At 68.1% G+C, this 40,412-nt stretch carries 36 protein-coding genes (1 of these 36 cut by a window edge); 16 read left to right on the top strand and 20 right to left on the bottom strand.

The window, feature by feature from the left end; genetic code table 11:
* Positions 1-74 precede the first annotated feature (74 nt).
* Positions 75-2,528 (bottom strand): MMPL family transporter, encoded by a 2,454-nt coding sequence (locus ACJH7A_RS05850; RefSeq protein ID WP_406801559.1) that lies wholly within the window; start codon positions 2,526-2,528, stop codon positions 75-77.
* Between the two features lie 114 nt (positions 2,529-2,642).
* Between ACJH7A_RS05850 and ACJH7A_RS05845 the strand changes: the two genes are divergently transcribed.
* Positions 2,643-3,203 (top strand): TetR/AcrR family transcriptional regulator, encoded by a 561-nt coding sequence (locus tag ACJH7A_RS05845; RefSeq protein WP_212807118.1) that lies wholly within the window; start codon positions 2,643-2,645, stop codon positions 3,201-3,203.
* Here ACJH7A_RS05845 and ACJH7A_RS05840 read toward each other — a convergent pair.
* From ACJH7A_RS05840 to ACJH7A_RS05820, 5 genes are read right to left on the bottom strand one after another with little or no spacing between them, the layout of a single operon-like run.
* A complete protein-coding gene (locus tag ACJH7A_RS05840; protein WP_406801558.1) occupies positions 3,200-4,189 on the bottom strand; it encodes an alpha/beta hydrolase in 990 nt (329 codons plus the stop codon). The two genes, ACJH7A_RS05845 and ACJH7A_RS05840, sit on opposite strands and share 4 nt — an antisense overlap.
* On the bottom strand, positions 4,186-4,971 hold the full coding sequence (locus ACJH7A_RS05835) for an exodeoxyribonuclease III (RefSeq protein WP_406801557.1): 786 nt from the start codon (positions 4,969-4,971) through the stop codon (positions 4,186-4,188). The genes ACJH7A_RS05840 and ACJH7A_RS05835 overlap by 4 nt, the downstream gene beginning before the upstream one ends.
* 10 nt (positions 4,972-4,981) lie before the next feature.
* On the bottom strand, positions 4,982-8,323 hold the full coding sequence (locus ACJH7A_RS05830; RefSeq protein WP_406801556.1) for an ATP-binding protein: 3,342 nt from the start codon (positions 8,321-8,323) through the stop codon (positions 4,982-4,984).
* Positions 8,316-8,981, bottom strand: coding sequence for a DUF4194 domain-containing protein (locus tag ACJH7A_RS05825; protein WP_061001375.1), 666 nt, complete (start codon positions 8,979-8,981; stop codon positions 8,316-8,318). The genes ACJH7A_RS05830 and ACJH7A_RS05825 overlap by 8 nt, the downstream gene beginning before the upstream one ends.
* Positions 8,974-10,446 carry a DUF3375 domain-containing protein gene (locus ACJH7A_RS05820; protein ID WP_406801555.1) on the bottom strand — a complete coding sequence of 491 codons (1,473 nt, stop codon included), beginning with the start codon at positions 10,444-10,446 and terminating at the stop codon, positions 8,974-8,976. The genes ACJH7A_RS05825 and ACJH7A_RS05820 overlap by 8 nt, the downstream gene beginning before the upstream one ends.
* Before the next feature lie 630 nt (positions 10,447-11,076).
* On the opposite strand from ACJH7A_RS05820, the gene gjpA (ACJH7A_RS05815) reads away from it, so the two are divergent.
* A complete protein-coding gene (gene gjpA, locus ACJH7A_RS05815; protein ID WP_406801554.1) occupies positions 11,077-12,612 on the top strand; it encodes an outer membrane porin GjpA in 1,536 nt (511 codons plus the stop codon).
* 96 nt (positions 12,613-12,708) lie between these two features.
* Positions 12,709-14,298 carry an outer membrane porin GjpA gene (gjpA, locus tag ACJH7A_RS05810; protein WP_406801553.1) on the top strand — a complete coding sequence of 530 codons (1,590 nt, stop codon included), beginning with the start codon at positions 12,709-12,711 and terminating at the stop codon, positions 14,296-14,298.
* A gap of 69 nt (positions 14,299-14,367) precedes the next feature.
* Here gjpA (ACJH7A_RS05810) and ACJH7A_RS05805 read toward each other — a convergent pair whose 3' ends face one another.
* Together ACJH7A_RS05805 and ACJH7A_RS05800 are read right to left on the bottom strand one after the other, a co-directional pair.
* Entirely contained in the window at positions 14,368-15,237 is an 870-nt protein-coding gene (locus ACJH7A_RS05805; protein ID WP_406801552.1) for a GNAT family N-acetyltransferase, read from the bottom strand.
* Entirely contained in the window at positions 15,237-15,830 is a 594-nt protein-coding gene (locus ACJH7A_RS05800) for a peptide deformylase (RefSeq protein ID WP_064860082.1), read from the bottom strand. Before ACJH7A_RS05800 ends, ACJH7A_RS05805 begins: the two co-directional genes overlap by 1 nt.
* Positions 15,831-15,991: 161 nt before the next feature.
* Here ACJH7A_RS05800 and ACJH7A_RS05795 point away from each other — a divergent pair, with 161 nt between their 5' ends.
* From ACJH7A_RS05795 to ACJH7A_RS05765, 7 genes are all read left to right on the top strand, one after another.
* Positions 15,992-16,300 (top strand): DUF3263 domain-containing protein, encoded by a 309-nt coding sequence (locus ACJH7A_RS05795; RefSeq protein ID WP_029105136.1) that lies wholly within the window; start codon positions 15,992-15,994, stop codon positions 16,298-16,300.
* A gap of 41 nt (positions 16,301-16,341) precedes the next feature.
* Entirely contained in the window at positions 16,342-16,809 is a 468-nt protein-coding gene (locus tag ACJH7A_RS05790) for a LytR C-terminal domain-containing protein (RefSeq protein WP_064860083.1), read from the top strand.
* A gap of 10 nt (positions 16,810-16,819) precedes the next feature.
* On the top strand, positions 16,820-17,539 hold the full coding sequence (sodC, locus tag ACJH7A_RS05785; RefSeq protein WP_406801551.1) for a superoxide dismutase[Cu-Zn]: 720 nt from the start codon (positions 16,820-16,822) through the stop codon (positions 17,537-17,539).
* Complete coding sequence (locus tag ACJH7A_RS05780; protein WP_406801566.1) at positions 17,520-18,668, top strand: glutamate--cysteine ligase; 1,149 nt, start codon at positions 17,520-17,522, stop codon at positions 18,666-18,668. The genes sodC and ACJH7A_RS05780 overlap by 20 nt, the downstream gene beginning before the upstream one ends.
* Positions 18,669-18,670: 2 nt before the next feature.
* Positions 18,671-19,306 (top strand): LON peptidase substrate-binding domain-containing protein, encoded by a 636-nt coding sequence (locus ACJH7A_RS05775; protein WP_406801550.1) that lies wholly within the window; start codon positions 18,671-18,673, stop codon positions 19,304-19,306.
* Between the two features lie 81 nt (positions 19,307-19,387).
* Positions 19,388-20,716, top strand: a complete 1,329-nt coding sequence (locus ACJH7A_RS05770) for a proline-rich domain-containing protein (protein ID WP_318986650.1) — start codon at positions 19,388-19,390, stop codon at positions 20,714-20,716.
* 250 nt (positions 20,717-20,966) lie between these two features.
* Entirely contained in the window at positions 20,967-22,493 is a 1,527-nt protein-coding gene (locus ACJH7A_RS05765; RefSeq protein ID WP_406801549.1) for a PQQ-binding-like beta-propeller repeat protein, read from the top strand.
* Positions 22,494-22,498: 5 nt separating this feature from the next.
* On the opposite strand, the gene ACJH7A_RS05760 is transcribed toward ACJH7A_RS05765, so the two are convergent.
* Genes ACJH7A_RS05760 through ACJH7A_RS05730 form a run of 7 tightly spaced genes read right to left on the bottom strand, consistent with a single transcriptional unit; the run spans position 22,499 to position 29,433 of the window.
* Positions 22,499-23,410, bottom strand: coding sequence for a class I SAM-dependent methyltransferase (locus tag ACJH7A_RS05760; protein ID WP_406801548.1), 912 nt, complete (start codon positions 23,408-23,410; stop codon positions 22,499-22,501).
* Positions 23,397-23,732 (bottom strand): monovalent cation/H(+) antiporter subunit G, encoded by a 336-nt coding sequence (gene mnhG, locus ACJH7A_RS05755; RefSeq protein ID WP_318986647.1) that lies wholly within the window; start codon positions 23,730-23,732, stop codon positions 23,397-23,399. Before mnhG ends, ACJH7A_RS05760 begins: the two co-directional genes overlap by 14 nt.
* Positions 23,729-24,016 carry a monovalent cation/H+ antiporter complex subunit F gene (locus tag ACJH7A_RS05750; RefSeq protein ID WP_318986646.1) on the bottom strand — a complete coding sequence of 96 codons (288 nt, stop codon included), beginning with the start codon at positions 24,014-24,016 and terminating at the stop codon, positions 23,729-23,731. The genes mnhG and ACJH7A_RS05750 overlap by 4 nt, the downstream gene beginning before the upstream one ends.
* Positions 24,013-24,543, bottom strand: coding sequence for a Na+/H+ antiporter subunit E (locus ACJH7A_RS05745; RefSeq protein WP_406801547.1), 531 nt, complete (start codon positions 24,541-24,543; stop codon positions 24,013-24,015). The genes ACJH7A_RS05750 and ACJH7A_RS05745 overlap by 4 nt, the downstream gene beginning before the upstream one ends.
* Complete coding sequence (locus tag ACJH7A_RS05740) at positions 24,540-26,132, bottom strand: Na+/H+ antiporter subunit D (protein WP_073694741.1); 1,593 nt, start codon at positions 26,130-26,132, stop codon at positions 24,540-24,542. The genes ACJH7A_RS05745 and ACJH7A_RS05740 overlap by 4 nt, the downstream gene beginning before the upstream one ends.
* Positions 26,129-26,602: a Na(+)/H(+) antiporter subunit C gene (locus ACJH7A_RS05735; protein ID WP_073694740.1), complete on the bottom strand. Its 474-nt coding sequence runs from the start codon at positions 26,600-26,602 to the stop codon at positions 26,129-26,131. The genes ACJH7A_RS05740 and ACJH7A_RS05735 overlap by 4 nt, the downstream gene beginning before the upstream one ends.
* On the bottom strand, positions 26,599-29,433 hold the full coding sequence (locus ACJH7A_RS05730; RefSeq protein WP_406801546.1) for a Na+/H+ antiporter subunit A: 2,835 nt from the start codon (positions 29,431-29,433) through the stop codon (positions 26,599-26,601). The genes ACJH7A_RS05735 and ACJH7A_RS05730 overlap by 4 nt, the downstream gene beginning before the upstream one ends.
* 160 nt (positions 29,434-29,593) lie before the next feature.
* On the opposite strand from ACJH7A_RS05730, the gene ACJH7A_RS05725 reads away from it, so the two are divergent.
* Both ACJH7A_RS05725 and ACJH7A_RS05720 read left to right on the top strand, forming a co-directional pair.
* The gene (locus ACJH7A_RS05725) at positions 29,594-30,607 is read left to right on the top strand and encodes a VWA domain-containing protein (protein WP_406774290.1); all 1,014 of its coding nucleotides are present in this window, start codon (positions 29,594-29,596) and stop codon (positions 30,605-30,607) included.
* Positions 30,608-30,622: 15 nt separating this feature from the next.
* A complete protein-coding gene (locus ACJH7A_RS05720) occupies positions 30,623-31,072 on the top strand; it encodes an SRPBCC family protein (RefSeq protein WP_406774291.1) in 450 nt (149 codons plus the stop codon).
* On the opposite strand, the gene ACJH7A_RS05715 is transcribed toward ACJH7A_RS05720, so the two are convergent.
* Positions 31,073-31,699 carry an LGFP repeat-containing protein gene (locus ACJH7A_RS05715; protein ID WP_406774292.1) on the bottom strand — a complete coding sequence of 209 codons (627 nt, stop codon included), beginning with the start codon at positions 31,697-31,699 and terminating at the stop codon, positions 31,073-31,075.
* A gap of 347 nt (positions 31,700-32,046) precedes the next feature.
* Here ACJH7A_RS05715 and ACJH7A_RS05710 point away from each other — a divergent pair, with 347 nt between their 5' ends.
* From ACJH7A_RS05710 to ACJH7A_RS05700, 3 genes are read left to right on the top strand one after another with little or no spacing between them, the layout of a single operon-like run.
* Entirely contained in the window at positions 32,047-32,331 is a 285-nt protein-coding gene (locus ACJH7A_RS05710; protein ID WP_167526427.1) for a hypothetical protein, read from the top strand.
* Positions 32,332-32,391: 60 nt separating this feature from the next.
* Complete coding sequence (locus ACJH7A_RS05705; protein ID WP_406801545.1) at positions 32,392-33,945, top strand: peptidase S53; 1,554 nt, start codon at positions 32,392-32,394, stop codon at positions 33,943-33,945.
* A complete protein-coding gene (locus ACJH7A_RS05700) occupies positions 33,942-35,459 on the top strand; it encodes a zinc ribbon domain-containing protein (protein ID WP_318986638.1) in 1,518 nt (505 codons plus the stop codon). Before ACJH7A_RS05705 ends, ACJH7A_RS05700 begins: the two co-directional genes overlap by 4 nt.
* Here ACJH7A_RS05700 and ACJH7A_RS05695 read toward each other — a convergent pair.
* The gene (locus ACJH7A_RS05695) at positions 35,422-36,048 is read right to left on the bottom strand and encodes a hypothetical protein (RefSeq protein WP_406801544.1); all 627 of its coding nucleotides are present in this window, start codon (positions 36,046-36,048) and stop codon (positions 35,422-35,424) included. The genes ACJH7A_RS05700 and ACJH7A_RS05695 overlap by 38 nt on opposite strands.
* Before the next feature lie 97 nt (positions 36,049-36,145).
* On the opposite strand from ACJH7A_RS05695, the gene ACJH7A_RS05690 reads away from it, so the two are divergent.
* Complete coding sequence (locus ACJH7A_RS05690; protein WP_406801543.1) at positions 36,146-36,724, top strand: TetR/AcrR family transcriptional regulator; 579 nt, start codon at positions 36,146-36,148, stop codon at positions 36,722-36,724.
* On the opposite strand, the gene ACJH7A_RS05685 is transcribed toward ACJH7A_RS05690, so the two are convergent.
* The 3 genes in view from ACJH7A_RS05685 to ACJH7A_RS05675 are tightly spaced (each overlapping or abutting the next) and all read right to left on the bottom strand, a layout consistent with a single transcriptional unit that may run on beyond the window.
* The gene (locus tag ACJH7A_RS05685; RefSeq protein WP_406801542.1) at positions 36,721-38,931 is read right to left on the bottom strand and encodes an AAA family ATPase; all 2,211 of its coding nucleotides are present in this window, start codon (positions 38,929-38,931) and stop codon (positions 36,721-36,723) included. The two genes, ACJH7A_RS05690 and ACJH7A_RS05685, sit on opposite strands and share 4 nt — an antisense overlap.
* Entirely contained in the window at positions 38,928-39,818 is an 891-nt protein-coding gene (pssA, locus tag ACJH7A_RS05680; RefSeq protein WP_318986634.1) for a CDP-diacylglycerol--serine O-phosphatidyltransferase, read from the bottom strand. The genes ACJH7A_RS05685 and pssA overlap by 4 nt, the downstream gene beginning before the upstream one ends.
* Positions 39,815-40,412, bottom strand: the 3' portion of a protein-coding gene (locus tag ACJH7A_RS05675; protein ID WP_318986633.1) for a phosphatidylserine decarboxylase. The gene runs 134 nt beyond the window's last position; the window shows 598 of its 732 coding nt (coding positions 135-732); its start codon lies off the right edge, out of view; the stop codon is at positions 39,815-39,817. The genes pssA and ACJH7A_RS05675 overlap by 4 nt, the downstream gene beginning before the upstream one ends.

Genomic DNA, 40,412 nt, shown 5'->3' with positions numbered 1-40,412 from the left:
GCCCCCACCACCCTAGAACCCGCCTAAGGACTTGCCACAAGAACCCGTCTGAGAACTTGACTCCGATTAGGAACTCATCCAGACGCGGCCTCGGTCGCCGCCGGCGCCAGTGCGCGGGAGGCGTCGAGGGCCTGGGCGCTGTACGGGTTGATCTTCCAGATGACGAGCATCCGCGCGGTCTTGCCGTCGGGGGAGAACAGCAGGTCCTGTGCGGCCCGGAAGGCCGGATCGGAAAAACCTTGCGGCGGAAGGTAGAAGCCGGAGGCTGGGCCGTCACCGGTGTGGGTGCTCAATGTCGTCAGGTAGTCCGTCGCCTGGCCGAGCCCGTCGGTGAGCCGGCCGGACATGGTGACCACCTGGTCGACGCCGCCCTTGACCTGATCGAGCCCGACGGCCAGCCGGGTCATCCCGGCGCTGAGCTGGTCCGCGCCTCGCACGAGTTCGGTCAGCTGGGTGCGTGCCTGCGCCGGCGAGCCGCCGGGCAGGTTCGACACCATCTTCTGCAAGGTGGCCAACGCTTTTCGGATGGCCGGCTCGGCGGCCCGCACCTTCTCGACGGTCACTTGCGGGACGGCAGAGAGCCGCTGGGCCTGCAGCAGCGCGCGGCTGACCGCGCCGTTGGAGATGGCGTCGAGGTCGGCGATGTCCGCGCGGGCCCGGCTGCACACGGGGTTCATCAGGCAGTCGGGGCCGGGTTGCGGATCCAGCGCGGAGCCGAGCGCCGAACTCACCAGCCGGCCGGCATCGGCGACCTGCGCGTTGCCGTCGATGGCCTGCAATGCCGCGTCGAGCAAGCCGGTGGAGGAACTGAGATCGGCCAACGCCGAACGGACGTCCACCGTGCCGTCGGTGAGCGTGGACAGCCCGGCGCCGGCGGCCTGGTACCCGTCGAGTACCTGATGGGCCAGCCCGGTCACCTGCCTGATACCGGAAACCAATTGGGGAATCTGGGTCACCGCGGAGGCAGCGCCGTCGCGCAGCTGGGCCGCACCGGAGTCCAGCCGGTGAATGTCGGGAACCGCCTTGTTGACCTGGTTCTTGGCATCGCCGAGCCGGTCGGCCACGATCCCGGCCTGGTAGCCGATGGTGGTCTGCGGCAACTGCTTTCCGGCCGGCCGCGTCATGGAGCGGACATAGGCGATCTCGGGCATCCCGGCGAGGCGGCCCGCGACACGGTCGAGCGCGGCCAGATCGTCGGTGTTCCGCATGTCATGGTCGGCCGAGACGATCAGGTATTCCGGCGCCGCCTCGTTGACGCCCCAGTGGGCGTAGGTCTTTTCGTAGCCGAGGGAGCTCTCGGTGTCGTCGAGCTGCATGGCGTTCTCGTCGAAGTTCACCCGGAACGTGGTCAGAACCATTGCGGCGCTGAGCAACAGCACCAGCGAAGCGGCCACCAGCACGCCCGACCGGCGGATCATGGTGGATCCGATGCGGCGCCACCGGCGGTCGTTGAGGGGGCGCGGTTCGGCCAGTCCGCGCTTGCCGAGGAGCGACAGCAGGGCGTAGGGCAGGGACATCGAGACGGCCAGTCCGACGACGATCGCGATGGCGATCGGTGGGCCGGTGGCCTTGAACATGCCGAGTTCGGTGAATCCCATGGCTGTGGCGGCCGCCGCGATGGTCAGCATCGAGGCGATCAGGATGCCCGAAACCCGCTGTCCGGCTTGCGCTATCGCGTCGATGACGGGCACCTGGCTACGCCGGGCTTCGTGATAGCCGGCCAGGATGAAGATCGCGTAGTCGGTGGCGGCGCCGAGCAGCATCGCGGTCATCAGCGAGATGGTGAAGTTCGAAACGGTAAGTACCCCAGCCATACCCAGCAGGGACACGATCGGGCGGGCCACGCCGAGTGCGATGCCGATGGTCAGCAACGGCACCATGGCAGTGGCCAGCGACCGATAGACCATCAGCAGCACCAAGGTGATCAGCAGGACAGACACCGCGGTGATGATCAGCAGCGAAAAGTCCATGGCGCTGAAAAGATCGGCCAATGTTGGTGACGGCCCGGTGAGGTAAACCCCGACTCCGGGCGGTGTGGGCAGGGCGTGCAGCTGGTCGCGGATCGCGATGGTGTTCTTGTGCGCCTTGGTGGACCCGACGTCGCCGGTGCCGGCCAGGACGAGGTTGATCGCCTTGTGGTCGGGGCTCAGCGCGATGTCGCGCAGTTGCGGATTGTCGTAGGTGTCGAGCACGTAGGCGACGTTGGTGGTGTCGCGCTGCAAGGTGGCGACGATGTCGCGGTAGAGGGCTTCGTCGGCCGCATTGATGCCCTTCTCGTCGACCAGCACGACGCTGCCGACGGCCGAGGACCGCGGGACACCGAAGGCGTCCGACATCTCGCGCAGCGTCTGCGCGGCCTTGATGTTCGCCGGCATGAACGGCGCGGAATGCTCGGAGACGGTCTGCTCGAGCTGGGGGATGGCGACGTTGAGGATTCCGGCGAGCGCTACCCAGAAGCCGATGACGAGCCATGCCCATTTGGCACAGAAACGGCTGGTGGCGGCGAAAAACCTGCTGTTGTGTCCCACCCGGATCCCCTCCGATTCGAGACCAGAACTACACCGTTCGGTCTACTATTGGAGGCAGACGGTAGTAGACCGACTGGTGTACAAAAAATGCTGAAAGACAGGGAGTTACGTCACATGAGTGCCCGCGATCGGCTCGTCGTCACAGCCATCGATCTGATTCGGCGCCAAGGCGTCGCGGCGACGGGGCTCAGCCAGTTACTCGAACGCAGTGGTGCCGCGCGCCGTTCGCTCTACCTGAATTTCCCGGGCGGCAAGGCGGAACTCGTCGCCGATGCGACCGTGACGGCCGGCAACACGCTGGCCGACGGCATCGACCGACTGATCGGAGAACGAGGGCCGGTAGGGGCGGTCCGGGCGTTCATCGAGATGTGGATTGCGAACCTGGCCGGCGGCGACTTCGAAGTGGGCTGCCCGATCGTCGCTGCTGCACTCGGCCGCAGCGAGGCGCCGGCGGCCGCCGACGCCGCCGGTGAGGTCTTCCTGGACTGGGAGCGTCGAATTGCCGCCGGGCTCGAAACCGCGGGGTTGTCAGCCGATGACGCCGCTCGCCAGGCGACGCTGACGGTCGCCGCGGTGGAGGGCGCCATCGTCATGGCGCAGGCGACCAAGTCGGACGTGCCGCTACGCCGTGTGGAGGCGGCGCTTGTCGAGTCGGTGGAGCAGTACCTGAATTAGGCGGACTTTGCCGGGGCTGTGCCGGACAGGCAGTCGGCGATGAAACTGGCCATGCGAGCGTAGGCCCGGCGGCTCTCCGGCAGCCCGGGGAATATGGCCGGGAACGCGTGGACCTGACTGGGCCACGCCGCGACATCGCACTTGCGCCCGGCCTCGTGCAGTTTGTCCTGCATCCGCTCGGCGTCGCACAGCAGTGACTCCGTCTCGGAGGCGACGATCAGCGACGGCGGCATCGAATCCATCGGACCGGAAACCGGCTCCAATTCGTCGAGATTGCCGGCGGGACAGATGCGTTCGGTGATGACCGGGAAGCCGGCGGCGATCCCGAAGACGTCCGTCGCCGCGGTCGCATGCGCGGTGCGTGCGGCGTTGTCCAATTCCAGCAGCGGCGAGATACCGACCACGCCCGCCGGTGCCGGGAGCCCGTGCTTCGGGGCCTGTTGCGCGGTGGCGAACGCCAGGAATCCACCGGCCGAGTCGCCGGCGAGGATGACCTTGGCCGGGTCGACGCCCTGGCTCAGCAAGTGACGGTAAGCGCCCAGGCAGTCCTGGATGGTCGTCGCCAGGTCGACCTCGGGGTACTGCCGATACTCGATGTGTACCAACGGCAATCGCGTGACGCGCGAGAGCGCGGCGACGGCGCGCAGGTGGGTGTTCAGATCACCGAGGACGAACCCGCCGCCGTGGAAGTACAGGATGACGCCGTCGGTGATGGGCGCGTCGAGGTCGGACGGCGACACCCATTCGACGGGCAGGCCGTTCCAGTTTTCGGCGACCAGACGGAAGCCGCGCGGTGGCCGACGACGCTGCAGGCTGGCCAGCTTGTTGACGTTGCGTCCCACGCGCACGATCCGCTGTGTCGTCGCCTCGTACTCCGCGGTGGTCAGCGCGCGAATCAGGATGCGGGCCAACAGCAATGACGCGAAGAAGTGAATGATGCGGGCGCGCAGGCTGGCCGGCTCGGCGGCGTGAATGACCGCGCTCACTGTGCCAACTGCACCAGCACCGGCGCGTGGTCGCTGGGCTGCTTGCCTTTTCGTTCCTCGCGGACGATCTCGCCGTGGGTGACGCGGGCCGCGAACTCCGGTGAGCCCAGCACGAAGTCGATGCGCATGCCCTGCTTCTTGGGGAACCGCAGCTGCGTGTAGTCCCAGTAGGTGTAGACGCCGGGCCCCGGGGTGAAGGGGCGGACCACGTCCGCAAAGCCGGCGTCGTTGATGGCGCGGAACGCCGCACGTTCCGGCTCGGAGACGTGCGTCGAGTTGGCGAACACCGCCATGTCCCAGACGTCTTCGTCGGTCGGTGCGATGTTCCAGTCACCCATGAGGGCCAGCGGCAGCGACGGATCGTCGGCCAGCCAGCCGGCCGCGGTATCACGCAGGGCGGCAAGCCATTTGAGCTTGTACGGCAGGTGCGGGTCTTCCAATGTCCGGCCGTTGGGCACGTACAGACTCCACAGCCGGACCCCGCCGCAGGTGGCGCCGATGGCGCGGGCCTCATCGGCGTCCTGCCACTGCGGCTGGCCCGCGAAACCGATCTGCACGTCATCGAGTCCGACGCGGGACGCGATCGCCACGCCGTTCCACTGGCTGTGCCCGACGTGCGCCACCTCGTAACCGAGCGCCGCGAACGGCATGGTCGGAAACTGCTCGTCCTTGCACTTGGTCTCCTGCATGGCGAGCACGTCGACGTCGGCGCGGGACAGCCAGTCGGTGACCCGGTCGACCCGGGTGCGGATGGAGTTGACGTTCCAGGTGGCGATACGCATGACGCTCCGATCAGACAGGCTCGGGGACTTTCAGTTCCCGACGTAGGGCAGTGAAATCGGTGATGGTCTTGGTCGCGACATTGGCAACCGGCCGGGCATTGCGGCCCGTGGCCTCGGACTTGGACACCATCACCACGCCGTCGATGTACGGCTGAATGGTGGTGGCGTTCTGCACCGTCGCGACGATCACCAGCTGGAAACCGAACTTGCGGAACGCCTGCAGCGCCTGCGACGCGAACTGTGGGTCGGACTTGGAGAACGCCTCGTCCAGCATCAGCTGCGCGAAAACCGGCTTGTTGTCGCCGCTTTCCGGGTTGGCCAGGTTGAAGCTCAGCGCCCCGGCCAAGCAGAAGGCCATCAGCTTCTCCTGCTCGCCACCGGAGTTGTCGCCGGCGTTGCTGTGCGTGCGGATCAGTTCATCGCTCGCCACGTCCCACTCGGCGCAGTCGAACGTGAACCGGTTGCGCACATCGAGCGCATCGCGGGTCCAGGCGCGGTCCTCGGGATTGTTGCCGGCCAACCGGTTTCGCAACCGCAGGATGTCGGCGTACTGCTCGAGGATCGCCTTCTTGTCGCCCAGCCCCACCTCGGCGATGCGCCGGGAGATGGCCTTGACGATGTCGGTCAGTTCGGAGACGGCGACCATGCTGCGCGGGTTGGCGCGCAGCGTCAGGCGGGTGCCGCGGTTGAATTCCACTGCACCCAAACCGGTGTTGACGCGGTCGATCTGCTCGCTGATACGCCGCGTCTCCTGCTCGGCGACGCGGTGCAGGGTGAGGATCGCGTCGGGCGCCTGCTCGGTGATCAGCCGCATCATGCGGTCATAGGCGTCGGGCAACTCGCGCTCGTCGATGTGACGGCAGACCGCCACGTAGTCGTAGATGCGCTCATCGAAGTCGTCCGAGTCGTTCGGAATCGCATCCGGGAACGACGCGTCGAACGTCGCGACGATGCGGGAAAGCTCCTCGTAGGAGCGCCGCCGGCTCTCGGTGAGCTGGTCGCGTTCGCGGCGGATGGCGGCGAACAGCGCCTCGCGGTGCGGCTCGGGGTTGAGCAGTTCCAGCGGCACCGGCACTTCAGCTGCGTAGCGGCGCAACAGATCTGTGGCCTGCTCCGACACCGCAGCGGGGGAGAGCCGGTCCTGCAGGTCCATCAGCTTGGTCCGGCGGGCGTCGAGATCGTCGCGCCGGGTCTGGATGGCGCCGCGCCGGGTCATCAGGGTCTGGATGTCGACCCAGCACTCCTCGGCGCGGGCCGACAGCGCCTCGATGTCGGGGTGGTCGGCCAGCAGCAGCTCGTACTGCTCGCGGAGCCGGTCGGCGTGGCCCTCGGCGGTGTCGGTGTCGATCTGGCTCCACTGTGGGAACTGTTCGTAGACGGCCTTGCACGCCGCTGCGCGGTCGCGCCAGCGCTGCCGTTGTGCGGCAATCTCATCCGCGGCCCGCCGGGCGGTGTTGAACGCTTCCTCGGCTTCGGTGAGCTCGGCGTGCAGCGCTTCCAGCTTGGCGCCGATGTCGCCCTGGTAGATGTACTCGGACGGCTTGATCGGGCGGCGGTCGTCCTTGATGGCCAGCCGGTCGGAGTCCTTGTAGAGGCCCGTGTCGGTGACGGCGCGGCGGAACCGCACGAACACGTCGGGGGTGTCGACACAGATGTGGTCACCGGCCGCGGCGATCACATCGGCGGCCTCGGCGGCACACGGATGCTTCGGCTTGACCAGGAAAAGCTTGCCCGCCAACGTGTTCGGCTCGGCCTCGCGTCCCGAGGCGCCGGCCCGAACGTGGTGCAGCGCCAGCCGTCCGCGCATGTTGGTCTCGTTGACGAACCGAAGCACCTTGGCATAGTGCTGATCGGGCACCAGCAACCGCAGGCCGACCCCGCGCAGCACCTTCTCGACCGCGAGCCGCCAGCGGGAGTGCTCGGGCTGCAAATCGAAAAGTTCGGCGACATAAGGCAGTTCGGCAGGGTCGATGCCGACGCCCGCGCAGATGTGGTCGCGCATCGTCACGGCGGACTCGGGCAGCGCCGAACCCACGTGCTCGACACGCTTGAGTTCCTTGGCCGCGTTGTCGCGCAGGATCCGCGCCGACTTCTGTGCGTACTCCGCGTCGGTGGACGCATCGCGCCCCCACTCGAGCTTGCCCAGCATCTCGGTGGCCTGCCGGGTGAGCTCCTCGCGCAGGTTCCAGAATTCGTCGGCCGTATCGGGCACTTCGACGCCGAGGGCCGCGACCATCTCCTCGTAAGCCGCGCGCCGCCGGGCCACGTCGTCGGCCTGCGCTTCGGCCGCATTGACCTGGGCCTGCAGCGGGCCGACATTCGCCGACGCGCCATTGATCTGGGCGTTGAGCGAATCACCCTCGGCCTTGGCCAGATTCAGCTGCCGCGTCAGGTCGGCGTTCTCGTTCTCAAGCTGATCGATGGTCGCGTCGAGCGTCTCGATCTCGGCGGGGCAGTGTCGCAGCCGCACATGATCGGTGTAGGCCCGCACCATCGGCAGGTCGACCAGATCGATGATTCCGAGGTCGGTCGACTCGGAGGCATAGCGGACCTGAATGGCCTCGATGTCGCCGAGGATCTTGCGCTTGCGCTGAGCCACCGCGAGTAGTTCCCGGGCCTCGACGAGCGGGTCGATCTGCTTGAGCGCCTCGGGCAGCCGGGCCAGACTGTCGGGCTCATCCAGCATGAACTCCCGGACGAACTGCTCAAGCCCACCAACGCTTTTCAGGGACTTGGCCTTGCCGAGCAGCTGTTGTGCGGCGTCCGAGGCACGGATGCCGATCGAGGCGTACAGCTGCGCCAGGTACTGCGACTCGACCTTCGTGGTGAACCGCCAGCCGTCGCCCTTGAAAACGCCGGCGTCGAACCGGCCCGCGGCCCACCGGTTGCAGACGTCCTCGATGTCCAGGTCGCCGTCGCCGATGACGAACCGGCTCGACGAATCCGAACGCGATTCTCCGGTCAGCCATTTGAGTACCAGGCCGGTGATGGTGCGGCCGGTGTTGCTGGTGTAGGTCACCGCGACCGCGGACCAGGTGGTGCCTTCACCGCGCAGGTACATCACCTGGCTGGTGCCGGCTTCGCTGCGCTGGCCCCAGGCGCCGCGGACATACTTGTCGACGGTGCGGCGGCCTGCGCTCGAGCCGGCCGCCGTGTTGTCGCCCGACGCGTTGAAGTTGCGCCGGTTGAACGGTAAGAAGCCCAGTGAAATCGCGTCCAGCAGTGACGATTTACCGCTGCCGGAGCCGCCCGCGACCAGTGAGCCGCCGGCGCTGAACGGAATGCTGTGATAACCGTCGAACACGCCCCAGTTGATGATCTGGAGCCGGGACAGGTGGAACTGCTCAGACATCGGCTTCAGTACCTCCGCCGGTGAGTTGTTCGAACTGCTGCTGCAGCTCGGTGATCACCGAGGCCGTCATCACAGCCGTGATGACGGGGCTCACGGTGTAGCTGTCCTCGTCATCACGGCTACGGCGCAGGATGTCGAGTCCGGTGAGGCGGGCGATGGCCGCGTCGATCCGGGCGGTGAACGTGACTGCGTCACGGTCGGTTTCGTTCAGCACGCCGCTGAACATGCCATGCATCTCGTCACGGGTGATGAGGAAGCTCTGGTCGCCGCCGGCGCGCATGAGCTGCGCCAGATGCAGCGCCAGAATCGAGTCGTAGGTGCCCAGGGGCTCGCGGCGCAACAGCTTGATGCCCTTGGCCGACTCGTAACGGGCCTGCTCGATGAACGCGATGTCGACGCCTTCGGAGATGCGCAACTGCAGGTCGAGTTCGGACAACCGCACCGACAATTCGTTGCGGTACTCCAGGATCCAGCTGTAGATGTCGCGGTCGGACTCGCTGCTGATGTAGCGGCGGGTCAGCAGGTGCTGCAGTGCCCAGCACGCCCGGTCCGGCATGGCGCTGACGTCGCCGTCGAAGCGTGGACGACGCTGCTGCACCGCGCGACTGGTGCTGTCGACCTCGGGCAGCGAGGCGAAATCGATGGGTGAGTCAGTCATGAAGGGCTCCCGCCACGGCAACAGGCTCGGTGAACATCAGATAGGGCACCTCGATCTCGCGGTCGCGGCCGTCGAGCGACCGGAAGCGCACCGACATGGTGTCGTCGCTCGGGCCGCCCTGCCCGCCAGGTTGTTTGAGGGCCCAGGACCACAACACGATGACGTGGCCCAGGTACGCCGAATCGAGCAAGGAGACGGCCTCGGCGAGTGACACCGGCCGTCGCGCGACGGCGGCGTTGAGCATCTCGGACATCGCGGGTGCGTCGACCTGCGTGGTCAGCGCCGCGAAGGTGGACAGGTCGACGTCGCCCTGCGCAGCTTCGGCAGGCTTGGGTGCCGACAGGTCGCCGATCTTGAAACTCAGCGCACCGATCGAGCTGATCGCGTGCCGGGCCAACGGGACCTCGATGTCCAGCCGGGAGTCGGTGAGGGACGACTTCAGCAGCGTCCGGGCGGCGCCGATGGCCTCGTTGAGCTGACGGGCCACACCACGGCTGGACTCCATGGTGCCGAACGCGGTGAACCGTTTGACCCGCTGCGCGCAGCGCTGCTGGATGCGTTCGACCTCGTCGATCTGGTGGCCGATCAACTCGAAGAACCCGGCCATCACCTTGCGCAGCGCCGGATCCAGCTCAGGGAGCGCCGACGCCACGGTGGCGATGTCGGTCTCGAATTCGGCGCGCTGGTCGGGGTCGTTGATCATCCGCAGGAACGCCCGATGCGAATCGCGGCCCGCCGAATCCCATGCGGCCTGGTAGTCGGCGTACATCTGGCGCTGCCGGTCGCGGTACTCGATATTGGTGTCGATCGGATCGTCCAGCGCCTGCGTGGCCTGCTCGATCATGGTGCCGTAGAGGCCGATGTCGGTGATCAGCCGTTCCATCTGCAGCGCGATGGCGCGGGCTTCGTCGTACATGTCGGTGACGTCGGGCTCGGGGCGCAGGCCGGCCTCCAGCTCGTCGAGCTCGCGGTGCAGCGCGGCGATCTCGGCTTCGATGCCGGCCCGGATGCGGTCGGGGTCATTGCCGGCGCGGGTGGCGATCTGGCGCATGCGGGACGCGATACCGGCAATCGAGCCGCCGGTGGCGATGCTGTCGCCGCGGCGCATGCCGCGCACGAAGTCGAGGGCACGACGGGCGTCTTGCGTCAGATAACAGACGTTGCGTTCCGCGCCCGTGCGCGTCTCGGTCACCCGGTGCACCCAGCCCTGGCTGGCCCACGACTTGATCAGGGCCAGGCCGGACTGTCCGAGCTGGTCGTCGGTCTCGCCGAGCGTCGCCAGGTCGCGTTCCAGCCGGACCACAAGATCCGTCTCGGCGATCATGCCGTCACTGAGGTGCCGCTCCATCAACGTGGCGTAGACGCCGAGATTGTTGGTGGCCAGCAGCCGGACCGCGCGCGAGCCCTGAACGTCACGGTTGAGTTCGAGCAACTCGGCGGCCGACAGCGCCGCATTCTCTTGCACCCGCGACCCCTTCCAATGCCGATCCAAGATACTTGGCGAAGTGTCGGCCGGCATCGGCGGTCGTGCCCCGCAGCACTCTCGAGGCCGGTTGCCGGCATTGCCCGGGACGACCGGTCCCATATGTTGTCTCACCATGTGGACACCAACTCGGATCGTGGCCGGCTGCTGTAGGGGCGGCCGCAGCAATCGCGTTGGCGCGCTGCGGTGGCTCGCGCCCGATTTGCCCCGGAGCGGAACGACGGCGTCCCCGTCGAGTTCACCGGACCAACTTCCCCGATGTGAGATGGCGGTCACGATCGTGATGCGATGTGGTCTCGGTCACGACGCAAAAATCACGCCTGAGCATGACTAATCGGAATATATCTGGCTGGTCTGCCTGGCGGTCCGGGGTGGCGCAGGCGGCTCGTCCGGCGGTGTAAATGGGTTTGCCGACTGGCCATTTGCCCGGAAGGTTAGCGGGGCTATGAACGGCGCTTTACCGGCTAATACGCAGACCAGCTTGGTGTGGCCTGTGAGCCCCGTGGCGTCGCTATCGATTCGTTACGACTTCGTCAAAAACTCTGGATTAACTCGGTTACTCGTCGGTAAATTACCCGCCAGTAAGCAAGCCGACCCCCGAGGAGTCACTTCATGAATGTTGCGGTTCGTCGCCATACCAAGGCGGGTATCTGCGCAGCGACCACGGCGGCCATCGTGGCCGGCCCGCTGTTGCCGTCGGTGCCCGCCGCCGCGCATCTCCCTGCGCTACCGTCGGTCAGCACTGCCGCGGTGCAGCTGACCGCGGCGTACAACCCGCTGCAGCCGTGGCTCGACGCGTTCAACACCGCATCGGCCAACGCGGGGCGCATCGGCGAGGCCTTCTCCGAAGCGCCGGCCGTGTTGTTGCAGCAGTTCCTGGCGAACCAGATCAGCCATGTCGGGGCCATCCTGCAGAATCCCGGCAACATCGGCGCGGTGATCCAGGACGTCGGACAGAACGTGAAGTCGGCGATCACCGCAGCCACGCTGCTGGGGACCAAGCCAGAGGACTGGACCATCGCCGGCTCGAACGACGTGTGGCACGGCCTGGTCGCGCAGATGCTCCCCAACATGCTCCCGACGGCGGGCAACCCGCAGGCATCCGCGATCGTCACGCAGGTGGTCAACGTGCTGGCATCACCGCTCAGCGGCGTGCTGATGGGTTTGGTGGGTCCCGGCATCAGCCCCGTCGTGGCGCTCGTCAACAGCATCACCAAGATCGCGACCTCGCTCGCCGCGGGTGACGCGATGACCGCAGCCCAAGCCGCCATCAACATCCCCGCGGCCATGGTGAACGGCTTCCTCAACGGAGCCAACCTGAACCTGGATGTGCTGGCGCCGCTGATCACCAAGACCATGCCGGCCGGCAACGAGCTGCAGAAGCTCAACATCCAGTTCGGTGGCCTGTTCACCGCCGGCGTGACGGGCATGGACATGACCGGCATCGGTGGCTCGATCCTGAACTCCCTGGGTCTGACGGCCGAAACGGTGCTCGCTCCGGGATTCCCGCTGGAAATCACCGGCCAGGGCATCGGGCCGATCGGCGCGCTCGTCAACCTCAGCCACCTGCTGGCCAAGGCCATCGGCTGGAGCGGCACCGGTAACCCGTTGGCCCCCAAGACCGCCGCCGAACCGGCTGCGGCAACCCAGGTTTCGGTGACCAAGGCGGCCACGGACAACTCGATCACCTCCATCCCGCAGGCATCGGTGGCGGTGACGCAGGTGAAGGCCACCGCGGCGCAGGCGCCGGAGACAGCCGAGAAGCCGGCCACGCCGGCCAAGTCGGAGACGTCGGCGACCCCGGCCACTCCGGCGACGCCCGCCACCCCGGCCACCCCGGCCACTGCGGAGACGCCGGCGACCCCGGCTACGCCCGCCACCCCCGCGACTCCGGCCACCCCGGCGAATCCCGACAACCAGAAGTCGGATGACCACAAGACGGACTCGACCAAGTCGGAGACGACGAAGTCGGAGACGACGAAGTCTGAGACCAAGAAGTCCGAATCGAAGAAGCCGGCCAAGCAGAAGTCGGAGAAGCCGAAGCCCGTGAAGAAGCCTGCTCCGGCGAAATCCACTGCGGGCCAGGGTGGTTCGACTCACGGCGCCGACGGTGGCGCCGGCTCGCACGCCTCGGGCGCGTCGAGCTAGCAGGTCAACGATCGGTGGGCCTCCCGGCTCGGGGGAGGCCCACCGATTCCCCGCATCAACCAACCCCAATCAACTCGGAAAGAGGGAGTCGTACACATGGATTCAGCGGTCCGTCGCCATACCAAGGCGGGTATCTGCGCAGCGACCACGGCGGCCATCGTGGCCGCCCCACTGCTGTCGTCGGCACCTGCCTCGGTCAAGCTTCCGGCGCTGCCGTCGGTCAGTACCGCCGCGGTGCAATTGACAGCGGCATACAACCCGCTGCAGCCGTGGCTGAACGCGTTCAACACCGCATCGGCGAATGCCGGGCGAATCGGAGACGCCTTCTCCGAGGCCCCAGCGGTGTTGCTGCAGCAGTTCCTGGCGAACCAGATCCGCCACGTCGAGGCGATCCTGAAGAACCCGGGCAGCATCGGCACGGTGATCGGTGAGGTCGGGCACAACCTGCAGTCCGCGGTCGGCGCCGCCACCGGCATCGGCGTCAATCCCGCCGACACCGCCGCGGCGTCTCAGTCGAACGATGGCTGGCACACGCTGCTGCTCCAGATGATCCCGAAGATGTTGCCGACCTACGACAACCCGCAGGCCAACGCTGTCGTCTCGCAGGTCCTGACCTTCTTGGCCTCGCCACTGAGCGGTGTTCTCATCGGTTTGGCGGGCCCGGCGATCAGCCCGGTCGTGGCACTGGTCAACAGTCTCACCGCCGTCGGCGCCGCATTGTCGGCCGGCGATGTGGCCAAGGCTGTGCAGTCGGTCATCAACATCCCGGCCAACATGGTCAACGGCTTCCTCAACGGCGCCAAGCTCGACCTCACGGCGCTGACGCCCCTCGTAAACAACTCGGGACTGCTGAAGTACAACACCCAGCTCCGGGCACTGAGCATCCAGTTCGGCGGGCTGTTCACCGCCGGCGCCACGGGCTTCGACGACAGCGGCATCGGCGGCTCGATCCTCAACTCGATCGGCCAGGACGTCTATACCGAGATCTTCGGACCCTCGGAGTTCCCCGTTGACGGTCGTGGCATCGGACCGATCGGGGCGTTGGTTTCCCTCGGCCACATTCTGGCCAAGGCCATCGGCTGGAGCGGCACCGGTAACCCGTTGGCCCCCAAGGCTGCTGTCGAGCCGGCAGCCGCGACGACGCAGGTTTCGGTGACCAAGGCAGCGACGGACAACTCGATCACCTCGATCCCGCAGCCTGCCCTCGCGGTGACTCAGGTCAAGGCCACCGCGGCACAGGCCCCGGAGACGGCCGAGAAACCCGCCACCCCCGCCAAGTCGGAGACGGCGGCAACCCCGGCAACTCCGGCTGCGCCGGCGACCCCGGCCACGCCCGCGACGCCGGCCGGCTCGGAGACGCCCGCCACCCCCGCGACTCCGGCAACTCCGGCGACGCCTGCCACCCCGGCGACCCCGGCGAAGCCGGACAACCAGAAGTCGGACGACCACAAGGTCGAGTCGACCAAGCCTGACTCGACCAAGCCCGACTCGACCAAGCCGGATGCAACGAAGTCCGACACCAGGTCGGAGACGACCAAGTCGGAGACCAAGAAGTCCGATTCGAAGAAGCCGGGCAAGCCGAAGGCGGAGAAGGCCGAGAAGCCGAAGCCCGCGAAGAAGCCGGCACCGGCGAAATCCACCGCAGGCCAGGGTGGTTCGTCCCACAGCGGGGCTGACGCAGCCTAGCCGGTACCTGCCGAGGCCACGGTTTCCCGGGCGCCGACGATGTCGCGCGAGAAACCGTGGTCTTCGGCGTTACAGGAGCACGTACCGAGACCGGTGATGCAACCGGAAACCGATCGACTCGGCCAGCGCGAGCGCCGGCGCGTTGTCGTCGGGAACCCGTACATATGCGTGCGTCGCACCGCGGCCGGCGGCCCAGGACATCAGCTCCGCGCAGACGGCGCGGCCCAGTCCGCGTCGACGTTCCGGCTCCAGTACGGCGACGTCGGAAAGTCCCGCCCACACCGTGCCGTCGGGTGCGGTGGTCACCGCGGCGCGCCCGACCGCGGCATCGGCCACGGTGGCGAACGCCACGTCGCCGTCGACGACGGCGGTGAGCACCTCGACGGCAACGTCGTGCGCGTGAATCTGCTGCCACCGGGCATCCGGGATCGCGGGCAGTTCGGCAGCCGCGCCGCCCGGCAATTCAACGGTCAGAACGCGATTGGGCTCGATGCCCTCGGAACGGACCGGCAGCAGCCGCTCCGGGAGCGCGACCCACGGCTGCAGTCCGCGCGCGGCGTACCAGTCGGCGATGGCCGGCAGGGCCGTCAAGTCCGATGAAAAGAGCAGCGGCACAGCAGAATTGGTTCGCATGTCCGTGCCACCGGCCCGCAGCAGCCAGCCGTCGACCCAGTGCTGCTCGGTGCCGGGCCAGGCGAGCGCGGCAGCATGCTCGACCGCTCGAATCTCCGAATTGCGTACCGGGGCATGCGACAGCTCGCGTACCGACATCACCGCGGCGGGGCTGATCTCGACGCGCTCACCCGATTTGGTGCGCACCACGACCAGGGGGTCGAGCGCCTCGAGATGGCCGACGACGTCGGTGAAGGCCTCGGCGCCGGGCTCGGCCAAGCGGTAGCGCAGCGAGACGCGGCTACCGACGCGCCCGCTGGCGGGCATCAGTGCCCGAACGGGTCGTCGACCTCGCCCGGCATCCAGCTCAGCCCCGGCACGCCCCACTTGTTCGACTTGACCATCCGCTTGGCGGCCCGCGCGTTGCGGCCGATCAGGCAGTCGAGGTACAGGAAGCCGTCGAGGTGACCGGTCTCGTGCTGCAGCATCCGGGCGAACAGGCCGGTGCCCTCCAGCTCGACGGGCTTGCCGTCGGCGTCCAGACCGGTGACCTTCGCCCACGTGGCGCGGCCGGTCGGGAACGACTCGCCGGGGACCGACAGGCAGCCCTCGTCGTCGTAGTCCGGGTCGGGCATGGTCTCGGGGATCTCCGACGTCTCCAGCACCGGGTTGATCACGACGCCGCGACGCCGCGCGGTCTGGCCGCGGTCATCGGCGCAGTCGTAGACGAACAGCCGCAGCCCGACGCCGATCTGATTGGCGGCCAGGCCCACGCCGTTGGCCTTGTCCATCGTTTCGTACATGTCATCGATCAGCGCGGCGAGATCGGAAGGGAGGGAGCCGTCGGCGCCGACGGCCACCGGAGTGGTCGCGGTGTGCAGAACAGGGTCACCGACGATGCAGATTGGACGGACAGCCATGACGAGCAATCTTAATGATCCGACTCGCGGGTAACGATCACGGCTCAATACCGTCGGCCGTGGTTGAATGTTCGCCGAACCACTTGCAGCGTCCCAGATCCGTTGTGACGCACGAAACAGGCTGGCATATACCGAGATCAGAGAAAGGGTCCAGGGGCGAAATGGACGGCGCTATGGCGCGTACTGAGCGATCCGGGGACGACTCTGAGCTCGCTGACGGGTTGACCCGTCGCGAACACGACATTCTTGGTTTCGAACGTCAGTGGTGGAAATTCGCGGGTTCCAAAGAGGACGCCATCAAGGAACTGTTCTCGATGTCGGCGACCCGGTACTACCAGGTGCTCAACGCCCTGGTCGACCGGCCTGAGGCGCTGGCCGCGGACCCGATGCTGGTCAAGCGACTGCGCCGGCAGCGCGCCAGCCGACAGAAGGCCAAGGCCGCCCGTCGTCTCGGTTTCGAAATCACCTAGCTTTTCTGCCCTGAGGGTCCGCCTCGATAAGGTGGGGAGCAATGAATCAGCGAGAGTCTTCCGGACTGCCCCTGCGCGCCATGGTCATGGTGCTGTTGTTCCTCGGTGTCGTGTTCCTGCTGGTGGCGTTCCAGTCGCTGAGTTCAGACAGCAGCTCCGACTCGAGCTCGTCGAGCAGCTCCGCCAGTGCGACGTCCGCCACGGCCACCACGACGTCGACGACGCCCGCGCCCGCCAAGGCCGACGTCAAGGTGTTCAACATCTCAGAGGTCGCCGGCGCCGCGCAGACCGTCGCCAACAAGCTGCACGAGCAGCAGTGGAACGTGACCGAGACCGACAACCTCAGCGTCGACGCCCCGCCGGCCGCCACGACCGTGTATTTCGGTGAGGCCGCGGGAGAAAAGGAAGCCGCCGAAGCGGTCGGCAAAATCCTCGACGCGCCGGTCGAACCGCGCATCCCGGCGCTCAATGACAAGGGACCGGGCGTCATCGTTCTGGTGACCGGTTAGGCTCTCGGGCATGCCGATCTCAGCCCCGATTCGCTTCCTCGCCGCCGCTGCGGTCATTGCACCCGTCGTCGCTGCGTGTGCGCCTCCCGGACAGGTCCCCGCAACCACTCCCGGCACCACGCCGGCGATCTGGACCGGCGTCGAGCACGCCCCGCAGGGCCACGGTGAAAAGGCCGGCGAAAAGGCTGCCCCGCAGGCCGCCCCGATCGGCGAGAAGCTGGTCACCGAGCTGAAGACCCCCGAGGGCACCACGGTCGCGACCGCTGAGTTCCTGTTCAACGGTGGGTTCGCCACGCTGACGGTCAAGACCACCTCCGGCGGCGTGCTGACGCCCGGATTCCACGGCCTGCACATCCACTCGGCCGGCAAGTGCGAGCCGAACTCGGTGGCGCCGACCGGTGGCGCCCCCGGCGACTTCCTGTCCGCCGGCGGACACTTCCAGGCTCCGGGCCACACCGGCTACCCGATGAGCGGTGACCTCGCCTCGCTGCAGGTCAAGGGCGACGGCACCGGCTCGCTGGTGACCACCACCGACGCCTTCACCGCCGAGCAGCTGCTCGCCGGCAACAAGACTGCGCTGATCATCCACGAGAAGGCCGACAACTTCGGCAACATCCCGGCTGACCGGTACCAGCAGACCCAGGGCGCCGCACCGGGGGCGGACGAGGCTTCGATGAACACCGGTGACTCCGGTAAGCGCGTGGCGTGCGGTGTCATCGCTGCCGGGTAGCGCGGACAGCCACACCCCACCGCGAATCGATTTCGCCGGGTCGCCACGGCCGACCCTCGGCGTCGAATGGGAGTTCGCCCTCGTCGATGCCCGCACGCGTGACCTCAGCAACGAGGCCGCCGCGGTCATCGCCGAGATCGGCGAGACCCCGCATGTGCACAAGGAATTGCTGCGCAACACCGTCGAGGTGGTCACCGGCGTGTGCGACACCGTCGGCGAGGCCATGGACGACCTGCGGTCCACGCTCGGCCCGGTCCGCCGGATCGTGCGCGACCGCGGCATGGAGCTGTTCTGTGCCGGCACCCACCCGTTCGCGGAGTGGGAGAGCCAGCAGCTCACCGAAGGTCAGCGCTACGCCGAGCTGATCAAACGGACCCAGTGGTGGGGCCGGCAGATGCTGATCTGGGGCGTGCACGTGCACGTCGGGATTTCGTCGGCGCACAAGGTGATGCCGATCATCACGTCGCTGCTCAACCAGTACCCGCATCTGCTGGCGCTGTCGGCGTCGTCGCCGTACTGGGAGGGTGAGGACACCGGCTACGCCAGCAACCGGGCCATGATGTTCCAGCAGTTGCCGACCGCGGGCCTGCCGTTCCACTTCCAGAAGTGGTCGCACTTCGAGCGCTTCGTCTACGACCAGCGCAAGACCGGCATCATCGACCACATGAACGAAATCCGTTGGGACATCAGGCCGTCGCCGCATCTCGGCACCATCGAGGTCCGGATTTTCGACGGCGTGTCCAACATCGCCGAACTCGGTGCGCTGGTCGCACTGACGCACTGCCTGATCGTCGACCTGGACCGCCGGTTGGACGCCGGTGAGCAGCTGCCGACCATGCCGCCCTGGCATGTGCAGGAAAACAAGTGGCGCGCAGCGCGTTACGGGCTGGACGCGGAGATCATCCTGGACGCGGACAGCAACGAGCGGCTGGTCACCGAAGACCTTGACGACCTGCTGAACCGGCTGGAACCGGTTGCGGCATCGCTGCATTGCACCGACGAACTGGCTCGGGTCGCCGACATCTACACCCTGGGCGGCTCCTATCAACGGCAGCGCCGGGTCGCCGAGGAAACCGACGGGGACCTGCTGGAGGTCGTCGACGCGCTGGTGTCGGAGCTGGAGTTGTAGCCGTGCCGATCACGCCGATGTTCCCGCTGGAATCCGCGCTGCTGCCCGGCGAGGAACTGCCGCTGCGCATCTTCGAGCCGCGGTACGGCGAGCTGGTGCGGGACTGTATGGCGGCCGCGGAGCAGGTGTTCGGCGTGGTGCTGATCTCGGCCGGCCGTGAGGTCGGCGGCGGCGACGCCCGCTGCTCGGTCGGCGCGCTCGCCCGCATCGACCGGTGCCAGCCGCAGGGCGTCGGCCGGTACATGTTGAGCTGCAGCGTGACCGACCGCATCCGAATCATGCAGTGGCACAACGACGATCCGTACCCGCGGGCCGAAATCGAGAGGTGGCCCGACGAGCCGGGGCCGGTGGTTCCCGAGGCGTCCATCGTGGCGGTCGAGGACCGGATCATCGCCGTGTTCGAACGCATCGCGTCGGCCCAGGGCGCGCGCCTGCGGGATCGGGACTCGATCCTGGCGCGAACCGTCAAACCCGATGTGGGACAACGGCTGTACGCACTGGCCGCGCTACTGCCGATCGGCCAGGCCGACAAGTATTCGGTGCTGGCCGCGCCGAATGCTGCGGCCCGGCTGGGCGCGCTCGAAGAAGCGGTCGAGAGCCTCACCGCGATGGTGGAATTCCAGCTGTCCGAGGACTAGTACGGGCAGTTCCGTGCAGGCGGGGTGGTGTGGCACCGCCTATCCTGGACACAGCATGTTGTGCTACGGGGAGGGTTCACGATGACGGGTTGGCAGGGGAGCGGTTACAACGGTCCCAACCCAGGTGGCGGCGCGGGTAGATCGTCGGACGAAGAAGAGACGGCGATTCACCAGACCACGCCGCCGGCCGCGCCCGGATGGCCCCCGCAGACGCCGCCGCCGTTGAGCCAGCCGCCGGCAGGTGCGCCGCAGACACCGGCCTGGGGCCAGCCGGCCGCGCCGCAGACCGGCGGCTGGGGCCAGGCGCCGAGCGCACCCACCGGGGCACCGCAGGGATGGGGGACCCCGCCGGCGGCACCAGGTGCCGGCCAGGGGTGGCCGGGAGCGCCGGCCGGCGGCTACGGCGCACAGCCGTTCGTCACCCCGCAGAAGAAGAACAAGGTGCCGCTTATCATCGCGGCCATTGTCGTGGTGCTCGTCGTGCTGGGTGGTGGCATCTACTACGTCTACGACTCGTTCGGTTCGGGCGACAGCGGCGGCTCAAGCTCCGCCAGCGAGGTGGTGAAGGGCTATCTGGAAGCGCTGTCGAACGGCAACGCCGACACGGCGCTGTCGTTCAGCAATGACCAGCCGGCATCGAAGGAATTCCTCTCGAGCGACGTGCTGAAGAAGCAGATCGCCGAATGGCCGATCAGCGACATCCGCATCCTGAACGAAGACAAGACCATGGAGTCGATCGGCCGCGCCGACGTCCACGTGGCGGCCAAGTTCGGCGACAAGAACTCCGACGCCACGATCCACGTCAAGAAGGAAGGCGGCAAGTGGCAGCTGGCCCACGCCGCCGTCAAGCTCGATCTGTCGTCGTTGAGCAGCACCGAGAACGCCGCCCGCAAGTCCATGACGGTGTTCGGCAAGGAGATCGCCGAGGAATCGGCGATCTACGTGTTCCCGGGCTTCCTCGAGCTCGGCAGCACCAGCCCGTACGTGTCGGTCACCGCCGCCAAGCCGCTGCTGCTCGACGCCGTCGAAGGGTATTCGTCGAGCGCCTACCTGCAGCCGAAGTTCGCGCTCAACGATTCGGGCACCAAGACCATCGCCAAGCTGCTGGACGCGGCGTACGGCAGCTGCTCGTCGTCGCGCTCACTGGTGCCGCCGGCGCCGTGCCCCGTGAAGATCAGCGACCGCGATCTGGTCGACGGCACCGTGACGTGGAGCCCGCCCGACATGAGTGCCGTCAAGGTCGGCGATCTGGACGAGTACCGCATGGAGGTCCGGATCAGCGGTGAGGTGCACTACGACGTGAGCGGGCAGGGCCGCAATGGCGGGACCAAGCGCGGCACGTTGACCTCGTACGTCACCGGGACCACCGCCGACGTCAGCGGCGAGCAGGTGAAGATCAAGTTCAACTGAGCTTGGTGGTGAACTTCGCCTGACAACCGGCGGTAGTTCAGATGGTCAACGTCAGGGGAGGGGCGGGGGCAGCATGCTGAGGCGTGTGCTGATGGGCTTGTCGACAGTCTGCCTCGGCGTGGCCGTGGGCCTGTTGGTTTGGGCGGCTGGGCTATCGCTGTGGAGCTGGCTGGTGCCGGACCCCTCGCCTGGTTACGCGGCGTGGTCAGAGTCTGTGCGACAGGGTGACAACTCCTCGTATTGGGCGAGCATGTCCCCCAAAGCAGTTGCGTCATCGGTATGCGCCGTCGCAGTCATTCTTGTTGCCGCGCTGCTGCTCGTACGGTTCAAACGGGTGTCGCGGTACTGGGGATGGAGTGTGCTGGCGGCCGGTATCGCGTTGGCGTACTTACTGTTGGCTGGCTCTGGGATGGGGCAGTTTTTCGATTGGATGCAACGCCTCCCGGTGACACCCAAGCTGCCTACCGCGGTGAGCAGTTGGCAGCTGGCTGTGGCGGGCACCGTGGCTGCCGCCCTCGCCGCGCCCACCGTCGCTCGGTGGACACGGGGTGGTCGCTGGCTCGTCGGTATCGGATTGGTGATGGCCGTGGTGGTCGCCGGTGCCATGACAATGTCGGCGCTGCGAGCCGGTGACGACGGTCGGTTTGTCGAGGCCACCACTGCGACGCAGACAGCTGTGCCCCCAAGTCCAAATCGTCTGGGGCAAAGAGCTTTTACGATCCGCATTGCCGACGACAACGGCACGTCGCGTCGTCGGAATTGGCGCGTTGAGTCAGGCGGGGCCGGATTCGTGACCTATGGCAAGGACGGCGTAACCGCGTACGGGTCCGACGGCGTCGAACGTTGGCATTATCGCCGCAGCGGACCTAGTACTCAGACTGTCGCGGATGTGGCTGTTTTCGATCAAGGAAGCACAGTCGTGGTCAGGCTGGGCGGCCGTCCGGACATGTTGATCGGACTGGACGCCATGACCGGTCAACAACTTTGGTGGTCGTCCGACCTTGGCCTGACGAAAGCATTTGGCTATCTGGACCACAACCGCAGAACGCCGCCGTTCCTGGTAGCGACCAACAAGGACGGCAGCGAGTGGACCCGCTACGACACCCGGACCGGGAAGCTGCTGTGGTCAATTCCGGCGCCGTCCACCGAATGCCGCGGTTGGTACGGCGGAAACCCCAGCCTGCCGGGTTCCGCATATCGGTGTGTGTCTGGTGACAAAGCCGATATTCGCTTCGTCTACGTCGACCCATCGAACGGCCAAATTCGCTGGAAAACAACGCTTTTAGCGGGCCTGCCATATTCGGGCCACGACCTCAACGCCATCCGTCCGGGCATCAGCCGGGCGGGCCGAGATGGATATGTGATGGGCGCCGACGTCGAATCCACTGGTGGCGTGGGTGCTTTCGTGAGTACGGCCGATCGGCGCGTTCTGGATTTTCACGGGCAAGTGCTTGTCTATCGGACTCGTGACGAGTCGGCGGATTTTCTCGCCACCGGACCTGAGCCAGCGGACGACTTCATGTTGAGGGGCCGAGAGGGGCAAGCGCGATGTACCTTCGCGGACTACCCGATGACCGATCTGTTGGATGCGCGAGCGGTGATTCTCGGTGCTGAGGTGGTGTTCGCCAGAAGACAATTGACGGTCTTCAACCGCCAGGATTGCGTTCCCACCGGGACCGCACCCACGGCTGACGCGGAGGAGATTGTTGCAGCGCCGGGTGTCGTCCTCGCTGTACGTACGGACGACAGCGGAACGTACATCGACGGGTACCGCTGATCGGCTCAGACCAACTTGGCGTCGACGAACTCGCTACCGATGTCCGGCACCTCGCCGGCGACCTCGGGCTTGTAGCGGGCGGTGACCTCGGCGGAGGTCTCGACCCTGGTCTGCCAACCGTGGCGGGCCAGCCACTCGGCGACGTCCTCGCGCGGCTCTGGGTAGAACAGCTCGGAGACGTCGAGCACCTGCTGCCCGGTCTTGGCGGCTTCCTCGCGGATCGCGTCCATTCGGGCTTTGCGGATGCGCTGGTTCTCTTCACTGAAGTACCCGGCGCCGAAGCCCTCGACCGCGACGCGGCTGCCGGGCGCGCTGAGCCCGTGGATGCGGTCGAACAAGAGATCCTGGGCGTCGGCGGGCAGATAGGGCAGTAGCCCCTCGGCGAGCCAGGCCGTCGGCTGGGCGGGGTCGAAACCGTTCTGCCGCAACGCTTCCGGCCAGTCCTGGCGCAGATCGATGGGCACGCCGACGTGCCGGGCGGCCGGCTGGATGTCGTGGGCCGCCAGCGTTTCCTCCTTGAACGCCAGCACTTTCGGCTGGTCGATCTCGAAAACCACGGTGCCGTCCGGCCAGGGCAGTCGCCAGGCCCGCGCATCCAGTCCCGCGGCCAGGATGACCACCTGGCGGATGCCCGCGGCACCGGCCGCCGCGAAGTACTCATCGAACCATTTTGTGCGGGACGGTACATACGCCATCAGCATGCGCAGACGCGCGGCCTGTGCAGGGCCGGGGGCGGCGGCGGTGAACGGCGACGACCAGCCGCGCGCGGCCGCTGCGTCCACGAAGATCTGCGCGCACGGATCGGCGAACAACGGCTTCTCCGAACGGGATTCGGCGGCCCGGGCGGCGGCCACACCCAGCGCGGTGGCGCCCACGCTCTCGGTGATGTCCCAGGAATCGTCGTCAGTACGCGCCATTGTCGTCCAATTCGTCGCGGATCAGCAGGTCGTCGCGGAAACTCTGCTCACGATAAGCCAACTGGCCCACGCGGTTGGCCACCACCGGCGCGGTGATTAGGGTGAACAAGCCGGCCAGGATCAGCATGCCGACATCGGCCTGCCCGCGCAGCCGCAGTGCGGCGCCGGTCAGCACCAGCAGCAGTCCGAGGACCTGGGGTTTGGACGCGGAGTGCATCCGCGTCAGGGTGTCGGGGAACCGCACGACGCCGATCGCTGCGGTCAGCGCGAGTGCCGAACCGAAGAGCACCAGGGCACCTGCGACAACATCGAAGATATTCATCGTGGCGGCTCGGCTTCGGGGTCGGTGGCGGTGTCGCGGACGCGGAACCGGGCCACGCTGACCGACCCGACGAAGGTGATCAGCGCGAGGGCCGTCAGGCTGTAGGTGGCCGTGGTGTCGAGGCTGTACGCCGCCCACGTGCCGATGCCGCACATGGTGACGGCGACGAAGGTGTCCAGCGCGACCAGCCGGTCCAGGGTGCCGGGACCGGCCAGCAGCCGGAACACCGTGATGGCAGCGGCCGCGACCAGCATCACGGCGGCGATGATCCACACCGTGCTCATGCCGGGTCCACTTCCACTGGCTGCCAATGGGATTCCCGTTCGAACGAGGCGATCATCAACCGTTCCACCTCGGCGATCTGGCGGTGGAACTGCTGCACCGCGCGCTCGGAGCCGACGTCGAGGACGTGGACGTAGATCATCCGGCGCGCCTGATCGACCTCCAGCACGATAGAACCGGGGATGAGGTTGATGACGTTGACCGCCACTGCCAGCACCAGATCCGATTTGAGGGCGAGCCGCGCCCGGAGCACCGCGGTCAGCGGTGGGGGTCCGGGTCTCACTGCGAGCCACGCGAGTTGTATCGAGGACTGCACCAGGTAGTAGGCGACCTTGAGCACGAGCCACGCCAGTGACAGTGGATGGAGCCGGCCCGCCACCGGCACCTGCGGCAACGGCAGCAGCACCGTGATCAGCACGGCGACGGCGAGGCCGCCGACGATGTTGGCGGCGGAGATATTGCCCCACAACAGAATCCACACGGCCATCAGCCAGACCAGGATGCCCACGCGCGGTAACCACTGCCTCATGGCGTCAACACCACCGAGATGTACTGGGCGCGGTCGGCGACCTGGTCGGCGGCCCGCTCCGCGAACCCGAAGATGGGCCCCGCGAACACCGTCAGGGCGAGCCCCACCGCGATGAGCACCGCGGTCGGCGCCAGCATGCTGACGGGCATCCGGCCGACGTCCGGCCGGTCGTCGACGGCCACGTTCGCCACCGGCTCGAGCAGTCCGGCCGGGGCTGCCGTGGACAGCATGCCCTCTGGCGCGTCGTCGCGGGCGCGCCAGAACGCGAGCGTCCACACCCGCGCCATGACGTACAGCGTCAGCAAGCTGGTGATGACGGAGCCGGCGACGAGTGCCCATGCGAGCACCGACGCGCTCTCGGTACCGGCCTGCAGCAGCGCCACCTTGCCGATGAAACCCGAGAACGGCGGAATGCCGCCGAGGTTCAGCGCCGGGATGATGAACACGAACGCCAGCAGCGGGCTGGCCGCCGCGAGTCCACCGAGGCGCTGCAGTGTCGAGGCCCCGGCCTGCCGCTCGATCAGCCCCACCACCAGGAAGAGCGTGGTCTGCACGACGATGTGGTGGGCCACGTAGTAGATGGCGCCGGCCATGCCGATCCGGTTGGACACCGCGATGCCGAACACCAGGTAGCCGATGTGGCTGACCAGGGTGAAGGACAGCAGTCGCTTGATGTCGCTCTGGGCCATGGCGCCGAAGATGCCGATCAACATGGTGAGCAGCGCCGCGATCATGAGCACGCCGTCGAGTGAGCCACCCGGGAACAGCAGCGTATGGGCCCGGATGATCGCGTACACACCGACTTTGGTGAGCAGGCCGGCGAACACCGCGGTGACCGGTGCTGGGGCGGTGGGGTAGGAGTCGGGCAGCCATGCCGACAGCGGGAACACCGCCGCCTTGATGCCGAACGCCACCAGCAGCACCGCGAACAGTGCCGCCCGGGTACCCGGGGTGATGCCGTCGAGCCGGTTCGCCAGCTCGGCGAGGTTCAGGGTGCCGGTGGCCGCGTAGGTGAGCGCGATGCCGATCAGGAAGATCACCGACGAAACCATGGACACCATGACGTAGCCGATGCCGGCGCGGACCCGCTCCTCACTGGCGCCGACGGTCAGCAACACGAAGCTCGCGGCCAGCAGCACCTCGAAGCCGACGAACAGGTTGAACAGATCGCCCGCGAGGAACGCGATGCAGACGCCGGCCGACAGCACCAGGTAGGTCGGCAGGAAGATCGACACCGGCTGCTCGTCGCCGCCGTCGCGAATGCCCTGTCCGATGGCGTACCAGACCACCGCCAGCAGCACGATCGCGGACACCACCAGCATCAGGGCCGAAAGCCGGTCGACGACAAGCACGATGCCGAGCGGTCCCATGCCGGGTTCGGTCTGGCCCCAGCCGCCGACGTGGACCGCGACGGTGCCGCTGTGGTCGACGACGTAGACCAGCGCCGCGCAGACCGCCGTCATCGCGGCGAGCGCCACCAGCGCGACGACCTGCTGCAGCCGGGGCCGGCGGCCCGCGAACATCGTCGCGGCGGCACCGAGGATCGGGATCAGAACGGGCAGCGGTGCCAGCACCGCACCCGTCGTCACGCCTGCTCCACCGGGTCGGCGGGTAGCGCGTCGAGTTCCGCGGGTGCGTCGGCGTCGGTGACGACGGACGGTTCGCCGCGGTCTTCCTCGACCGCCGGGGTGTCGGTGGTCGACAGCTGCGCGACGCGGCTGTCCTCGGGGTCGTTGCCCACCTCTTCGACCGTGGTGAGGCGGTAGGCCCGGTAGATCAGCGCCAGCACGAACGCGGCGACACCCATGGTGATGACGATCGAGGTGAGGACCATGCCCTGTGCCAGCGGGTCGGCGGTGCCCGTCTGGCCGTGGCTGGTGCGGCCGCGCACCGGCGGATTACCGGAGTCACCCCCCATCACCAGGATCAGCAGGTTCACCGCGTTGCCGATCAGCAACAGGCCCAACAACATTCGGGTCAGGTTGCGCTCCAGCAGCAGGTACACGCCGGTGCCGGTGAGACCGCCGATGAGTACAAGAGGGACGAGATAGGTCGTCATCGGGTGGCCGCCTCACGTGGTGCGTACAACTCTTCGTCGACCCTGGCGCCCAGGCTGCGCAGGATGTCCAGCACCAGGCCCACGACGATGAGGTACACGCCGAGGTCGAAGAACAGCGCCGTCACCACCTTCACCGAACCCAGCAGGGGCAGCGTGAATTTCACGACCGCGCTGGACAGCACCGGCGCACCGAGCAGCAGCGAGGCTGTCGCCGTCCCGGCGGACAGGGCCAGGCCGGCGCCCAGAATCTTCCCGGCGTCCAGCGGCAGCGTCTCGCCCAATTCGTAACGGCCGCCGGCGAGGTACCGAAGCACCAGCGCCAGACCGGCCGTCAGGCCGCCGGCGAAACCGCCGCCGGGCGTGTTGTGCCCGGCGAAGAAGAAGTACACCGACAGCACCATGATGAGCGGGAAGATCATGCGGGTCGCGACTTCGAGCACCAGGGACCGGTGCCGCGGATCGCGCAGGTCGCTGCCGCGCAGCCAGGTGATGTCGGGTGTCGGCCGGTAATCCTTCGGTACCCGGGGCGCCGAACCGAAACGCCTGTGCCGGAACACCATTGAAGCCACGCCCGTCGCGGCGACCAGCAGCACCGAGATTTCGCCGAGGGTGTCCCAGGCCCGGATGTCCACGAGTAGCACGTTGACGGTGTTGGCGCCGTGCCCGCGGTAGTACGCGGCGTCGGGCAGCAGTTCGGCCAGCGGCCGGGTGTGGCGGGCGGCCATGGCGTAGACCGCCAGCGCCGTCACCGACGCGCCGACAGCGGTGGCCAGCAGCGCGCGGGGGAGCCGGTGCCGCTTCATGTGGGCGGCGTCGGATTCGGCGGGCAGGGTGCGCAGCACCAGCAGGAAGACCACCAAAGTCAGTGTCTCGACCAGGAATTGGGTCAACGCCAGGTCCGGTGCCCCGTAGAAGATGTAGAGCGTGCCGCAGCCGTAACCGGTGACGCCGACGACCAGCACGGCCGCCAGACGGTTGCGCATCACCGTCGCGCTGACTGCCGCCGCCAGCACGATGAGGCCGACGACCACCTGCAGCGGCGAATTCCACAATTTCAGGTCGGGCTGGTCCCGCGGGCCCAGCAACAGCACCGCGATGGGCAGCACGGTCAGGGTGGACAGGATCATCGCCTGCGTCGTCGGGATCGAACCGCGCTGGGTGAACGCCGTCAACCGCACGGCGAAGCGGTCCGCGCCACGGATGGCCGCGTCGTACATCCGATCGGCGTTGCCCAGCGGTAGATAGGGCACCCGGATGCGCTCCAGTCGATGCCGCAGAGCGAACGCCGCCGCGCCGGCAGCGACGATCACGGCCGACAGCAGCAGCGGCATGTTGACGCCGTGCCACAGCGCCAGGTGGTACCCGGTACTGCCCGGCATGGTCGCGGTGTAGTCGGCGATGGCGTGGTCCAGCGCGTTCGGCAGCAACCCGAAGCCGAGGCCGGCGACGGCCAGGAAGCCCGGTGGCACCAGGAAACCGACGGTGGGCCGGTGCATCTCGGCGACGCGAATCGTGGGCTCGTCCTTGCCTTTACGCGCGAACGCCCCGTACAGGAACCGCAGGCTGTAGATCATGGTGAAGACCGACCCGAACGCCACCGTCGCCAGCACCAACGGGGCGGAGGCCCCCAACGTCGGGCTGTGCCACAGGGTTTCGAAATCGGCTTCCTTCGCGACGAAGCCGAGGAAGGGCGGCAGCCCGGCCATGCTGGCGGCCGCGGCGACGGCGATGCCCAGCAGCACGGGACTGCGTTGGCCGAGCCAGGCCAGCTTCCGGATGTCACGGGTGCCGGTGGCGTGGTCGATGATCCCGACGACCATGAACAGTGCGGCCTTGAACATGGCATGCGCGCACAGCATGGCGAGGCCGGCGAGCATCAGATCGCCACCGCCGGCGCCGACCATCACCGTGATCAACCCGAGCTGGCTCACCGTGCCGAAGGCCAGGATCAGCTTGAGGTCGTACTCGCGGACGGCGCGCCAACCCGCCAGCAGCAGCGTGACCAGACCCAGCGTCACGACCGTCGGCCGCCACGGCTGATGGTCGGCGAAACCGGGCGTCATGCGGGCGATGAGGTACACGCCCGCTTTCACCATGGCCGCCGCGTGCAGATAGGCGCTCACGGGAGTCGGCGCCGCCATGGCGCCCGGCAGCCAGAAATGCATCGGGACGATGGCCGACTTGGACAGCGCGCCGATCAGCACCAGCACGACGGCCACCGACGACGTGGTGCCCGTCGGCGCGTTGGCGACGAGGTCCGACAGCCGGTAGGTGCCGGCGAGCGTGCCCAGCATGATGATGCCCGTCAGCATCGCCAGGCCGCCGAACGTAGTGACCAGCAGTGCCTGGGTGGCCGCGCGCCGGCTGGCGACGCGTTCGGCGTAGTGGCCGACGAGCAGGAACGACAGGATGGTCGTCAGCTCCCAGAACAGATACAGCAGCAGCGTGTTGTCGCTGCAGACCAGTCCGAACATGGCGCCCGAGAACGCCACGAGTTCGGCGGCGAAGCTGGGCAGCCGGTTCTCGGTGTGCCCGTCCGCGTGGTGGAAGTACTCGGCGCAGTACAGGAGCACGAGCGTGCCGACCCCCAGCACCAGCACCGACACGATCGCCGACAGCGAATCCAGCCGCAGCGTGATGTCCATGGACAGCTGCGGCACCCAGTCGATGTGCACCGTCTGCTCGCCGGTGCCGGGCCAGTTCGAAGCCAGCCAGACCAGGGAGCCGGCGGGCGCCAGCGCGAGCGGATAGAAAGCCCGCCGTCCCCAGCGTCGTACCAACAGTGGAGCGAGCACAGTGGCGATCGCGTGAACGTACAGAACGGTGAGCATGGGCCTCCGGCAGGCGTCGGGGACGGTCCGCGGCCAGCTTACGGGGCGCCTGTGACTGCCGTGGTCTGACGGTTGTCGCAGGCCACAGCCCCGCTACCGGGTGCACGATGCACCGACTCCTACACTTTTCACTTATGGTGACGAACGCGACGGGGCGCCGATGAGTCTTCCGGGAATCGGATCGGTGTCATTGTCGGGCTTCGCCCACCCCTGGTTGTTCCTGACCGCACTGTTACCCATCGCGTTGGTCGCCGCCTATCTCGCGGCACAGCGCAACCGCAGTGCCCGGCTTCGCAGCTATGCCGGCGACCAGCCGCGCACCGACGTCGTGCCCCTGCAGCCGACGCGCTGGCGGCACCTGCCGATGGTGTTCTCGGTGGCCGCGCTGCTGTCCCTGACCGTCGCGCTGGCCGCGCCCACCCACGAGATCAAGACCCCACGCAACCGCGCGGTGATCATGCTGGTGATGGACGTCTCCCGGTCCATGGAGGCCGACGACGTCTCGCCGAGCCGGCTGGCCGCCGCGAAAGACGCCGCCAAACAGTTCGCGAAGAAGCTGACCCCCGGCGTGAACCTCGGTCTGGTCACGTTCTCCGGGAACACCAACCTGCTGGTGTCGCCGACCCCCGACCACAACGCGACCATCACCGCGCTGGACCACCTCACCGTCGACGACGGCACCGCGACCGGCGACGGCATCTTCGCGGCCCTGCGCGCGATCTCGACCCTGTCGGACGTGCTGGGTGGCAGTGGCAACACCGACAAGCCGCCGAAACGCATCGTGTTGCTGTCCGACGGTGCCGAGAACCGGCCGGGCAACCCGGACAGCCCGCACGGCGCGTACACCGCCGCGCGGACGTCCAAAGAGTCGGATACCCCGATCTCCACCATCGCGTTCGGGACCAAGGGCGGCAAGATCAAGGTCGACAATCAGAGTGTCAACGTCCCGGTCAACGACGCCACGATGAAGCGGGTCGCCGAGCTGTCCGGCGGGCAGATGTACACGGCGGCCAAGATCGAGGACCTGAACAAGAGCTACGACGCCATTCAGCAGCAGATCGGCTACGAGATCATCCGCGGCCCCGGTGGGACGGCATGGCTGCGCCTCGGCGTGTTTGCCCTGACGTGTGCGGTGATCTCCGCGCTGGTGATCAACCGGCGACTGCCGACATAGGGTTGAATATGACTCGTGGACAACGAAACTCGGGTCGTCAGCGCCAGCCGTGACATCGCCGCCCCCGCGGCGCGGATCTTCGAGCTGATCGCCGACCCCGCACAGCAGCCGCGGTGGGACGGCAACGACAACCTGGCGGAGGCGGCCGCCGGCCAACGCGTCCGCGCCGTGGGTGACGTGTTCGTCATGGGCCTGACCGTCGGCGCCGTCCGGGAGAACCACGTCGTCGAATTCGACGAGGGACGGCGCATCGCGTGGAAGCCGTCCGAACCCGGACTGCCGCAGCCGGGGCACCTGTGGCGCTGGGAACTCGAGCCCATCGACGACGGGCACACCCGCGTCACCCATACCTACGACTGGACGGCACTGACCGACGAGAAGCGGCTGAACCGGGCCAGGCAGACCTCCGCAGACTGGCTGCAGGCCTCACTGGCCCGGCTCGCCGCGCTCGCCGAAGAGCAGTGACTACTGCTTGGGGGTGATGGTGGCCTTGAAGGTGCCGTCACCCTGGTTCAGCCAGGTGATGGTGCCCTTCTGGAACTCGCTGATCCAGCCGCCCTTGGGTACGTCCGGGCCCCCGGCGGTCTGGGCTTCGTCAGTGGTGGGGAAGCCCAATTCGCCTCCGGCACCACCCTTTTCGGTGTACTCGCGCAGAATTTCGCCCTGCACCAGATGGGCTCCGGTCGCGGGCGAGCTGAAGATGGTGCCTTTGGCGAAGGCCTGCACCGTGCCGTCGCCGACCTTCTGGGGCTGAGCGGTCGGTAGGCCGAGAGCGGCCTCGCCGCCGGCCTTGTGGTACGCGTCGGCGATGGGGCCGTCGAGTTGTACCTCGCCGACGCCGGGTGCGTTGATGGACGAGGGTGGACCGGCCATCGCCGATGACGCGGCGCTCGACGCGGAGCTGGCCGCGGACGATGCCGCGCTGGCTCCCGAGCTGGCGGCGGATGATGCCGCACTCGCGCCGGAGCTGGCGGCCGACGACGCGGTGGAGCCGATGTCCTTGGTCTGCGAGCAGGCCACGACGGCGGCGCCGGTGACCGCGGCGATGCCGATGGCGGCGGCGGTGCGGCGGAACAGCAATTCGTTTTTCACGTGAAACTTCCCCTATGTATTCGACAGTGAAACGACTTCGCCATTGAAGTCCGAACCATTCCGACCGTATTGGTCACTGGTACGCCAAGTACTACTTTGAGGAAACGTTTAGGGTTGACAGCCACTGCCGCCTCATCGGCCCCAGTAGTTGCGCTCTCGGCCCGAATTCTCATGCCTGCCTCATTGTTTGCTGGCATGGTGTGATGTCCCGATATCGGGCTAGATATCCCAGCAATGGAAATCGCTTGTCGGTATGCTGTGAGAAGCGAATCAGATTACGATCGCGATGCCCGTTTCTTCGTGGCTTCGGCCGTCGGGGCGAACGGAATGGACTAAGGAGAATCGGTATGACCACCGTTCGGCACTCGACCCGTAAGAAGATGGTGGCCGGCCTCGCCGTGACCGCCGGACTCGCCATGGGCCTGCTGTCTTCCTGCGGCGAGAAGGCCAAGGAAGAGCCGACCACCACCACGAGCACCACCACCACGACGTCGGCACCCGCCTCCTCGTCGCCGGTGACGCCGAGCGAGAAGGGCGGGCCCACCAAGGGTGGCAACTCGTTCTCCCCGACGGTGAAGGCTCCGGGACCGCAGACGGCGCTGCCGGGCAACGTCGTCACCGCTCCGCACTAAGACGGGAGCTCCATCCCAGTAGGTCGCCGATGCGCCGTACGGCGCATCGGCGCAGTACTGGTGGCAGTCGGGCTGACGGCGCTGGCGTCGGCCGGCCCGCCTGCTGAGCGGGCCGGACGGCTGTCCCTGTCCGGTCCACTGGCCCACCTCCTCTCGGCGTCGGTCGATCTCGGCCCCTCGGCAGCAGCGCACGTCGAACTCACCGCTGCGCTGACCCGTGCCACCCGGCCCGACGGGCTGATCCAATGGGCAAGAGCCGCAGGGCTTTCGGTGCACTGGCGGCCCGGCGACGACTGGGCCACCGTCGAAGGCGACGCCCGTGCCATGGCGCGGGCGTTGCGCGTCGAGGTCCGCGACTACCGCGGGCGCCGCGGGCAGACCTTCTACGCCGCGACCAGTCAGCCTGAGCCGCCGCCGTCGCTGGTGCCCGAACTGAGCGGCTTCGGCAGACTCCTCGGCTACACGCCGTTCCGGGAGTCGCGGCCGCTGATCATGCCGCGTGACGTGCCCGCCGGTGGTCTCACGGCCCAGGATCTGCGCCGCGCCTACAACGTCTTTCCGCTGTCCGATCAGGGCTACACGGGCAAGGGACGGACCATCGTCATCTTCGGTTTCGACGGCTTCGATCAATCCGATCTCGACATGTTCGCCGACCTGAACCAGCTGCCGCGCTTCACCCCCATCGTGGTGGGGGACATGCCATCCGAGCGCACCGGCGAAACCACGATGGATCTCCAGATGGCGCACGCCATCGCGCCCGATGCCCGAACCGTCTACGTCAATGCCCGGCCGACGGTGTCCGGCGACGGTGCCTACCGCAAGATCGGCGAGATGATGGCCGACGCCGACCGGCGCTTCCCCGGCGCCGAGTGGAGCCTGTCGATCGGCTGGGGCTGCGACAAGATGCTCACCGCTGCCGATCTGGCGCCGGTGCGCTCGGCCCTGGCGCGGGCGCACCGGAGCGGCACCACCGCATTCGACGCCAGTGGTGACCTGGCGGGCCTGGAATGCAAAGGCGGGCAGGACTGGTCGGCACCGCCGAGCATCGACGACATCGGCCTGGACTCGGTGGCGTCGGTGCCCGAGATGACGGCCGTCGGCGGCACCACGCTGTCCACCGACGAGCACGGCCAGTGGCTGGGTGAGTTGGCCTGGTTCGACGTGCCGCTGACGCACGGCAGTGGCGGCGGGGCGTCGGCCCTGTTCGACCGCCCGGCATGGCAACGGGGTGTGCCGTCGGACCGCGGCCGCAACAAGCGGCTGGTCCCGGACATCTCGGCGGTCGCGGACTTCTTCACCGGAGCCCGCATGGTCTTCGGCGGTGAAACGGTGCTGGCCGGTGGCACGTCCATGTCCGCGCCGATCTGGGCCGGGATGGCCGCGGTGATCGACCAGTACCTGCTCGATCATGGCGGACGACTGCTCGGCGACCTGAACCCGTTGCTGTACCGCCTGGAGCGGGCCGGCCGCCTTCCGGCGTTCCACGATGTCACCGTGGGCGGTAACGCGGTCGCGATGGCCGGCCCCGGCTTCGACTCCGTCACCGGTCTTGGCACGCCCGATGTCGACAAGCTGGCGCGCAGCCTGCTGGTGGCGCAGGGGACAACCGGATGAGCGGCATCGGACTGGTGAGCACGCTGTTCCCGCAGCTCCCGGCACGCAGCCACCGGGCGTTCCAGATCGGTGTGGCCGTCTTCGTCGCATGGCTCGCCGGCGCCGCGGCACTGCGGCTTCCCGGTTTGTTCATCTCGCTTGTGGCCGTGGGGATTCCGCTGCTGTTCGCGCTGTACATCCGACAGTTGGACTACCAGGGCGCGGCGCAGGCCCGGCTGCTCGTGAGTGCGGGCCTCGGCATCGCGTTCGGCGTGGCCTTCGCCCTCGGGTCCGGCGCCGTCGTCGCGCGTGCCTACGGTGTCCCGCTCGAAAGTGGCGTTGCCGCAGTGCATCTGCGGACTGTCGAGGCCGGCCTCTCGGCGGTGGAGGCGCTGTTGGTCATCGCGCCCGCACTGCTTCTCCGGCTCTTCAGTCCCGGTGACCGAAAAGCGTTGTACGGCTATGTCATCGGCGCGAGCGGCGCCTTGGGCCTGACCGCCGCGACCACAGCGGTCCGGATGTTCGCCCAGCTGGATTCGGGACTCGTCGACCACGACCAGCCGTTGGCGGATTTTCTCATCGACGCCGTGATCCGTGGCATCACCATGCCCATCACCGCGGCGGCCGCCGCCGGCATGCTCGGTGCCGCACTGTGGTTCCGGCCCCGCGGCAGCCGGATCTGGTGGCGGGTACTGCTGATCGCGGTCGTGCCGGTGCTGGCGCACATGTGGCTCGGTGACGAGGATTCGGCCGACATCTCGCAGTGGGCGAAGCTGGCCTGGCACATCGCGTTCGCCGGGCTGGGGGTGCTGCTGCTCCGTCTGGTCCTGCGGCTGGCGTTGCGGCACGAAGAACCTGGCGGCGCCGCCCCCCACGCCGCGCGCGCACTGTCCGCGCCGCGGCTGGTCGCGATCTGGACGGCGGTGGTGGTGGTGCTGGCGCTCGGCCTGGTCGGCGTCGCCGCTGCGACGACCCAACCGGTGGCGCGGTATCAGTGCCCACCCAATTGCGGTCACCCGCCGATGGGGAAGCCCGTGGTGATCAACCCGCGCTTCACCGCCCCCGACGGTGCCTTCAGCGTCTCCTACCCGGCGCCGGGTACCGCCTATTCGGTGACCATGGACGACACCGGTGTGACGGCCCAATACACCGGTGGCACCGGCGGGATCATGCGGCTGTGGGGCGAACCGGCGCGGGGCCGCGACGCCAGGGACATCACCATGACGTTGCTGTTGGACAAGTTTCCCGACTCGCGGGTGGCCTACGAGATACCCAACACGTTGGTGGGGTACCACCCGGGTTACGGCGTCGCTGCCGACGACTGGCCGGACGGACAGAACGTCGTGGCCTCACGCACCCGCATCCTGGTCATGGTGGCCGTAAAGGACGACCTCGCGTTGATCGCCGCCGCGGCCGGACCGTTCAGCGAATTCGGTCCGGGATCGGGGCCGCCGACCGGGGTCAGCCTGGAGCTGGCCGCGGATATGGGCAAGTACGTCAACAGCTTTCGGTGGCGGGGCGACCCGCCGCGCTGACGGCGACCGGCTCGCGCACCGGTCGCTGGACCAGATGATCCCTCGGGGTGAAGCGGGTGGTGCGCCGGCGGAAATCAGCAGTGCGCCGCGGCCGGAAGTCGCCGTAGTCCTCTTGGGCCGCCGGTGTCGGTTCGACCGCCGCGAAGCCGAAGTCGCGGGCGTAGGTCACCGCCGCGGCGAGGTACTCCGCCTGCGACTCCCGCATCCGTTCGACCGAGTTGTGGCGCAGGCCGATGTCCGGGCCGTGCACCAGGTAGCAGTTGGGGAAGCCGTGGACGGCAGTCCCCAGATAGGCGACGGGCTCGCCGTCCCAGCTCTCGGCCATGGAGACGCCCGCGGTGCCGACCAGCCGGTCGGCGAGAGCGTCGGTGTCGACGACGACGTGGGTTGCCGTCTGCTCGCCGCTCGCGGTCGTGATGTGCCAGTGCTGCCGGTCGGCCCGCCAGTGCAGTGCCAGCACATCGTCGGTGGCGTGGTCCACCAGCACGACGTCGTCGACCGCCACCTGGTGCAGCCGGACCGCCGCCGCGAGCGCGCCTGGGCCGGTGACCACGATCGCGACGTGGTGGTGGCGGACGGGCTGGTTCATCGGTGGTCGGTTGCCTTCGGGTCGTACGATGTGAACGCTGCTCACATTTATATGGGGCAATGTAAACAGTGTCAACATTTGTGAGACGGGACGCAGGATGACGGCGAAAGTGACGTACCACCACGGCGATCTGCGGACCGCCCTGGTGCATTCGGCGCTGGCGCTGCTGGAAGAGGAAGGCGCCGCGGCGCTGTCGATGCGCGCCGTCGCCCGGCACGCCGGGGTCACCGCGGCCGCCCCTTACCGGCACTACCAGGACCGCGACGCGCTGATGTCAGCCGTCGCGGCCGTCGGCTATCGCGAACTGGCTCAGGACCTCGTGGCCGTCAGCCAGACCCCCTCGACAGCCGACGAGATCGCCGACGTCGCCATCGCCTACGTCCGATTCGCGCTGCGGCGTCCCGCGCTCTTCCGGGCGATGTTCAGCGAGCAGGGCGATGCCGGCAGCCCCGAGCGGGCCGACGCCGTCGCGGCGATCTCGACCTACCTCCGCGCGAACATCGCCCGCGTGTTTCCGGATGCGGACGCCGACGCGTTGAGCGACGCCGTCTGGGCGCTCGTGCACGGCCTGGCATTCCTGTTCCTGGACGGCAAGTTCGACAGCACCGACCCCGGTGAGCTCGAACGCCGCGTCCGGGCCGCGATGCGCGCCGTCGTGGGTCTGGCCGGGTCCTAGCGGCCCTCGGCGAACTCCCGAAGGGATTGCACCTGAACGGGATCCAGTGACGGCCGCACCGTCTCGCGGGCCTTGGCCACGTCGGCCGCGGTGACATCGGCGGCGTCGATCGACCGGCGCATCGCGGTCAGCGCGGCCTCGCGCAGCAGGGCGACGCAGTCCGCGGCGCTGTAACCGTCGAGGTCTCCGGCCAGCTCGCCGAGGTCGACGTCGGGCGCCAGGGGGATCGATTTGCTTGCGGTACGCAGGATTTCACGGCGGGCGTCGGCGTCGGGCGGCTCGACGAAGACCAGCTTCTCCAGCCGGCCGGGCCGCAACAGTGCGGGGTCGATCAGATCCGGCCGGTTGGTGGCGCCCACCACCACGACGTCGCGCAGCGGGTTGATGCCGTCCAGCTCGGTGAGCAACGCGGCCACCACGCGGTCGGTGACGCCGGAATCGAAGCTCTGCCCGCGGCGCGGCGCCAGTGCATCCATCTCGTCGAGGAACACCAGCGACGGCGCGGAATCGCGTGCGCGCTGGAACAATTCGCGCACCGCGCGCTCCGACGAGCCGACCCATTTGTCCATCAACTCGGCGCCCTTGACGGCATGCACCGACAACCGGCCGGAGCTGGCCAGCGCCCGCACCAGGAATGTCTTGCCACAGCCGGGCGGCCCGTAGAGCAGCACCCCGCGGGGCGGTTCCACGCCCAGCCGCTCGAAGGTGTCCGGGTGCTGCAGCGGCCACAGCACCGCTTCGGTGAGCGCCTGTTTGGTCGCCACCATGTCGCCGACGTCGTCGAGGGTCACCGACCCGACCGCGACCTCCTCGGTCGCCGACCGCGACAGCGGCCGGATGACCGAGAGCGCGCCGGTCAGGTCATCCTGCGTCAGGGCGGGTTCGGCACCGTCGGCGCTGGCGCGGGCGGCCGCCCGCAGCGCGGCCTCGCGCACCAGGGCCGCCAGATCGGCGACGACGAATCCCGGTGTGCGTTCGGCGATCTCGTCCAGGTTCAGGTCCTTGGCGGGCACCGACCGCAGCAGCACCTCCAGCAACGCCTTGCGAGTGGCGGCGTCGGGCAGGGTCAGTCCCAGCTCACGGTCGCAGAGATCGGGAGCGCGAAGGCGGGCGTCCACGCCGTCGGGCACGGCGGACGTCGCGATGAATGCCACACCGCGGCTGGCGACGGCCTTGCGGAGCTCGGTCAGGATCAACGTGGCCACGGGTTCGGCGACGGCGGGCAACAGCGCGTCGACGTCGGTGATGAGCAGGACGCCACCGCCGTCGCGCACCGAACTCACGGCAGCGGCGACACCGGCGAGCCGGTCCTCCGCGCGTAGCGCCCCGACCTCCGGGCCGTCGAGCTCGACCAGGCGACGCGACGCGCACACCGTCCGCACCATGGCGGCCTTTCCGACGCCCGCGGGCCCGGATACCAGGACTCCCAGATTGGCGGTGGCGCCCAATGTTTCGAGCAACTGGGGCTCGTCCAGCGCCAGCTTGAGCCACTCGGTCAGCCGGGTCACCTGGGCGGTCATGCCCTTGAGATCATCGATCGAAAGAGTTTGGGCGGTACCGGTTTCGGCCGGTGAGATCACCGGCTGCGCGGCCGCGGTGGCCGTGACGACGGTCGCGTCGCTCCAGGTGACCACCGAATTCGGCTGCACACTGACCGGGCCGGCGGGGTCGACGCCCGTCACGGTGAGCAGCTCCGAGGTCCAGGTGATGCCGACCTGGGTGGCCAGCGCCGCGGTGGCCGCCGACGTCGAGGTGCCCGGGCCCAGGTCCCGCGGCAGCAACGACACCGTGTCGCCGACCGTCATCACCTTGCCCAGCAACGCCATTCGCAACGTCGCCGGCGATATCGAACTGCTGGCCAGTCGCGAACCGCTGACGGTCACCGAGCGGGCGCCGTACACCGTCGCGGGTGACACCAGCACCGGCGCGTCGGCCCGGATGCCGGCATTGGACAGCGTCACGTCGTCGAGCAGGGCGGTGCCCGGGGGAGTGCCGGCGGCGGCGACACCGACCACCGCACAGGTGGTGCGCGTGCCGGTCAGCGACACCGCGTCCCACTCGCGGATACCCAGGGCGGCAATCGCTTCCGGGTGCAGCATCACCACGCCGCGACGGGCGTCGAGTGCCGAGGTGTTGAGCCGTGCGGTGAGCCGCAATTGGCCCGGTGGGGGTTCAGGTGACGCCGCGTCCCGCACGCCCTGCGTCATCGACGCGGACCCGGCCTACGCAACCGCAGTCGGGCCGTGGACCGGCGCTGGCCGCGGTCGGTGCGCCGCGGCTGCGCACGGCGGATGGCGCGGCGGGCCTGCCGCTGTTCCCGCGGTTTGTCGTCCCAGACTTCGGGGTGCGCACGCAGCCAGGCCTTGGTGCGGATGGCGAACGGGATGTGCAACACGTAGGCGACGATGATCACCAGGATCACGATGTAGCCGTACATCACCGAGGCGGCCACCAGGATGGCCAGCAGCGCCAGCAGCGGCAACGCCATGTTCGGCGGAATGGCGAAGGTGTGCACCTTGCGCATCGGCACGGTGCTGACCACCAGCAGCGAAACACCGATCAGCCACACGCAGATGAACACCTGACCCCAGTGCGAATCCCACCACGGGCCCGGGAACTGCATCTTGGCCGCCAGCGGGCCGATGGCGCCGATCGCGCCGGCCGGGGCCGGCATGCCGGTGAAGAACTCCTTCTCGAACGCCGGGCCCTCCACGTCGAGCATGGCGTTGAAGCGGGCCAGGCGCAGCACGATGCACACCGCGTACAGCAGCACCACGATCCACGCCAGCGGCGAGGTGTTGTGCTCCAGCAGCGTCGCGTACACGATGAACGCCGGCGCCACGCCGAAGTTCACGGCGTCGGCCAGCGAGTCGATCTCGGCGCCCATCTTGGACGTCGCGTTCAGCATGCGGGCGGCGCGGCCGTCGAGCGCGTCGAGGATCGCGGCACCGGCCAGCAGTGCCATGGCCTCGGTGGGCCGGTGGTCGAGGGCGTACTTCACCGCCGACAGACCCAGGCAGATCGCCGCGACCGTCAGGGCGCTGGGGACCAGCTTCCGCAGGCTCACCTGCGGAGTCTTGATCCGGGGTTTCATGCCGGCGATCCGGTGGTCGGGAGCTCTGCCAGCACGGTCTCGCCGCCGATGGCGCGCTGCCCGATCTCGACCTCGATCACCGAGCCCTTGGGCAGGTAGGTGTCCAGGCGGGAGCCGAACCGGATCAGGCCGTACGTCTCGCCGAGCGCCAGGTGCGCACCCGGGTGGGTGTCGCACACGATGCGGCGGGCCAGCAGACCGGCCAGCTGCACCGCGACGACGTCATGGCCGTCGGCGGTGCGCAGCCAGATGCTGTTGCGCTCGTTGTCCTCGCTGGCCTCGGCCTTGTCGGCAGACAGGAACTGGCCCGGCTTGTGCTTGACGGTGATGACCTCACCGGCCACCGGCGCGCGCTGCACATGCGCGTCGAACAGCGACAGGAAGATGCTGACCCGCGGCAGCGGCTCGTCCGAGAGGTTCAGCTCGGCGGGCGGGACGGCCTCGTCGATGAGCGTCACCAGGCCGTCGGCCGGGGCGACGACGACGCCGGGCCGGCTCGGTGGCGTCCGCGGCGGATGCCGGAAGAACCCGGCGCACGCGGCGGCCGCGGCCAGACCGGCCGCCCGGACCCAGCGCTTGCGGTGGCCGATCGCG

The sequence above is a fragment of the Mycobacterium sp. SMC-17 genome (assembly GCF_045310915.1).
GTDB lineage: Bacteria > Actinomycetota > Actinomycetes > Mycobacteriales > Mycobacteriaceae > Mycobacterium.
Note: the sequence above shows the minus strand (reverse complement) of the source record. Positions and strands in the feature narration are given on the sequence as shown.

Coding starts and splice junctions, on each gene's coding strand:
- ACJH7A_RS05845 (WP_212807118.1), top strand. CDS start 2,643: ATGAGTGCCCGCGATCGGCTCGTCGTCACAGCCATCGATCTGATTCGG.
- ACJH7A_RS05835 (WP_406801557.1), bottom strand. CDS start 4,971: ATGCGTATCGCCACCTGGAACGTCAACTCCATCCGCACCCGGGTCGAC.
- ACJH7A_RS05830 (WP_406801556.1), bottom strand. CDS start 8,323: ATGTCTGAGCAGTTCCACCTGTCCCGGCTCCAGATCATCAACTGGGGC.
- ACJH7A_RS05825 (WP_061001375.1), bottom strand. CDS start 8,981: ATGACTGACTCACCCATCGATTTCGCCTCGCTGCCCGAGGTCGACAGC.
- gjpA (WP_406801554.1), top strand. CDS start 11,077: ATGAATGTTGCGGTTCGTCGCCATACCAAGGCGGGTATCTGCGCAGCG.
- gjpA (WP_406801553.1), top strand. CDS start 12,709: ATGGATTCAGCGGTCCGTCGCCATACCAAGGCGGGTATCTGCGCAGCG.
- ACJH7A_RS05805 (WP_406801552.1), bottom strand. CDS start 15,237: ATGCCCGCCAGCGGGCGCGTCGGTAGCCGCGTCTCGCTGCGCTACCGC.
- ACJH7A_RS05800 (WP_064860082.1), bottom strand. CDS start 15,830: ATGGCTGTCCGTCCAATCTGCATCGTCGGTGACCCTGTTCTGCACACC.
- ACJH7A_RS05795 (WP_029105136.1), top strand. CDS start 15,992: ATGGACGGCGCTATGGCGCGTACTGAGCGATCCGGGGACGACTCTGAG.
- ACJH7A_RS05790 (WP_064860083.1), top strand. CDS start 16,342: ATGAATCAGCGAGAGTCTTCCGGACTGCCCCTGCGCGCCATGGTCATG.
- sodC (WP_406801551.1), top strand. CDS start 16,820: ATGCCGATCTCAGCCCCGATTCGCTTCCTCGCCGCCGCTGCGGTCATT.
- ACJH7A_RS05770 (WP_318986650.1), top strand. CDS start 19,388: ATGACGGGTTGGCAGGGGAGCGGTTACAACGGTCCCAACCCAGGTGGC.
- ACJH7A_RS05765 (WP_406801549.1), top strand. CDS start 20,967: ATGTCCCCCAAAGCAGTTGCGTCATCGGTATGCGCCGTCGCAGTCATT.
- ACJH7A_RS05760 (WP_406801548.1), bottom strand. CDS start 23,410: ATGGCGCGTACTGACGACGATTCCTGGGACATCACCGAGAGCGTGGGC.
- mnhG (WP_318986647.1), bottom strand. CDS start 23,732: ATGAATATCTTCGATGTTGTCGCAGGTGCCCTGGTGCTCTTCGGTTCG.
- ACJH7A_RS05750 (WP_318986646.1), bottom strand. CDS start 24,016: ATGAGCACGGTGTGGATCATCGCCGCCGTGATGCTGGTCGCGGCCGCT.
- ACJH7A_RS05745 (WP_406801547.1), bottom strand. CDS start 24,543: ATGAGGCAGTGGTTACCGCGCGTGGGCATCCTGGTCTGGCTGATGGCC.
- ACJH7A_RS05735 (WP_073694740.1), bottom strand. CDS start 26,602: ATGACGACCTATCTCGTCCCTCTTGTACTCATCGGCGGTCTCACCGGC.
- ACJH7A_RS05730 (WP_406801546.1), bottom strand. CDS start 29,433: ATGCTCACCGTTCTGTACGTTCACGCGATCGCCACTGTGCTCGCTCCA.
- ACJH7A_RS05725 (WP_406774290.1), top strand. CDS start 29,594: ATGAGTCTTCCGGGAATCGGATCGGTGTCATTGTCGGGCTTCGCCCAC.
- ACJH7A_RS05710 (WP_167526427.1), top strand. CDS start 32,047: ATGACCACCGTTCGGCACTCGACCCGTAAGAAGATGGTGGCCGGCCTC.
- ACJH7A_RS05700 (WP_318986638.1), top strand. CDS start 33,942: ATGAGCGGCATCGGACTGGTGAGCACGCTGTTCCCGCAGCTCCCGGCA.
- ACJH7A_RS05695 (WP_406801544.1), bottom strand. CDS start 36,048: ATGAACCAGCCCGTCCGCCACCACCACGTCGCGATCGTGGTCACCGGC.
- ACJH7A_RS05690 (WP_406801543.1), top strand. CDS start 36,146: ATGACGGCGAAAGTGACGTACCACCACGGCGATCTGCGGACCGCCCTG.
- ACJH7A_RS05685 (WP_406801542.1), bottom strand. CDS start 38,931: ATGACGCAGGGCGTGCGGGACGCGGCGTCACCTGAACCCCCACCGGGC.
- pssA (WP_318986634.1), bottom strand. CDS start 39,818: ATGAAACCCCGGATCAAGACTCCGCAGGTGAGCCTGCGGAAGCTGGTC.